This is a genomic window from Paenibacillus sp. WC2504 (genome assembly GCF_052682475.1).
Window position 1 is genome coordinate 1093818 of sequence record NZ_JBQZFH010000001.1, and the last position, 57671, is coordinate 1151488.

Annotated in this window: 54 protein-coding genes and 1 pseudogene (2 of these 55 cut by a window edge); 47 read left to right on the forward strand and 8 right to left on the reverse strand. The window is 40.2% G+C overall.

Features of this window, described 5'->3' with window-relative positions:
* The 23 genes from ACUN27_RS04910 to ACUN27_RS05020 form a co-directional block, all read left to right on the forward strand.
* Window positions 1–165 carry the final stretch of an efflux RND transporter periplasmic adaptor subunit gene (locus ACUN27_RS04910; RefSeq protein ID WP_326059205.1) on the forward strand. 1119 nt of this gene lie to the left of the window's left edge, so the window shows 165 of its 1284 coding nt (coding positions 1120–1284); the start codon falls outside the window, past its left edge; its stop codon occupies window positions 163–165.
* Between the two features lie 21 nt (window positions 166–186).
* Complete coding sequence (locus tag ACUN27_RS04915; RefSeq protein WP_326059206.1) at window positions 187–1908, forward strand: hypothetical protein; 1722 nt, start codon at window positions 187–189, stop codon at window positions 1906–1908.
* 13 nt (window positions 1909–1921) lie between these two features.
* Window positions 1922–2128, forward strand: a complete 207-nt coding sequence (locus ACUN27_RS04920) for a hypothetical protein (protein WP_315953850.1) — start codon at window positions 1922–1924, stop codon at window positions 2126–2128.
* Between the two features lie 71 nt (window positions 2129–2199).
* Window positions 2200–2982 (forward strand): hypothetical protein, encoded by a 783-nt coding sequence (locus ACUN27_RS04925; RefSeq protein ID WP_315953851.1) that lies wholly within the window; start codon window positions 2200–2202, stop codon window positions 2980–2982.
* Window positions 2982–3251: a PqqD family protein gene (locus tag ACUN27_RS04930; protein ID WP_315953852.1), complete on the forward strand. Its 270-nt coding sequence runs from the start codon at window positions 2982–2984 to the stop codon at window positions 3249–3251. Before ACUN27_RS04925 ends, ACUN27_RS04930 begins: the two co-directional genes overlap by 1 nt.
* Window positions 3238–3693, forward strand: coding sequence for a signal peptidase I (locus tag ACUN27_RS04935; protein ID WP_315953853.1), 456 nt, complete (start codon window positions 3238–3240; stop codon window positions 3691–3693). Before ACUN27_RS04930 ends, ACUN27_RS04935 begins: the two co-directional genes overlap by 14 nt.
* A gap of 23 nt (window positions 3694–3716) precedes the next feature.
* Window positions 3717–5507 carry an ABC transporter ATP-binding protein gene (locus ACUN27_RS04940; protein ID WP_445558484.1) on the forward strand — a complete coding sequence of 597 codons (1791 nt, stop codon included), beginning with the start codon at window positions 3717–3719 and terminating at the stop codon, window positions 5505–5507.
* Window positions 5476–6507 (forward strand): nucleotidyltransferase family protein, encoded by a 1032-nt coding sequence (locus ACUN27_RS04945; protein WP_445558485.1) that lies wholly within the window; start codon window positions 5476–5478, stop codon window positions 6505–6507. The genes ACUN27_RS04940 and ACUN27_RS04945 overlap by 32 nt, the downstream gene beginning before the upstream one ends.
* Before the next feature lie 194 nt (window positions 6508–6701).
* Window positions 6702–8648, forward strand: a complete 1947-nt coding sequence (locus ACUN27_RS04950; RefSeq protein WP_445558486.1) for a lasso peptide isopeptide bond-forming cyclase — start codon at window positions 6702–6704, stop codon at window positions 8646–8648.
* A gap of 16 nt (window positions 8649–8664) precedes the next feature.
* Window positions 8665–8799: a paeninodin family lasso peptide gene (locus tag ACUN27_RS04955; RefSeq protein ID WP_127455425.1), complete on the forward strand. Its 135-nt coding sequence runs from the start codon at window positions 8665–8667 to the stop codon at window positions 8797–8799.
* Between the two features lie 108 nt (window positions 8800–8907).
* Window positions 8908–9837 (forward strand): HPr kinase/phosphorylase, encoded by a 930-nt coding sequence (locus tag ACUN27_RS04960; protein WP_315953857.1) that lies wholly within the window; start codon window positions 8908–8910, stop codon window positions 9835–9837.
* A gap of 3 nt (window positions 9838–9840) precedes the next feature.
* On the forward strand, window positions 9841–10149 hold the full coding sequence (locus ACUN27_RS04965; RefSeq protein ID WP_445558487.1) for a lasso peptide biosynthesis PqqD family chaperone: 309 nt from the start codon (window positions 9841–9843) through the stop codon (window positions 10147–10149).
* Entirely contained in the window at window positions 10133–10588 is a 456-nt protein-coding gene (locus ACUN27_RS04970; RefSeq protein WP_445558488.1) for a lasso peptide biosynthesis B2 protein, read from the forward strand. The genes ACUN27_RS04965 and ACUN27_RS04970 overlap by 17 nt, the downstream gene beginning before the upstream one ends.
* A gap of 24 nt (window positions 10589–10612) precedes the next feature.
* Window positions 10613–11785, forward strand: coding sequence for a nucleotidyltransferase domain-containing protein (locus ACUN27_RS04975; RefSeq protein WP_315954021.1), 1173 nt, complete (start codon window positions 10613–10615; stop codon window positions 11783–11785).
* On the forward strand, window positions 11785–13602 hold the full coding sequence (locus ACUN27_RS04980; protein WP_315953860.1) for an ABC transporter ATP-binding protein: 1818 nt from the start codon (window positions 11785–11787) through the stop codon (window positions 13600–13602). The genes ACUN27_RS04975 and ACUN27_RS04980 overlap by 1 nt, the downstream gene beginning before the upstream one ends.
* 189 nt (window positions 13603–13791) lie before the next feature.
* Window positions 13792–14538 carry a glycosyltransferase family 32 protein gene (locus ACUN27_RS04985; RefSeq protein ID WP_445558489.1) on the forward strand — a complete coding sequence of 249 codons (747 nt, stop codon included), beginning with the start codon at window positions 13792–13794 and terminating at the stop codon, window positions 14536–14538.
* Entirely contained in the window at window positions 14535–15725 is a 1191-nt protein-coding gene (locus tag ACUN27_RS04990) for a glycosyltransferase (protein WP_445558490.1), read from the forward strand. Before ACUN27_RS04985 ends, ACUN27_RS04990 begins: the two co-directional genes overlap by 4 nt.
* A gap of 2 nt (window positions 15726–15727) precedes the next feature.
* Window positions 15728–16765, forward strand: a complete 1038-nt coding sequence (locus tag ACUN27_RS04995; protein ID WP_445558491.1) for a glycosyltransferase family 2 protein — start codon at window positions 15728–15730, stop codon at window positions 16763–16765.
* A 12-nt stretch (window positions 16766–16777) separates the two neighbouring features.
* Complete coding sequence (locus tag ACUN27_RS05000) at window positions 16778–17938, forward strand: polysaccharide pyruvyl transferase family protein (RefSeq protein WP_445558492.1); 1161 nt, start codon at window positions 16778–16780, stop codon at window positions 17936–17938.
* Between the two features lie 16 nt (window positions 17939–17954).
* Window positions 17955–19148: a glycosyltransferase gene (locus ACUN27_RS05005; RefSeq protein ID WP_445560598.1), complete on the forward strand. Its 1194-nt coding sequence runs from the start codon at window positions 17955–17957 to the stop codon at window positions 19146–19148.
* Window positions 19149–19159: 11 nt separating this feature from the next.
* On the forward strand, window positions 19160–20359 hold the full coding sequence (locus ACUN27_RS05010) for a glycosyltransferase (protein WP_445558493.1): 1200 nt from the start codon (window positions 19160–19162) through the stop codon (window positions 20357–20359).
* Window positions 20360–20379: 20 nt separating this feature from the next.
* Entirely contained in the window at window positions 20380–21567 is a 1188-nt protein-coding gene (locus ACUN27_RS05015; protein WP_445558494.1) for a glycoside hydrolase family 88 protein, read from the forward strand.
* Between the two features lie 5 nt (window positions 21568–21572).
* Window positions 21573–22133 (forward strand): acyltransferase, encoded by a 561-nt coding sequence (locus ACUN27_RS05020; protein WP_445558495.1) that lies wholly within the window; start codon window positions 21573–21575, stop codon window positions 22131–22133.
* A gap of 1336 nt (window positions 22134–23469) precedes the next feature.
* On the opposite strand, the gene ACUN27_RS05025 is transcribed toward ACUN27_RS05020, so the two are convergent.
* The gene (locus ACUN27_RS05025; RefSeq protein ID WP_445558496.1) at window positions 23470–25038 is read right to left on the reverse strand and encodes a lipopolysaccharide biosynthesis protein; all 1569 of its coding nucleotides are present in this window, start codon (window positions 25036–25038) and stop codon (window positions 23470–23472) included.
* A 38-nt stretch (window positions 25039–25076) separates the two neighbouring features.
* Window positions 25077–26102, reverse strand: a complete 1026-nt coding sequence (locus ACUN27_RS05030; protein WP_445558497.1) for a glycosyltransferase — start codon at window positions 26100–26102, stop codon at window positions 25077–25079.
* A 712-nt stretch (window positions 26103–26814) separates the two neighbouring features.
* On the opposite strand from ACUN27_RS05030, the gene ACUN27_RS05035 reads away from it, so the two are divergent.
* On the forward strand, window positions 26815–28944 hold the full coding sequence (locus ACUN27_RS05035; RefSeq protein WP_445558498.1) for a right-handed parallel beta-helix repeat-containing protein: 2130 nt from the start codon (window positions 26815–26817) through the stop codon (window positions 28942–28944).
* Between the two features lie 53 nt (window positions 28945–28997).
* Here ACUN27_RS05035 and ACUN27_RS05040 read toward each other — a convergent pair whose 3' ends face one another.
* Window positions 28998–31403, reverse strand: a complete 2406-nt coding sequence (locus tag ACUN27_RS05040; protein WP_445558499.1) for a right-handed parallel beta-helix repeat-containing protein — start codon at window positions 31401–31403, stop codon at window positions 28998–29000.
* Between the two features lie 166 nt (window positions 31404–31569).
* Between ACUN27_RS05040 and ACUN27_RS05045 the strand changes: the two genes are divergently transcribed.
* From ACUN27_RS05045 to ACUN27_RS05115, 15 genes and pseudogenes are all read left to right on the forward strand, one after another.
* Entirely contained in the window at window positions 31570–32793 is a 1224-nt protein-coding gene (locus ACUN27_RS05045; protein WP_445558500.1) for an acyltransferase family protein, read from the forward strand.
* A 473-nt stretch (window positions 32794–33266) separates the two neighbouring features.
* Window positions 33267–35096 carry a polysaccharide biosynthesis protein gene (locus ACUN27_RS05050; protein ID WP_445558501.1) on the forward strand — a complete coding sequence of 610 codons (1830 nt, stop codon included), beginning with the start codon at window positions 33267–33269 and terminating at the stop codon, window positions 35094–35096.
* Between the two features lie 17 nt (window positions 35097–35113).
* Window positions 35114–35989 (forward strand): UTP--glucose-1-phosphate uridylyltransferase GalU, encoded by an 876-nt coding sequence (gene galU / locus ACUN27_RS05055; protein ID WP_445558502.1) that lies wholly within the window; start codon window positions 35114–35116, stop codon window positions 35987–35989.
* A gap of 9 nt (window positions 35990–35998) precedes the next feature.
* Window positions 35999–37153 (forward strand): glycosyltransferase family 4 protein, encoded by a 1155-nt coding sequence (locus tag ACUN27_RS05060; RefSeq protein WP_445558503.1) that lies wholly within the window; start codon window positions 35999–36001, stop codon window positions 37151–37153.
* On the forward strand, window positions 37138–38247 hold the full coding sequence (locus ACUN27_RS05065) for a glycosyltransferase family 1 protein (RefSeq protein ID WP_445558504.1): 1110 nt from the start codon (window positions 37138–37140) through the stop codon (window positions 38245–38247). Before ACUN27_RS05060 ends, ACUN27_RS05065 begins: the two co-directional genes overlap by 16 nt.
* A gap of 4 nt (window positions 38248–38251) precedes the next feature.
* Window positions 38252–39136, forward strand: a complete 885-nt coding sequence (locus ACUN27_RS05070) for a glycosyltransferase family 2 protein (RefSeq protein WP_445558505.1) — start codon at window positions 38252–38254, stop codon at window positions 39134–39136.
* 20 nt (window positions 39137–39156) lie between these two features.
* Window positions 39157–40230, forward strand: coding sequence for an EpsG family protein (locus tag ACUN27_RS05075; protein WP_445558506.1), 1074 nt, complete (start codon window positions 39157–39159; stop codon window positions 40228–40230).
* A 21-nt stretch (window positions 40231–40251) separates the two neighbouring features.
* The gene (gene galE, locus ACUN27_RS05080; protein WP_315953877.1) at window positions 40252–41286 is read left to right on the forward strand and encodes a UDP-glucose 4-epimerase GalE; all 1035 of its coding nucleotides are present in this window, start codon (window positions 40252–40254) and stop codon (window positions 41284–41286) included.
* 161 nt (window positions 41287–41447) lie between these two features.
* A pseudogene (locus ACUN27_RS05085) lies at window positions 41448–42227 on the forward strand (glucosamine inositolphosphorylceramide transferase family protein); the annotation flags it as partial.
* Window positions 42228–42329: 102 nt separating this feature from the next.
* Window positions 42330–42926 carry a sugar transferase gene (locus ACUN27_RS05090; RefSeq protein ID WP_326059327.1) on the forward strand — a complete coding sequence of 199 codons (597 nt, stop codon included), beginning with the start codon at window positions 42330–42332 and terminating at the stop codon, window positions 42924–42926.
* A 15-nt stretch (window positions 42927–42941) separates the two neighbouring features.
* On the forward strand, window positions 42942–43580 hold the full coding sequence (locus tag ACUN27_RS05095) for an acetyltransferase (RefSeq protein ID WP_315953878.1): 639 nt from the start codon (window positions 42942–42944) through the stop codon (window positions 43578–43580).
* Between the two features lie 99 nt (window positions 43581–43679).
* Window positions 43680–44807, forward strand: coding sequence for a DegT/DnrJ/EryC1/StrS family aminotransferase (locus tag ACUN27_RS05100; protein ID WP_315953879.1), 1128 nt, complete (start codon window positions 43680–43682; stop codon window positions 44805–44807).
* 297 nt (window positions 44808–45104) lie between these two features.
* Window positions 45105–46907: a glutamine--fructose-6-phosphate transaminase (isomerizing) gene (gene glmS / locus ACUN27_RS05105; RefSeq protein WP_445558507.1), complete on the forward strand. Its 1803-nt coding sequence runs from the start codon at window positions 45105–45107 to the stop codon at window positions 46905–46907.
* An 8-nt stretch (window positions 46908–46915) separates the two neighbouring features.
* Complete coding sequence (locus tag ACUN27_RS05110; protein ID WP_127455448.1) at window positions 46916–47257, forward strand: helix-turn-helix domain-containing protein; 342 nt, start codon at window positions 46916–46918, stop codon at window positions 47255–47257.
* 230 nt (window positions 47258–47487) lie between these two features.
* Window positions 47488–47829: a helix-turn-helix domain-containing protein gene (locus ACUN27_RS05115; protein ID WP_127455449.1), complete on the forward strand. Its 342-nt coding sequence runs from the start codon at window positions 47488–47490 to the stop codon at window positions 47827–47829.
* A 21-nt stretch (window positions 47830–47850) separates the two neighbouring features.
* On the opposite strand, the gene ACUN27_RS05120 is transcribed toward ACUN27_RS05115, so the two are convergent.
* Window positions 47851–48033, reverse strand: coding sequence for an anti-repressor SinI family protein (locus ACUN27_RS05120; RefSeq protein ID WP_246069152.1), 183 nt, complete (start codon window positions 48031–48033; stop codon window positions 47851–47853).
* 198 nt (window positions 48034–48231) lie between these two features.
* Here ACUN27_RS05120 and ACUN27_RS05125 point away from each other — a divergent pair, with 198 nt between their 5' ends.
* The 3 genes from ACUN27_RS05125 (at window position 48232) to ACUN27_RS05135 (ending at window position 50328) form a co-directional block, all read left to right on the forward strand.
* The gene (locus ACUN27_RS05125; RefSeq protein ID WP_445558508.1) at window positions 48232–49098 is read left to right on the forward strand and encodes a metallophosphoesterase; all 867 of its coding nucleotides are present in this window, start codon (window positions 48232–48234) and stop codon (window positions 49096–49098) included.
* A 92-nt stretch (window positions 49099–49190) separates the two neighbouring features.
* Window positions 49191–49418, forward strand: coding sequence for a hypothetical protein (locus ACUN27_RS05130; protein WP_445558509.1), 228 nt, complete (start codon window positions 49191–49193; stop codon window positions 49416–49418).
* A 400-nt stretch (window positions 49419–49818) separates the two neighbouring features.
* Window positions 49819–50328, forward strand: coding sequence for a tyrosine-type recombinase/integrase (locus ACUN27_RS05135; RefSeq protein WP_315953884.1), 510 nt, complete (start codon window positions 49819–49821; stop codon window positions 50326–50328).
* Window positions 50329–50547: 219 nt separating this feature from the next.
* On the opposite strand, the gene ACUN27_RS05140 is transcribed toward ACUN27_RS05135, so the two are convergent.
* Entirely contained in the window at window positions 50548–50916 is a 369-nt protein-coding gene (locus ACUN27_RS05140; protein ID WP_174806797.1) for a helix-turn-helix domain-containing protein, read from the reverse strand.
* Window positions 50917–51049: 133 nt separating this feature from the next.
* On the opposite strand from ACUN27_RS05140, the gene ACUN27_RS05145 reads away from it, so the two are divergent.
* Window positions 51050–51478, forward strand: coding sequence for a hypothetical protein (locus tag ACUN27_RS05145; RefSeq protein ID WP_326059253.1), 429 nt, complete (start codon window positions 51050–51052; stop codon window positions 51476–51478).
* A 408-nt stretch (window positions 51479–51886) separates the two neighbouring features.
* Here ACUN27_RS05145 and ACUN27_RS05150 read toward each other — a convergent pair whose 3' ends face one another.
* Window positions 51887–52315: a DUF2621 domain-containing protein gene (locus ACUN27_RS05150; RefSeq protein WP_315953887.1), complete on the reverse strand. Its 429-nt coding sequence runs from the start codon at window positions 52313–52315 to the stop codon at window positions 51887–51889.
* A 127-nt stretch (window positions 52316–52442) separates the two neighbouring features.
* Here ACUN27_RS05150 and ACUN27_RS05155 point away from each other — a divergent pair, with 127 nt between their 5' ends.
* From ACUN27_RS05155 to ppnP, 4 genes are all read left to right on the forward strand, one after another.
* A complete protein-coding gene (locus ACUN27_RS05155; protein WP_127455457.1) occupies window positions 52443–53570 on the forward strand; it encodes a deoxyribonuclease IV in 1128 nt (375 codons plus the stop codon).
* Window positions 53571–53611: 41 nt separating this feature from the next.
* Window positions 53612–54511: a formyltetrahydrofolate deformylase gene (gene purU, locus ACUN27_RS05160; protein ID WP_315953888.1), complete on the forward strand. Its 900-nt coding sequence runs from the start codon at window positions 53612–53614 to the stop codon at window positions 54509–54511.
* Window positions 54512–54702: 191 nt separating this feature from the next.
* On the forward strand, window positions 54703–56724 hold the full coding sequence (gene tkt, locus ACUN27_RS05165) for a transketolase (RefSeq protein WP_445558510.1): 2022 nt from the start codon (window positions 54703–54705) through the stop codon (window positions 56722–56724).
* Between the two features lie 93 nt (window positions 56725–56817).
* On the forward strand, window positions 56818–57135 hold the full coding sequence (gene ppnP / locus ACUN27_RS05170; protein ID WP_157317957.1) for a pyrimidine/purine nucleoside phosphorylase: 318 nt from the start codon (window positions 56818–56820) through the stop codon (window positions 57133–57135).
* Window positions 57136–57188: 53 nt separating this feature from the next.
* On the opposite strand, the gene ACUN27_RS05175 is transcribed toward ppnP, so the two are convergent.
* Together ACUN27_RS05175 and ACUN27_RS05180 are read right to left on the reverse strand one after the other, a co-directional pair.
* Entirely contained in the window at window positions 57189–57578 is a 390-nt protein-coding gene (locus tag ACUN27_RS05175) for a hypothetical protein (RefSeq protein ID WP_315953890.1), read from the reverse strand.
* Window positions 57553–57671: the 3' portion of an ImmA/IrrE family metallo-endopeptidase gene (locus ACUN27_RS05180; protein ID WP_315953891.1), read on the reverse strand. It continues 427 nt past the right edge of the window; only the last 119 of its 546 coding nucleotides appear in the window; its start codon lies off the right edge, out of view; its stop codon occupies window positions 57553–57555. Before ACUN27_RS05180 ends, ACUN27_RS05175 begins: the two co-directional genes overlap by 26 nt.

The following is a 57671-nucleotide window of genomic DNA, read 5'->3' on the forward strand; positions in this document are numbered from 1 at the left end:
AATGGAGACACCGTAGAGAAACGCAGCATTCAATTAGGCAGATTGAACGAGCCTAATCAAGAAGTGCTCTCGGGCCTCAAAGAGGGAGAACTGGTCGTAAAAACGAGTCCAAGTCAGTTAAGCAATAAAGAAAAAGTTCAAATGACGGCTATTGAAGAGCAATAAATAAAATTGGAGTGACTTGACTTGAAAATAAATTGGAAACATACGATGGTTATGTTCATTTTATCCGTTTCACTCGTGATTCCATCAGCGGCTTTCCATGTAGCAGCCGATGAAAAATATACCTCAACAACGACGGTGAAAAGCTATCCTTTGACGAGTGATATCAAGGTGGAAGTGAAAAGTATTTTAAACGAATCAACTCCCGAAGGAGCTCGAATCGGCACTGTTGTACGCTTGTATAACGATGGGGATCGCCTAACGGGCGTACCGGAGTATGAAGTTCGTGCCAAGACGCAAGAAGGCTTGGAATATATCATGCGTCCAAGTCAGGCTAACGCCAAGAACATTCAGCCCAAAGAGACGGTAGAGCTTAGTTATATGACGGTCATCGAGCGCTTTGATGTCTTTTCATTAACGGATCTTTCCTTCTATGATGTTGACGAATTCGTCTATCCCAAGCAAGAAAAGAAAATCATATCCCTGCCGATTTCCGACATAGAATGGAAGGGTGAAAAGGCTAATCTTACCGATCCTTCCACGATGAAGAAGTGGGATGATCAGTTTACGATCCCGGTGCTGTCCAGCACGCTGTCATACAAGCCGGTTAGTCTTACTGAACAGAATACGCCGGACGGGCCTATGACCATTGTGGCATTGCTTGCTAAAAATACGGGGGATAAGAAAACCAACATCCCTGACTTCCGAATCAATGGCAAATTAGAGAATAAAATTTATAGTGGAAAACGGATAGAGAAAGATCCGATCACCCTCGACCCTGGGGAAGAGAATTATGTTCATTATGCCATTCCGATCAGAAATAAGATGGATTTGAAAAGTTTATCGGTCCTGACGCCAGAAGACTTTGTAGGTGAGGACAAAAAACATACCGAATATTTGATTGGCAGATTGACAATTACGCCGCCAGGAGCCAACGATGTACGGTACTTTATGAATCAATTGTCACAATATGAGTGGAACAAACCGCTTCAGATAGATCCTTTAACGAAGCTGATTCGGCCAGAAATCAGTGTTTCCATGGTAGATCTTCGTGTCTATGAAAGCGCGGGTGGCGGTTTTAAAGCGGCTGTGGCCAAATTCAGGCTGCTCAATAAAAGTGAGAATCCCTTGCCGGTTCCTCTCTTTCAGACGGTCCTAACCAGCAGCAGCGGTAATAAATATTTGGGTACAAGACAAAATACGCAGGTGGAATCACTCATTCCTAACCTAAGCTACGTCATCTACTATTCCTTTATTATTCCTAATGCAGAAAACGGTGAGCAGTTGGCCATGGAAATTACGGATGGGAAAAGTGTAGAGCCTTACAACCTTCCACTTGCAGCCTTCAAGACGAAAGTTATGGATGAGACGGACGATAAGGATGCAGCCTTCTTTCCTTTCCAAGTCACGTTGAATAATTGGTCAATTGGAATCAACTACAATATGGGACAAGGAAGCGTACCCTACTCATATAAAAACAATCTGGATTTCGGGATTAAACTTCAGGATGAAATCGTCGTTGATAAAAGCTTTTCTCAAATGAGGCTTGAGTTCGCCGATGCCAAAAACAGAATCATGGCTTCCAAAGTGTTATCCTTTACAGGAGATAATAAGCTGATTAGCGGTGCACAATCCATCGATTTTAACGCGGACCGATTGGAAAATACCGTCTATCTTCGGATCTATGAAATCATTGATACACCATTTGGTGAAGCAAGACGCCTTGTCCAAACTATGAAACGATAGGAGAGCGAATGCGATGAAAGACGAAACGAAGAAGGTACCCAAAGTATATATTCGCCCAATGGTTCTAAGTCAACAGCCGGTTCGCTTTGAGACAGCGCAGAGCTGGAATAAAGGCCACGGCAATTTGAATCACCCTGGTAAAGGAAATGGCGGCATTAATTATCCCAACCCTCCGTATACCGGACCTCATAATGGCAATGGAAACGGCAAAAATAAGTGAAATTAGTCGAAGAGGTTAACGGCTAACTGCCGTTGACCTCAACGATCAATAAAGTCCCAAGGGGATGTACAATGGCGCGCATGCACACAACGATTGGGGAGCATCTTGTTCAAATGATTTGCGACTCCGATCAGATGACGTACTGGATTGAGCGGAATTTCCCAGTGGTAGATACGAGCAATCGGAACCCGGATCTCTTCATTAAACTGACAGAGGGATATGGGACTCCTTTTGTTGACTATCACGTGGAGATTTCCAAAGACTCACACAAGATTTTATTTCAGAGGGCAGATTACAGCATCGAGACTAGTTTGGATTATCGGGAATCTAACATTTCTGTGCATAATGAGTTGGCGCTAAAGCACGCGTTAATGAATCTATACAGCTCCTATCTGGTCTATCATCAGTGGGGACTGCTGATTCACTCATCATGTGCGATAGATAAGGGCAAAGCCTACATGTTTGCGGGACACTCGGGGGCCGGCAAATCTACGGCGGCTAAGCTATCGCATCCCCGGGAGCTGCTTTCCGATGAGGCAACCATTATTAAAATCACTCCTGGTCAGGTTACCGTCTATGATTCTCCATTTCGAAGTGAACTGGGAAGAACAGGTGTAGGTGAAGTTAGTCCGTTAACCAACATATATCTCTTGCATCAGGCCATGGAACATCATATCGTTCCGCTTAGCAAATCGAACAGCCTTCTTTTTCTTATGAATAAAGTGTTTTATTGGTCTCACAGTTTGGAAGAAACAAGGAACATCTTCCGACTGCTGCAGCAAGTCGTTCATTCGGTTGCAATTTCCGAGCTGCATTTTCAAAAAAACGAGACATTTTGGGAGCTGATATCCTGATGACCAAATACCTTCGAATGAATGATTATGAGTTTATTCAGCTGGATGTGGAATGTATTATTTTGAACACGGATGAATTTACGCTGACGAAATTAAATGAAGTAGGCGGCTACTGCTGGTCGTTACTTGGTGAGGCACAGACAGTAAGCTCAATAAGCGAGGCAGTTCGTGAGGAATTCGCAACCGTCGGCGAGAGTGTCGAAGAGGATGTTGAAGCCTTTTTAACGGAGATGATAGGGCGGGGTTTGGTCCAATATGCTGTTTCCTAAAGAATCCATACAACTTCTTACACGTGTGATGGCCAAAAATGGCTGGATTGAACTTCCGGCGCGAGGAACGAGTATGTATCCCTTTATCAAAAAAGGTGACATTTGCCGATTCAGCGTTACTAGCACGGAAAGCATAAAGAAAGGCGATGTCCTTTTATTTCGTACATTAGGCGGAAACTTGGTGGCTCATCGATTTTGCCGGATGGTCACAAGGAATCAACAGCTGTATTACCTATGCAAAGGTGACACCAATTTAAAGCATGACGAAGCAATTGGGCTGGATCAATTGATCGGGAAACTGACTTGGATTGAGCGGAAAAGGCGGATCATCCATACAACGGATCTATATGCTCATGTTTGGGGAAGAATTATTCTAACATTTCCAATGATTGCGCTATTATTAAGATTTTATCTAAATAGGAAAGAAAGCTTTCAAGTCTAGACTTACAGTGGAGTGTCGCGGGTATGATGGGAAGATTGGCCATAAAAGATGTTCGCACGACTTACTCCATATTGAAGCCCTACATGATTGCGCATCGTAAGGCATACATGGGGCTATTCCTCTTGTTATTCGTGGATATCGCCTTAACGTTATCCTTCTCATGGTTCTTTGGCCATCTCACGGATGCGGCTATTCATAGTCATTTTGGACGAATGAAATGGTTGGTGCCTTTAGGCGCGTTTCTGGTTGCCGTAAGTATTGCAGCGACGTACCTGACAACACTGTGGGAGACCATCGCAACAAATGGGGTAAAAAGAGACTTCTCCGCAGATGTGTTCAAACATATTATGCAGCTGCCTGGAAAGCATATCGACGGTAAACATTCTGGGGATCTATTGGCGCATTTCACGAATGATATTCATAACCTGGATGGCATTATTGGCAGCAGCCTTATTTATTTGGTTAAATTACCGTTCATTTATCTGGCTGTTTTCATTTACTTGCTTCAAATTAGTTGGAAGCTAGCGCTCGTAAGCATGGTTGTGGCTCCAATTGCCATGGTTTCCGGAGTTATTTTTGGTTTCATGCTTCGAAAAAATAACCGGTTGATTCAGGATTTAGTAGCACGAATGAACGTGCTGCTGAATGAAACGTTCAGCGGTTTGTTCGTTATCCGTTCTTTCCTCATGGAAAAGTTCATTTTCGCCAAATATGTAAGTAGGAATCAGGAACTATATGCACTAGAGCTGCGGAATGCCAAATTGCGCGGATGGTTTTATGTGGGGAGCCAGGCGGCTGCCTCCGTCACATTTCTGATAAGCCTATGTTTGGGTTCGTACTACGTCTCAAGCGGTGTCCTGACGGTAGGTGCCCTATTAACGTTTATCAACCTTGTTAACCACTTGGTATATCCGCTGACAGAGCTGGCCGGACAATGGGCAGGCCTGCAAAAATCCGTTTCCGCCATGGAAAGGATATTTAAGATCCTGGATACAGAGATTGAATCCGACAGCTTGCCTGAGGCGATTGCCTATAAGCCTATGTTGTCAGCCATTCACTTCAAAGATGTTTCGTTTAGCTATGATGGGCAGAAGCTTGTTTTCGATCAATTTAATTTGCAAATTCCGCCCGGAAAGATCGTCGCTATTGTCGGTTTAAGCGGGGCAGGAAAGAGCACGTTGTTCCACTTGCTTCAGGGCTTTTATTTGCCGCAAGCTGGTAGCATCACAATCAACGGTCATTCGACTGCTGCGCTGACTGTTTCCGAACAGAGAAGCTTATTCGCTCATGTTTCCCAAGAAACCGTGTTGTTCAGCGGTACGGTCCGAGAGAATCTGCAGCTAGCCAAACCTGGCATCACAGATGCCCAGATGATACAGGCGGCGTCTATTGCCGGCATACATACCTTTATCACCTCTCTTTCGAATGGGTATGATACCGAAATCGGGGAGAGAGGCTCTAGACTTTCCGGTGGGCAACGGCAGCGTATGGCTATTGCACGTGCCCTGTTAAAGGATGCGCCTATCCTCCTGTTGGATGAAGGGACGTCAGCTTTGGACAGCGAAACGGAGTATCATGTGCAAAAGGCGATGGAAAAGCTGCTGCATAATCGCACCACGTTAGTGATTGCTCATCGACTATCCACCGTGCAAAATGCGGATCTCATTATTGTTATGGATGAAGGAAAGATCGTGCAGATGGGCCGTCATGAAGAGATCATTAGGCAGGAAGGGCTGTATCGTCGATTATACCGGTTGCAGTCGGAGAAAGGAGCTTCAAGTGATGATCATTCCTTTGATACAAGCGTTGTATGATCCGCGGGCTTCTTTTCCTCAGGATGTTACCTTTTATGAAAAAGCGTTAGAGGATATTGCTTACTTTGGCGTAGCTTCCCAGGTTTATTTTTTAATCCAACAGCAAGGCAGAGGGTCGCAAGTTCCACTCTTTTTTCAAGAACGATTAAAACAAGACTATGATGAAACGTTATATCTCAATCTTTTTATTAAAAATCAAACGGACCGGCTGCTGAAGAAGTTCGAAGAATTGGCTATTTGTGTCATTCCGCTTAAAGGCGTCTATTTTGCTGAGAAATATTTTGGTCATCTTGGAGCCAGAGGGACAACCGATATTGATGTGTTGGTGCAGAAACATGATTTGGAGCGGGCTATTCAGTGTGTGAAGTCGCTGGGGTATACCATCGAGCAGGATTGCACAACGTCGCATTTCCACTGGAGCTTGTCTAAACCGCTGCCTTACTGTTCGGTTCCGCTCACGGTTGAACTCCATTGGGATTTCCTGATCGAGAAAACATCAAACTTAAATATGGACGAATTTTGGGGAGAAGCGTTGCCGATGGCATCCTTCCAATATGTCAAGGAGCTGTCTGTTTACCATTCGTTTTACATGATTTGTCTACATGGCTGGAGTCATTATATGAATTCGCCCAAATATTTTATAGACATTATCCAAATTCTCCATGCAAGGCGAGATCAGATTGACTTTAATCGATTATTAGAGGATGCCGCTACACATAAAACGCTGCGCCGAATGATAAGAACATTGCTTATCGTGTATCGTTATTTTCCTCATTTATCGGAGATCAAGGAATTGCCGTTGCCATTGCCGCTTCAAAGCAAAATTAACTTTGAGGGGGCGTATAGGGGAAGCAAAAGTCGAAATATTAAGCAATTTGTAAGTAAAGTTTATGATAAGTTTTTCAATTTTGATTCCCTTGGACATTCATGGGCAGCACTCGTTCAATTCGTATGTAATTTAGGAAAAATGATGTTTTCGAGCGAGATGAAAAAGTTTTAGTTAGCAGTTGACAGTAAAGAAGTAAGATGATATCCTGAAATTGTTCTCGATAAAGAACGACAAGTGGTCAAATAAATGAAAAGTAAGACGGGTTATCAAACAAGAAGTGCAAGGCATACGTTCACTCAGTCGTTCTTTAAAAAGAACGTCAACGCAGTGAAATATCAATTACTAATTGTACTGTGGGGTAGAAAATGAGTGCCATCGCCGGGATATTCCATTATGATCAAGAACCGATAAATACGGAACATGGTCATCGTATGATGTTCGATTTAGAGAAATATCCAGCTGACGATGTTCAGGTATGGCACCATGAGAAGATCTTCCTGGGCTGTCATGCACAGTGGATCACGCCAGAGTCGATTGGTGAACGATTACCCTACTATGATCAGAATAGAAAGTTAGCGATAACCGCTGATGCGATCATTGATAACCGAGATGAATTATTTGAGAAACTTCAAATAGAGCGAGACCGGAGAGCTGGCATACCGGATAGTGAGCTGATTTTGCTGGCTTATCACAAATGGGCTGAAGATGCTCCGAAGCATTTGATTGGCGATTTTGCCTTTATGATTTGGGACGAGAGGAAGCAAACGCTTTTTGGCGCTCGGGACTTTTCGGGGAGCCGGACGCTTTATTTTCACTCTAATGCAAAGCGCTTTGCGTTTTGCACGGCCATTGAGCCTTTGTTGACGCTACCCTATGTGAAGAAGGAACTTAACGAACAATGGCTGGCGGAATATTTGGCTATTTCTGCTGTGGTTGAAGCGGTAGATGCTTCAATAACACCGTATCAACATATTGAACAATTGTTACCGTCTCACAGCATCTCGATTGCCGGCGGGCAAATAAAGCTTACGAGATATTGCACGCTAACTGCGGGAGAACGGTTAAAACTGAAGTCAAATGATGAATACGTAGAAGCTTTCCAAGATGTTTTTCGAACTGCTGTCCAATCACGTCTACGGACGAACCGTGGGGTCGGTGCTCAATTAAGCGGCGGATTAGATTCAGGCTCCATTGTCAGTTTTGCTGCTAATGCTCTAAGCAAGAATGCCAAACGATTGCATACATTTAGTTACATCCCTCCCAAGGATTTTAAAGATTATACTCCCAGGCATTTAATGGCGGATGAACGACCCTTTATTCATTCGACTGTGCAGCATGTGGGGGGAATTAACGATCATTACTTGGATCTTGAGGGTAAAAACTCGTATACAGAAATTGATGATTTTCTGGAAATAACGGAGCTTCCATATAAATACTTCGAAAACTCATTTTGGATAAAAGGAATATTTGAGAAAGCGCAGGAGGAAGGAATTGGCGTGCTATTAAGCGGTGCGCGAGGGAATTTGAGCATATCCTGGGGATCCGCTTATGAGCATTACGCCCTTCTTTTAAAGAAAATGAAGTGGTTCCGTCTTGTACAGGAACTGCATCACTACAGTAGTAAAGTGGGAGGGTCAAGGCTGCGGAGGCTTCCGGAAGTGGCAAGAGTTGCCTTCCCATTCATCGACCGGATATTTCCAACAGAGGATAAACCTTATATATTTCCGAGAATCATTAATCCGAGTTTAGCTAAAAGAACGAATGTGTTTCATAGACTAAAAGACTATGGGATAGACCAAACGGGTTGGTTTTCCTCCAATGCTAATCTGCATGAACTAAGGAGAAGGCATTTCAAGGATGTATTCCACTGGAATACGACAAACACATTGACGGCAAAATTGTCATTACGTTACTCGTTATGGCAGCGTGATCCAACCAACGATTTACGGGTGATTCGATTTTGCCTTTCTGTACCTGAAGAACAATATGTACAAAACGGTGTTGATCGGTCTCTTATACGAAGATCTACAGAAAAATTATTACCGGATAAAGTTAGGCTAAATCTGCATTATCGAGGGGTTCAAGGTGCTGACTGGGTTCATCGAATGATCCCACATTGGGATACATATAAAGCTGAGTTAAAACAACTCAGCAAGGATGATAGAATCTTGAGCTATTTAGATGGTGATGTGTTAAATGCTGCGTTGGCAAAGGTTGAAGCTGGGGCTGTCCCGGAATATGCGACCGATGCTGATTATAAGATTTTAATGCGCAGTTTAATCCTATACAGATACATGAAAAAATTCGCTTGAAAGGAGGTGAATATATATGAAAAAAGAATGGAAAAAACCGGAATTGGAAGTATTGAATGTAAACATGACAATGCTTGATCCTAAAAACGGGAATCACCTCGACCATAATTACCCTACAGGGACGCCTAAAGACCAATTAACATGGAGCTAAGATTGGCTTAGCTTAAAACTAACTAGATTTCTTACATATGTTAAAGCCCTTATACATCAAGACAGTATAGGGGCTTTAACATAATCATGGTAATAATGGAGTGAAATAATGTTAGAAATCAAACAAAAACTTATCTATAAAGCCTTCGGGTTAACCATATCAAGCGATATGGATTTGCCGGAATTAATCAAAGTGAGTGAGCAGCAAGAAGTAGCGGATATTGAAATACTTATTGACCCGGATCTCACGCCATTATACTTTGAGGTATCCGAAGATCCCAATCAATTTCTAGTTAAAGAGAATTTAACGATGTTTCATATCCCTGAAATAGCTACCTTCTCTATCCAGGATGGAAAGAGGATCACGGTTTCACCGATGAAAGAAGTAGAAGAAGGCGAGATTCGACTTCTTGTTCTTGGAACATGCATGGGTGCCATTTTGATGCAGAGAAAGATATTTCCGCTGCACGGAAGTGCCTTAGCAATCAATGGTAAGGCTTACGCGATTGTTGGGGATTCAGGTGCGGGGAAGTCAACGCTAGCTTCAGCGTTCATAACTCGAGGATATCAGCTTCTAAGTGATGATGTGATAGCAATCACGTTGTCAGATGATAACATTCCATACGTTACTCCATCCTATCCACAACAGAAGCTATGGGAAGATAGTCTTACCAAGTTTGGTTTGGTATCCAGCAACTATCAGTCTTTATATGGCAGAGTGGATAAATATTATATCCCGGTATCCACTAGCTACTGTACGGAATCCTTACCTCTCGCCGGCGTGATTGAACTTGTGAAAACAGAGAATGAAGAGGTAGAAATTCGTCTTATTGAAAAGCTCGACCGTTTCTATCCTCTATTTTATCACACCTATCGCAATTTCTTTATTCCTGGTCTAGGATTAGTCGATTGGCACTTCAAAACATCTGCGAGCATTCTGCATCATATTCAAATGTTTCAATTAAGTCGACCAGTATCCAGCTTTACGGCTCCTCAATTGGTTTCGACCATCCTGGAAACATTACATTTGGAGGAATAAACCATGATTAATCATGAAACAATTTCACTGCAAGATTGTGTATATCAAGGAAAAGGGAACATCGTCAGTGATATGGGCGGTGAAAAAGTCATGCTAAGTGTTCAGAACGGAAAGTATTACAACCTAGGGGAAATTGGTGGCAAAATATGGGATTCTATTGAAAATCCTATATCCATTGGGCGGTTAGTTTCTACATTAATGCTGGAATATGATGTGGACCAAAATGAGTGCGAGCAGCATGTGATATCTTTTTTAGAACATATGGTAGGAGAAGGTTTGGTTCAAGTTGGAGCCGATGAGCAACGTGAATAAAGTTAGAAGTTTTTTCTCACTAGATACGAAAACAATGCTTTTATTTATAGAAGCTTATATCTATTTGGGGTGGGCACGTCTGCTACTCTTCATTCCTTTTTCTAGGCTTGCACCTTCGTTAGGCGCCCAGATGGAGGAAACGACGAATAGCCAAACCTTACTTAATAAGGCCACATTGAGCAGAGTTCACGATGCGATTCAGATTATGAGTCGACATACGTTCTGGGAGAGTAAATGTTTGGTTAGGGCTATAGCTGCTTTAAAAATGCTTGAAAAGCGTCACATTGAAAGCACGCTGTATCTTGGGACCGGTAGAGACGAGTCTGGCAAAATGGTAGCTCACGCATGGCTCCGCAGCGGCCCCTATTATATTACCGGAGCAGATGGCATGGAACGGTATGCTGTTGTTGGTAAATTTGCTAAATATATCAGTCGGTAGATAATGAAGGAGCAGATTAAAATGATGGACAATAATGTTCGTTTGGATTCGGCGCCTTTTTCTGATGAATTGAATTTATTGCTATCCATCATGAGAAAGGATCAGGTAGAAATAACGGATATCGATTGGGATAAATTCCTAGCACTTGGAAGACATCATCGGGTTTTCTCTATCCTATTTAACCATCTTAGGAAAATAAATGAAGTAGGGATTCCGCTGAAAGTCATGCATGCTCTGAAAAAAGATTATGAAAGTAACACCTTCAATATGCTGCGCTTGAGCGCACAGATGGAAGATCTTTGTAAGCAGTTCTCCGAAACGGATATCCGCGCTATCGTCTTGAAGGGACCTGTTCTTGCAGCTGATCTTTATGGCGATGTATCCCTTAGAACATCACGCGACTTAGACATCCTGATTCCCATGCAAGATTTGAACAAAGCAGAGGAATTGCTCAAAGGATACGGCTACGTGAAGGAAGAGGAATACAAGACGATACTGAATGATTGGAAATGGAGACATCACCATGTCACCTATATCCACGAAATTACGGGAGTTACCCTCGAGCTGCATTGGAGACTAGGCCCAGGTCCAGGAAAAGAGCCTGCTTTCGATGAATTGTGGGAACGGAAACGGATAAGTACGATTACGAGTAATCCTGTCTATTATTTAGGGAGAGAGGATTTATTTTTATTTCTTGCTGCACATGGGGCTCGTCATGGATGGTCCCGACTCCGCTGGTTGGCCGATATCGATCGAATTTCCAGGCAAAACCTAGACTTCCCTAAGCTCTATAAGCTGCTAAAAGAATTCAGGCAACTCCACATTGGTGCACAAGCGCTTATTTTGGCTAAACAACTTCTGCATACTCCGTTAACAAAGGATCTGGAATCAATTACTGCATCCAAGAATGCTAAACAATTAGCATCTGATGCACTATTCTATATTGGGCAAATGATTAATCTTCATACGCCTCCTTTGCCGGAGCATGTGGCTAATTATCATAAACGCCATTTATTTTCACTAATGCCGACTCCGCATAAGATACTTTTCGTCATGAGTTTCTTTTATCCGTACCCGGAAGATGCCGAGACGCTGCCGTTGCCTAAACGGTTGCAGTTCCTCTACTTCCCTTTACGTCCTGTCTTATGGGCATGGAGAAGAAAATTGAAGCGTAACTTGCCACAGGGAGAAGTGTAATGGAACAACTCTTTTATTTTATCAAACAACTGCATGGCTACGCGGGTAAAATTTTATACGTGAACCTTCTGGCAATGATGCTTATCAGTTTCCTTGACGGTATGGGGATTTTCTTACTGCTCCCATTGCTGGGCATCAGCGGTATCATGGACATAAATACGGGATGGAGCTCCCATCTAGGCATCATTAAATGGTTGAATGAGCTTCCAAAGTCAGTATCGCTGATCATTATCGTAGGTGCGTATATTGTACTAATAACAGGACAAAGTTTGATTCAGCGGAATCTCAACCTTAGAGATATCAAAATCCATACCGGATTTATTAATTACGTAAGATTAGAGACATATAACGCCTTACTTCAAGCGAACTGGGACTTTTTCATTAAAAAAAGAAAATCGGATCTCATTAACTCTTTGACTGGGGAGTTGGGGCAAGTAACAACGGGATCCTATGTTTTTATGCAGTTTTTGACATCCATTATATTTACTTTGATCCAAGTCGGGATTGCCTTATGGTTATCCGTTAAATTAACAATCTTTGTCTTATGCTGCGGACTAGTTGTCTCATTCTTTTCTCGTACTTTTATTAAAAAAGCAAACAAGATCGGAAATCAGTCTTTGGAGATCGGGAGAAGTTATATTGGAGGAATCACGGATCACTTCAATGGAATCAAGGACATTAAAAGCAATATGCTGGAGGAGTCACGCCGTAACTGGATGGTAGATTGGTGTCACCAATTCGCGCGGGAACGGTTTGCAGCGGCTAAAATAAGTGCTAATTCTCAACTGTACTTCAAGGTTTCGTCATCAGTCATTATTGCCGTTTTTATTTACGCTTCCGTTATGCTCTTCCATACACAAGGACAGCAGCTGATGTTAATTATCCTCGTGTTTTTTAGGCTTTGGCCTCGATTTCAAGGTATTCAGACGAATCTCGAACAAATCGCCACGGCAATTCCTGCTTTTAAATCTTTGAAAGCTTTACAAAATGAATGTAGAGCGTCCAGGGAAGTTAAAGAAGAGAACCGTGACTTTAATTATGTGAAACAAATTCATATTGAGAATTACCTCGAATGCCGTGATGTGTCTTTTCGATATAATCGCAATGAAGAGGTTCGTTCACTCCAAGATATTAACTTGCGAATTCACTCTAATCAAATGACAGCAGTCGTCGGTAGATCCGGCGCAGGCAAAAGTACTTTAATTGATATCCTGATGGGATTGCTGCAGCCGGAGAAAGGGCAGGTCCTTGTGGATGGAGTTCCCCTTACAGGTACGAATTTATTATCTTTGAGAAAATCGATCAGTTATGTCCCCCAGGATCCGTTCCTTTTTAATGGAAATATACGTGAAAACCTGCTAATGATCGCTCCAGATGCAACAGAGGAGCAGCTCTGGGATGCCTTAGAGTTCGCCGCATCGGCAGATTTTGTTAGAAAACTTCCTCAAGGGCTCGATACACTCATTGGAGACAGAGGCATTCGATTGTCGGGTGGAGAAAGGCAACGGCTTGTTTTAGCGCGAGCCATATTACGAAAACCTTCAATCCTGATCTTGGACGAGGCGACCAGTTCGTTAGACACGGAGAATGAGACGAAGATTCAAGAAGCGTTGGATCGGCTTCAAGGAAAGCTGACCATTATTGTCATCGCTCATCGATTGTCCACGATACGAAATGCGAATCAGGTTATTGTGATGGATCAAGGTAGAATCGTTCAAAGTGGCGGATTTAACAAATTAGCGGAAGAAAAAAATGGGCTGTTTGCAAAGTTTTTAGGAAATCAATTGACAGACTTGCAAACGACAACTGCGACGTAAATCTAAATTTAATAATCAGGATCATTGACATGTTCTTTATTAAGAACTACAATTGATATGAAAGACAAGGCATCATCAATTCCCCTCATTACGACATTCATTATTCATGTGCAATAGTTCACTATAAAGAACGAATGAAGGGCAAGTAGTAGGCTCTGGAATATTTATATGATCTAGGGGGCAATATCCTTGAATAATAAAAGCAACAGGATTCCTAAGATTATCCATTATTGTTGGTTTGGCAAAAATGAACGGCCGGAAATCGTTAAAAAATGCATAGCCAGTTGGCATAACTATTTAACTGACTATCAATTCATAGAGTGGAATGAAAGCAACTTTGATGTCAACAGAAATATCTATGTGAAGCAAGCTTATGAAGCAGGTAAATTTGCATTCGTTAGCGACTATGCGAGGGTATTTGCATTATATCACTTTGGTGGAATCTACTTAGACACTGATGTTGAAGTGTTCAAATCCTTTGATGACCTACTGCACCATGAGTCATTCTGGGGGTTTGAGCAGGAAAATTTTATTGCAACGAGTACGATCGGGGCTGCAAAAGAAAATAAGCTAATCAAAGTTTTTATGGATTCCTATCAGCATAAGAACTTCATTCGGGAAGATGGCTCCTTTGACTCGCTAACCAACGTTGCCTTGATAACGAAGATACTAGGAGACTGGGGAGTTAAGCCCAATGGCCTTTATCAAGAGATAAGCGAAGTTGGCACTTTTTATCCTCAAACGTATTTTTCCCCCTATGATTACATTAACTGCAGAACATTTATGTCCAATAATACTTATGCCGTGCATCATTTTTATAAGAGCTGGTTACCGCCTAAAGCACGGTTTAAAGGTCAGATGAAATGGATGCTGGCCAAAGTAATTGGTGGCAACAATATCGCAAGAATGAGGGAAGCTCTCAGGAGGATCCAATGAAGAATATATTAATTGCATCCTTCGATATGGAAGTAGGGGGAGTAGAGAGAAGTCTGGTCAGCATGCTTGATCAGTTTGACTATAACTCGCATGAGATTGATTTAATGCTCTACAAACATCAAGGTGAGTTTATGAACTTAATTAATAATAAAACCAATTTATTAAATGAAGTCCCGCAGTACACCACTTTTAGAAAATCAATTGGAGAGACCTTTCAGGATAGACATTACGCTATCGGAATCTCAAGAGTCCTATCCAAGTTACATGCGGAGATTTTTCGGCGAATTAGCAGGGTAGCTGAGCCGGGATATTACCAAATGCAATTGATGTGGAAATATGCGCTGCCCTATTTACCTCAGATTGAGAAAGAGTACGATGTGGCAATCAGTTATTTATGGCCTCATTATTTTATAGCCCACAAAATTAAGGCAAAGAAGAAGATAGCTTGGATTCATACCGACTATTCCAATGTAGAAACAAACGTACAGATGGATTTGGAAATGTGGAGAGAGTTTGATCACATTGTCGCCGTCTCGGATGCATGTAAGGAGTCGTTTTTATCCAAGTATGGGGAATTAGAAAATAAGGTAATCGTCATAGAAAACATTACCTCTCCAGACTTTATTAAAATGATGGCTGATAAAGAATCAGCTGAACCTATGATGAATGATAAAAGATTTAAATTAATGACCGTAGCTAGACTATCACATGCCAAAGGAATTGATAATGCCGTTAAGGCTTTAAGGCTTTTAAAAGATAAAGGTTATAAGGATATTGCATGGTACGTTGTTGGCTACGGTGGGGATGAGGTTGCAATAAAGGAGTTAATTGAAAGTAATGGATTAGACGACCAATTTTCCCTATTAGGCAAGAAAACAAATCCGTACCCGTACATAAAAGCTTGTGATCTGTATGTACAGCCATCCAGGTATGAGGGCAAGGCAGTCACCGTAACGGAAGCGAAAATTTTGGGTAAGCCTATCTTGATTACGAATTATGCTACCGCGAAGAGTCAGGTCGAGGATGGTATTGATGGGGTTATCTGTGATCTTAATATAGAAGGAATAGCAGCTGGAATAGAGCGGCTCTATAAGAAGTATGAGCTAAGAAACAAATTAATTAAACATATTACGAATCAAGACTACAGTAACACATACGAATTAGAAAAGTTGTATGGGGTGATGTAGACATGAATATTAAAGTAAGTGTAGTCATCCCTGTTTATAACGCTGAAAATTATTTGAATCATTGCTTGGATTCTCTTATTGGTCAGTCATTACAGGAGTGTGAGTTTATTTTTGTTAATGATGGATCCAGAGATCAAAGCGGGCAAATGATTGAAAACTATGCGAAGCATGATCCAAGAATAAAATTGTTTCATCAGGAGAATAAAGGTGTAAGTATGGCTCGAAATAAGGGGCTAGAGGAAGCTGCCGGTGAATATATCGGATTTGTTGACGCAGATGATTATATTGAAGAGGACATGTATGCGACATTGTATAGATCAGCTCATGAAGGTGGCTATGATGTCGTTATTTCGAATTTTGAAAGTGAGATTGAGGGACGGAAGGTTATAACCAGGTATCCTTTTCCAACCAATACCCTGCATCCAAGGGAATATATTGAGAAGAATATCTTACCTTTCTTCTTGCAGTCTGATCAATTAAATACAGCATGCAACAAGCTTTATAAACGCCAAGCCATTATTGACTTCCAAGCAAAGTTTCCGGAGAAAGTTGCATTAGGTGAGGATGGCATGTTTAATATGCAATTTTTTAGCCGTGCCGGCAGTGTGATGTATATCGATTATACCGGATATCATTACCGTGAAGTGGCGGGAAGTGCGACTAGAAACATTTTGGAAAAGGATTATTTCAGCAGAGCATTAGAAGTGTATACACTTGCCATGCCAGAAGCGCTTTTGGGGGCTGTGAATCCATTAAGGCTAAAGCAACTAAAGTCGATCAAATTAATTCATAGTGTAATGTCTTATGTGTATGTATATCTAAATTCATCAAACGAATTAAATATCAGCAAAAGACTAGGCTATGTAAGTGATATGATAAAAAATCCTTATGTTAGAGAGGCCTTGCCATTTTACTACAATGAAGTCTACGGGACTTTAAGTAGGTATGAAAAATTTGTCCTGAATATGATTCGAAGGAAATCAATCATTGGATTATATTGCGCCACGACTTACAGCCGAATAAGAAATAAATCAAGTTAAGGAGATCAAAACATGAAGATTATGATGTTTGCTCATGATGGCAGTTTGAATAGAGGTTGTGAGGCAATTGTTCGCGCTTCGACTAGTATTATTAAAGAGAAAATGAAAGGAGCAGAGGTATTTTTGGCCTCGGGGAAACCGGAGACGGATCGTATCCTTTCCAAAGTAGATGGGATTTATGACGGATCGCCTCGTTCTATTAAGAGATATTCGTATGAGTGGCTTCTCTCATCAGTTAACGTAAAGCTTTTTAACAATGAATCGTATGCACTTGGAAAAATCCACAATAACATTGTTAAGCATATTCCTCAAATGGATATTTGCCTTTCCATCGGTGGAGATAATTATTGTTATGGTGAACAACCTGGCTGGTATGAAATTAACAAAAGAGTAAAAGCACAAGGCAAAAAGTTAGTCTTATGGGGCTGTTCGATAGGTCAGGAGGATATGTCATACCGGAAATTAGAAGACTTAAAGTTGTTTGATCTCATTCTTGCTAGAGAAACGTTGACTTATCAAATGTTAAAAAGCAAGGGATTGAATAACGTCAAATTATGTGCTGACGCCGCATTCACAATGGAGAAGGAAGAACTAGAGCTGCCTAGCGGGTGGCAACTTGGAAACACTGTTGGTCTTAACTTTAGCCCTTTGGTGTGGAAGAAAAATGAGAAATCTCAAACTGCAGTTAGGGATCTCATTACCCATATTCTAAAAACAACTGATATGACCATAGCTCTTACTCCTCATGTGATGGAAAATGGAAATAATGATTATGAAATTCTTCAGAAGTACTATGAGGAGTTTCAGCATACCGGCCGGGTGATTTTATTGCCGAGTCATCTAAATGCCATTCAGTACAAGGGTTATATATCAAGAATGAGATTTTTTATTGGAGCTAGAACACATGCAACAATAGCAGCTTATTCCAACTTTGTACCAACGATGGTTCTAGGATACAGCGTAAAGTCCAAGGGCATAGCCAAGGATATTTTTGGAGAAGAAAAGTTGGTCTTAGGCATCGAAGAAATCTCGAATAGCCTACGCTTAATTTCTAAATTCGATGAAATGGTTAGAGAAGAAGAAACAATCAAAGAGACTCTTCAAGTATCGATTCCGCGCATCAAGCAAATGTCCTATAAAGCTGTTGAGTATTTAGATCAATTAGTTCAATGAGATTGAGGTGTGTATGATGAAGAAAAAAATACTATTTGTCATACCCAGCTTAGCGGCCGGTGGTGGGGAAAAGAGTTTAGTCAATTTATTGTATCAAATTGACTATGAACTCTATGAGGTGGATTTACTCTTATTTAGCCGTAAAGGTGCTTTTTTAAGCACTATACCAAGTGAAGTGAACATACTAGATGTTTCTCCTCTCCGAAGTGTGTTTGCAGGTCAGTTAATGACAGCATTGAAGACTTTTCTTGTAAATGGTCAAATGATCCTAGCCTATTCTAGGCTAATGTTTACAATGAAGAACAGATTAATTAAGAACGCAGCTGCGTCAGAGCAATACACATGGAAATACCAGAGAATATCCTTTGAGGCCGTAGAAACGAATTACGATGTTGCAATTGGTTATTTAGAGAAATCATCGATTTATTTTATAGTGGATAAGGTGATTTCGAAAAAAAAGATTGGATGGATCCATACAAACTATTCGGATTCGGGAATGGATTCCCATTTCGACAACCCATATTTTAAGCAATTGGATCATCTCGTAACTGTCTCTGAAGAATGTGCCAAGGCACTTCAAGAAAACTTTGAACAACTCAAGAATAAAATTAAAGTCATCTATAACATTGTTTCTCCTAAGATCATTAGACATGAGTCTAGTCGTGAACTAGACAGTAATTTCACTTATGATTTGAACTTCACAAATATTATTACGGTGGCAAGATTAAGTAGAGAAAAAGGGATAGATCTTGCAATCAAGGCATGTGAGATTTTAGTGGCTCAAGGCTATAACGTCAGATGGTATGTATTAGGTGAGGGGAATGAAAGAGAAAAACTTGAAAAATTGATCGAAGGTTGTGGCTTACAGAAACATTTTATCTTGGTAGGAATTAAGGAAAACCCGTATCCATATATAAAAGGTGCAGATATTTATGTTCAGCCATCCAGATATGAAGGTAAATCCATAGCTATCGATGAAGCAAAAATACTTCATAAACCTATTATAGTAACGAATTATGACACCGCGAAGGACCAGATAACAGATGGTATTAATGGTTTGATTGTTGAAACGACAAAACAGGGTATTGCAAGTGGAATTGAAGCATGTATAAATGATACGCAGTTAAGGGAGTCCTTTATTAGCAATCTTGCCTTAGAAAAATTGGGGACAGAGGATGAAATAAATAAGCTATACGAAATTTTTTGTTAGGGTGGTCTCTAGTGAAGAAAAAGATATTATTTGTGATGAATAACTTAAACTGTGGCGGTGCTGAAAAGGCTCTCATCTCATTATTGGACACTATAGACTACACGATGTATGATGTCGACTTGTTATTAATGAAACATGAAGGCTTGTTTCTAAACAAAATTCCAAGCAGCGTTAATTTATTAGAAGAACCAACTGGATATAAGTACTTTGATATGTCAGTAAAATCAGCACTCGTTGATTGCATAAAAAAAGGGAGACTAGATATTGCAATATCTAGATTGCTTGCTGGCATCATTATAAAAACTGAAAAAAACCGAGTTCGATGTGAGCAAAGAGTTTGGAAGTATATATCGAAATCGTTGAAACATATAAATAAAAATTATGACATTGCGGTTGGATATCTTGAAAAAACACCCATCTATTTCTGTGTTGATAAAGTAAATGCATGTAAAAAAATAGGTTTCATCCATAATGATTATGACAAGTTAGGCATGGATCCATTACTCGATAGACCTTATTTCGAAAAATTAAAGAACGTTGTAACAGTCTCGGAAGAATGCGGGAACATACTGAAGAATAGGTTTCCCATGTACGACGAGAAGGTGAAAATCATGCATAACATTGTATCTCCATCTACGATCAATAAGATGTCCTTAGAGGAACGAGTTCTTAGTGAAGATGAAATAAAGATTGAAGATGAAATAAAGATTGTTTCTGTTGGAAGGTTAAACCATCAAAAGGGTTTTGAGCTAGCTATAGAAACATGTAAAGAACTTGTCCAAAAGGGATACTTAATAAAGTGGTACATCATTGGTGAGGGAGAAGACAGAGAGAAACTGGAAAGAATGATCAGTCTGAATAGTCTTCAAGAAACCTTTATACTCATGGGGATAAAGGAGAATCCCTATCCGTATATAAGAGAGGCAGATATCTATGTTCAGCCCTCCCGATTCGAAGGCAAATCCATTGCGATAGATGAGGCAAAGATACTTAGGAAACCTATTGTATTAACGAATTTTAGTACGGCTAAAGATCAAATAACGAACAATGAAAATGGTTTGATAGTAGACATGAATTCGAAAGCTTTATATGAAGGGATTGCTTCTTTGATAGACAATTCTGCGCTTAGAGAGCGGTTTTCACTTCGTTTATCCAATGAGAATTTAGGAACGGAGTCTGAAATAAACAAACTTTACGAAATGTTTCAGTAATCATAGAGGGGACAGATCATGTGATTATTCAACTAATTGGTATCGCACTACTTGGATTCATTGGGATTATTGTCGTAATTGATATAGTTCCTATATTTAGAGACTGGTTAAGTCGAATACATATTGGAAGATATCAAGATAAGCAGATTTGGAATAAATCTATCACTAATTTGGGCCTTAAGTGGCTAAATACAACTCCAAAGATCAAGGTGACTGATAACACGAGATTGGTAGTTATTGACATGCTGAAAGGTAATTATACGAAAAGCGCCATTCAGCATTGGCAAGAGGCGTCGTTACTATTAGGGCTATCAGAATATCTAATGAATCATGACGATAAAGAAGTACAAAATGAACTTAGGAAATTCCTAAACTCGAAATTTGATAGTCAAGGCCAGTGGATGAATAAGCCGGTGCATGTGGATGGGGCAATATTAGCTTATGCTGTAATGAAATTAGATTTTATTGAGATCGACCGATATAAACAGGCATTTGATTATACGTGGCAAATGATTAAAGACCATGTAGGGCACGATGGTACCGTGGCATATCGTAAGTTCATGAAAGGATACCGTTATGTGGATACGATAGGGTTTATTTGCCCTTTTTTAGTGTCTTATGGATTAAGGTATTCTATGGATGAATGCGTAGATTTAGCTATAAAGCAAATTAAAGCCTATGATGAGCAAGGTATGCTGGAAGGACATCATATTCCAAGCCATGCTTATCAAGTTGATCAAAAATTGCCACTTGGACTGTATGGCTGGGGTAGGGGGCTAGGATGGTATGCAATTGGTCTTATTGATGCATGGAATGAACTGCCTTCTGCACATAAATATAAGTCTGTATTAGAGGAAAGTGTGAAAAAGTTTGCTAAGGCTGCAATAACATTTCAGCAAGATCAGGGGAGTTGGAACTGGACCGTAACGAGAGGGGAAAGTAGGCCGGATTCATCTACTACAGCAACATTGGGCTGGTTCATGTTAAATGCTTCGCGGATCACGGATATATCGGAAGATTGTTTAAATAGTGCGAATAAAGCTACCAACTATTTGATGAAGGTTACAAGAAGGAATGGAGCAGTCGATTTCTCTCAAGGAGATACGAAAGATATTGGCGTATATTCGATGTTGTTTAATATACTTCCTTTTACTCAAGGATTCTGTATTAGAATGATGAACTCCCAAATAAGCTACAAGGTAGTGTGATTAAGATGATGAAGAAAATTTTTAACTTCGTTCGGGCTAGGCTTAAAAAGTATATTTTAGAGGAAATTTGGTTAGAGGATTACATAAAAATGGGAATGAAAATCGGTCAGAATTGTTCCATTCAACCTGGAGTAATCTTTGACTACTCTCACTGTTGGTTAATTAAAATAGGAAACAATGTGACTATAGCTCCTCAAGCCTACCTGCTCGCGCATGATGCTAGCACTAAAAGTATGACTAATTATACGAAGTTAGGATGCATTACAATTGAAGATAATGTATTCATTGGTGCAAGGGCTCTCATTATGCCTGGAGTTACAATCGGTAAGAATTCTATAGTAGGTGCAGGGAGTATTGTAACTAAGTCAACTCCATCTGATAGCGTTGCCGTTGGAAACCCTGCGAAAGTAGTTGCTACGGTTGAGGAGTATTTAAATAAAACTAACCATTTAATAGAAAAAAGCCATACGTATGATCATAGTTACACGATTAAAGGAAAGATTTCCGCTAATAATAAGGATAAAATGTATCAAGAATTAATGAACGAGATGGGATTTGTAGTATGAGAACATTTCTGATGCACTCACAGGCTTGTTAGGTTTCATCATATATAATCTCTTTCAGATTTAATAGAATAAACTTATAATCTCCCAAATCCAGATTTCAATTTAAGTCCTCACTCAAATTTCTATTATTAATTGCTGTCCTAAAGACATAATATTTCCATTTTTTTGGGTGTGAATAGACCAAGTATTCATCCCCTATTTTCTTTCCGCTGTGATATCTGTACATTAGTGCTGTTCAGCATGAAATCCGTAATGACCACCTCTTTTAAGAACCACCTTTGATTCTTGCAGTTCATTTATATTTAGTTTTCTGTTTTTTTAAGACCTGTTTTGCATCAGGCTTAGAGATCATCTGCTTCTGTTCGGCAATCATCGATGTATATAATCATTATAATCTGGTATTAATTGCTCGATTATACTTTAGTTACTTAAAGTCTGAAATTTGGTTTCATTGCCTCGCATGTCTACAAGTCAAATAAGTTAACCTCGGGAGCCTCCAATCCAATCTCATCAATTTCTTAAATATGCCATTTAAAGATTTACCACTCTCACTTTTATTGTTATTATTTTTGCGGATATTCCCTTACCCTTTGCTAGGAATAGATCTAAGTCTCTATTCTTTTGCATCTATGAGCGAGTAATACCGCTAACATATGAAATGTTTACTTCGACATTTTCTGTAATTATTGTATAAGATGCTTTTTAATTTGTTAATCTGATTATAAAGTTTTTTGCGATCTGGATTACCGCGGGTAATTTAAAACTATCATTCAAAGTAACTTCATCAAAAAGTCAATTAATCTGTTATACAGATAGTGTTTATTAGCAACATTTTCTGGCTCAAAACGTTTGTAGTTAAGCATTATCAGAACATTTTCTTCGTTCTATTTGTCTTCAGGAGTAAATTCTATTTGTTTTTATATGTGTTTTGAGAAATAGCAGATTTCAAAACTAGGCTAGTGTTTTATATAAACTCTAAAAATATCGTTCCCATTGCTCTTTGATTCTTCTAGCATAGCATTCTTTTGCTGCAATACAACCCTTACACAAATAGAATGTTTTCGAAATACTTGAGGACTCTGAATTTAACAAGTAGAAAGAACTTGCCAAGTCGATCAATTTATCACAACTTAAACAAAATTTTAGCCTTATTTTAGTTGGTTTTATAGTATTTCTCCCCATTTTATTTTACCTACATTCGAACTCCAGATAAGCTCGGGAGAGGACTTCATTGACTATTACACAAAGTAGGTTGTTTCTCACATTAAACAAATAAAAGACACCCGAAAATTCGGATGTCCCATCTTTGCACTTTCATATGAAATTGCAGTTTTATTTAGTTGTCAGTTAGAGTATTTTCTTTCTTTATTAATTTCTTAGATCTTATTTTGCTTAAAAGAAGATTTAATAAATTGCTTACTACGGTGAGCAAGTAGCTAAACTCTTTTGTTTTTCTAAATATAAGGACGTATATTAAATTTGGAATTACTAAAGCAATCAGCCCTTTGAGACACAATCCCAAAATGGATTGAATATCAATGGTGCTAGACACCAGAACAGTTAGTAAACAAACGGTTAAGCCGACTATAAAGAATTTTAAATAATCAATAAAGTAGTAGAAAAGAGACCTTTCAAAGACTTTTTTATACACAAGATATGGAGCTACCCAGAATGGAACAGTTAGAGTGCTTATAAGAGTACCGATGAATACACCTGCCATACCTAAGTACTTCACAAGAACAATTGAAAAAATAAGATTAATTATTGCTTCAACAAATGAAGCGTATCTATCTTCATGGTAGATACCCGAGGTTTGTTTTACCATATTAATTGAACGTCTCATTCCAGTAACATAAAAATTAATCATAACTATAATTAGAACTAGTCTACCTAAGAGGAAGTCAGTTCCTAGCCATATCCTAATGAATGGATCTAAAGTAATGAATAACAATATACTAAAAAAAGAATAAATCCAAAAATTAAAGAACATTGTAATTTTAAAAATATTATAAATTTTATTTTTTTCTTCTGTTGCAACTAAGTTACCTAGACTATGAATGATATTATCGAAAATTTGATTAATGAAGGTTCTACAAATATTGATTAGCATGTAGTAATTCGAATATAGTCCAACAGCTGCAACTCCAACAAAGGTTGAGATAATGATGTTATCAGTACCAAACACAGCGTAGCTACCAATTTGATGAAGTATTAGTGCCTTCATGTTTTTGATTATTCCTGATTTAGTTTCATTATCTAGCTTACTCAATGTCGGTATCTTTAAATATGGGTAAATTTTATTTACAAATAGTGATAACAAAATTGATGTGGTAACTGTTATAATAACATCCGCTATAAGATAGAAAATATAATTATTAGTATATTTTAAAATGGCGATTTTAACCAACGCAGATAGAATAGAGGATATGGAATAGATTCCAGTTGAGATATACCCTTTTTGCGCAACATTTAATAAAGACACTTTATAAGAAAATAGATAAGAAGAAGAAGTGCTTATTAGAAAAATAAAGAAAATTATTTTAATATTAGGTATTGTAGTCTCACCGACTATGGAATTTAGAAATGGAATTAATGCCACACCAATTATAAAAATAACAAGGGCAATAGCTCTAAATGCATTTCTATATAGTCTCATTAACATATTGATCTTATTTGTATCATTATCCGCAACTGGTTTATATAAGGCGTATATAATGCTAGAACCTATTCCTGCCTCAGCTAACGAGAGCATTCCAAGTATGTTTGTAAATAGACCATTGATTCCTAGGTATTCAACACCAAGGCTATTAATAAAAACAGTTCTAGAGACGAAACTGAGTAATGTTATTATTATTTGACTACCGATACCTGCCGAAATATTATAAAATGATTGTTTAGTTCTCATACATATCTCCCATTGGAATATTAATTACATTCGACTGGTTAGTTGAATGAGAATTCTCTTTTGAAAATGAATGACACCAGTTTAAATTTCAGAGCCAAATAATATGCATATTCTTTCAAATTGTTACAATTATAAAAGAAGCCTATCTCTTTAGCACTCTCAGTCATCATTTCAAGATTGGCAATTCTATCAATATCCTCTTTACTACATTCGGGGCTATTTTTTATATTAGTAATTAGCATTCTATATATATTTTTAATATAATAGTTTGCCAAGTCTTTTCTGTATTCATTGTTATTCAACAACCCAAAATCGTTGGAAAGTTTGTTCCTGATTTTGTATTGTAAAATTAAACTACTTTCAAGCTTGGGATTATATGGTACCCTCATTGCACTATTTTGATTGTTTACAGTGTAAAAATACATTATATCTTGAATTGCACAAACCCTATCTGACTTTAATATGGCTTCAAGATTAAATATTGTATCTTCACCAATGTGTACATTTTCGTTAAATAGAACTTTGTTGCGCTTTAATGTTTCTAAATTGTAAAGGTTTCGCCACGCAAAGCACAAATCATTGTTTGTATGTACTTTAGATGCGCTCAATATAAGCTCTTTTCCTGTCATGGTTGTTTCAGTTTTGAATCTGGGTGCAAATTTGGTATTTGTTGGAGTGGTTTGATATCCTGCGATAACAACATCACATTTTCTTATCTCAGCTACATTAAACATCTTGACAAAGAAGTTTTCAGATAGTTCATCATCTGGGTCTATGAAAGTAATATATTTACCAGTTGCAACGCTCATACCTGTATTGCGGGCACTGCTAACGCCTCCATTCTTCTTACTGATTAAATTAATACGAAAATCTTTTTTCACAAATTTCTCTGCTATTTCAGCAGATCTGTCGGTCGACCCATCGTTTACAATAATAATCTCAAAATTATCGTAGGTTTGTTTAAGAACACTATGGAGACAATTTTCCAACCATTTCTCAACATTATAAATTGGAATAACCACGCTTATTTTACTGTTAGATGGTCCAGTGAAATTTTCATTCATCGATTGAATTTCCTCCTTTAGGGGATACTGATAAACAATTTGTGCTTTATAAAGAACAGTATACTCTAATATTGAAAATGTTGTACAGAAAGAATTATTCAAATAATTGTGAAATATAAGGTCAAATTAATGTATTATTTGTGTCACGGATTCTGTAGCTAGCTTTTTGGTGTTGTAGTGTCATGACATATCGCACTAGACATAGTATTCTGAGGAAAATAGGATTTCGCATGTGGCTAAACCTGCGCTGCCATTGTCCTAATAAACACAATCCTTAATGTATCAATTCAAGTTCAATGACATACCAACTGTTCCAATAGAGTTTTTGTATTGAAATCATTATCTTGGGATGTTGGTGATTAATCCTGGTGATACATTATTTAAGCAAACTTAGCACCAATCGGCATATTGTATCATGGTTAACATCATAGTAAATATACTATTCAGTCCTTGGTCGTATTTAATACTTCTGGTATAATGTTCTTAATAAAGAATAATTCAAAATTTAGACTCAATTAAAGTCCCTGATTATTTCCAAATATTTGTATAATAGAAGGAGTATGTCGCTTTGTGGCGTTTCTATTTCTATAAAAACAAAGGGGGTTATAAATTTCGTAGTATGTAAATAATGAAAATTAGTTAAGCACTGCTTCAAGGACTCTTAATAACAGTTTTGGGTTTAAGATAATTTTATAAGGAGTGAAATTTTAAAATGCGTAGGCTTGTTTTTATGGCATTGTTGATGTTCATACTTTTCTTCCCGACGTGGCCTGGTGCTTCAGAAGCACAGACCACGTTTTCTGTGTCTAATCAGGAGCGTGTGTATGAGCTGGATTTAAAAAAGTGGAATATCTACAATGATAATTCTCATGCGGCTGAAACAACAGATGGAATAAATAATGCACTTATCTGGGCCCATGAGCAAGGATATACTGTATTCAAAGTTCCCGCAGGCACGTATCGCATAGCCAAAGGCACCAATGGACAATGGGACCTTCGCGGACGTATCAATATGGTCAGTGACATGACATTTTGGCTTGACGATAAAGCTGTAATTCAAAAAGAAACAAACGCATATGCAGATTATTCGACATTGTTGGTAAACGTTGGTGTCAAGAATGTAACCATTAAGGGTGGTACCTACCGCGGCGACAGGGATACTCATGATTATTCGAGTGGAGGCACTCACGAGAGCGGATATGGGATTATTACAAAAGGTTCTTACAATGTAATTATTGATGGTGTAAAGACTCTAAACTTTACAGGAGACGGGCTTTGTGTAGGCGGCGGAAGTGGTACTATGCAGGATTTGTATGCGAAGGATTTCGAAGCTGGGGGTATTGACGACAACGGAAAGCTTTTACCAGATCAGACAAAAGTCAGAAGCAAGTCGAGTTGGAAACTTACGCATCCTTCCTATGAGTTAACGCACACTGTTATTATTGACAATGCGCAGTATCTTTCAAATGAATGTGATATTTATTTTTACAAGGCTGATGGCACGTTCTTATCTAAAGCAAAACAACAAAGTCAAGGGGAGTATATTTCTATTCCTCCTGGGAGTGACTCCATTAGGCTTGCTTTTAAAGGGACTATTCAAAAAGGACAATATCTAGAGATATGGAACAGGGTTCAGTCGACCAATGTTACTGTTCAGAATTCGGAATCTTCTTTTAATCGCAGACAAGGACTGACCATTAATGGTGGTAAAAATGTTCTGGTACAAGGCAATAGCTTTCATGACATTGGAGGCAAAGACGGTACTGCTCCTATGGCAGGAATCGATGTGGAAGGAGGAGCGGGTGATAACGGCTTTATCAATGAAAACATTACGATCAAAAATAATCAGTTCTATAAAAATAGCAGATATGATGTTATTTTTTACGATGGTCATGATGGGACGCTAGAAGGTAATCGGTTAGCTTCTGTTGGAGCGATTGGCTTAGCCGTGTCAGCCCCGTTTACAGGTGCAACAATAAAAAATAATGATTTTGAAGGTACAAGTATTTATGCAGCTCATGATGTGACGTTTATAGGAAATACGATGAGTGATTCACTAACGCATCTTGAAGGCCCTAATATCAATATTAAAGGGATGACTGTAACAAATACGAACTTTGCTATTAGCAGCTCGGTTCCATTTGGTGTAACGGCTTCAGATGTAGTTATTAATATAACAAAAAGAACTGCAAATTCAGGTTTATCGATATGGCAAAATCCTGTTCATTTGACTAACATCACAATCAATGGAGCACCCTCATTAAGATCAGTTTCAGGTGGCAAGGTTGAAGGGAATATTATTGATAATCTAGTAGTGAATGATTACAATTCAACTTACGGATTGGATTTGCCGCCGGGGACCTACAACAATTGTGTATTTAAAGGGCCTAATGATGGGGGGAAAGCAGTACCAAGTGTAGGGCAGTCTGGAGAATATGTATTCAATAATTGCTCATTCACTGGATATGGCGGACTCAGTGCTGGGAACCCGAACTTGGATCTTACAGTTACGAATTCAACATTTTATACGACTGGAAATACAGCTGCCATTTCGGTAGATTCAGCTAAAAAGGTTGCAATTGAAAATAACGTGATTGTTGCAAGTGGTATCACTGCAAAAACAACAGAAATTATTAAAATGAATGATTACTGGCAAAAAGACAAGCCATATGATATTTTATCGGCATCGATTAGAAGTAATAAAATCACCTCCAATATCGAAGCGATTGGGATATCTACGATATATGCTGGAATTGGTGCACCTGCATTTACGATTGACGGTAATATTTTGGAAAATGCTAATTTTAGTTTAAAAGCCAACGATATTAATGATAACAATTAAACAAATGAAAAGGGAAGACGGGTATTTCCCAATCTTCCCTTTTCTGATCGCAATTAGAGGCTAACGTTATCGATCATTCTAGTATTCGAGTTAGTGTCTGCTGTTACATTTTTGAAAATGCATCTTGCAATTGTCATGGATTTATCACGTGTTAACCAATGTAAATTAATTTTTGTATCTTCAAGATAGCTGGTACTGATGACAGCCATGTTCACATTATCAGCTTTACCGATACTTGAATTGATAAAAGTGCTGCGATTGTTTGTTACGTTTCCATTAAAGTTTATTCCTACATTTTGAAATGAACAGTTATCGATAACTAATTTTCTTGTATAGCGTGCATCATTCGTTCCGAGAGAAATATCTCCACCAAGAACTCCGGTTTTACTTCTGGTAAAGAAACTATTGATTAAATTACACCCTTCGAAGTTAGCTCCGCCTTCAATAAGGGTAATCCCGTCTATCTGTAAGGGTCTACCTACATAATTAGCAGGGGGACGAATATCAATTTCATAGTTTTTAACAGTAACATTTCTAATGAGTCCACCCGTCAGAAGCAGTTGGAAATTGGGGGATAACGTATTGTCGTTTCTCCAATCCCGTTCCACAACAATATCTGAAATATAACATCTACCGTAATTAAATCTGCTTATGTTGAACCCCGTTATACCACTGTCTGTTATCGCTACAGGAGTACCGTTTAGTGTTTCTGATACTTGAAAACTATTTGTTTTAACATTTACAGTGTAATAGAGTTTATCCACACTGATGCCAGTAGGGACTTTGCCAACCCATTGTTCAAAAGAAATCTTTGCACCATTCCCCATTCCATGAGGCGAACTATAAGTGAACGTGCTTGTAGGAACATCGACAGTTGGAGTGCCAAAATATCCATATATACTTGAGCCATAGAACAAGCCATTTTTTATCTGACAATTTGAAATTACTGCTCCTGTAATATCAGCAATTTTAATGTTACCATTATAACAAATTGCGCCATTTACAAAATTATCGCCTTTGACGACAAGTTCACAATTAATTATTGTATTGTTAAGGTATTTTACGTACATGTTGTTCGGATATGAACTGATTCCGCCAACATTATAACCCTCAAAAGTGTTATTCTCTAGAACTACATTAATACCATCCGCATTCACGAAGTGCCCACGGCTATTATTATATATATAATTGTCTTTAATATAAATTCTAGTGTTGAGTTCTAAACCAGCTTGATTAAGCTCGGGTCGCCATGTCGGTATGTTTGATTCTGACCACATGGACTCGATATCGATGCCAAACATGGGGGCGGTTCCATCTTCAGTTACGCCATCATCAGCTTTACCAATATGATGAATTTTATTATTTATTATCGTTACATCAGTTGAGCCAGCATTAGAAATTCCCTGTCTTCTGCAGTAATTGAGATCACAGTCATGGATATAGATATTGGATCCCATTTGTTCTTGGGTGTAATCAGAAGGATTAAGTTTGTATTCTAACCAGGAAGTAAAAATTGCATCTCCAGTACAATTACTGATATCTATATGATCTATTTCAATATTGTTAGAGCCGGCAAGTTCAATACCATGTCCCCATTCATGAGTGTAGTTTTGGGAATCAACTTTCGCATTAATTTGTGCAATTTGTGCGTCACTTAGCGGGCTTGAAGTAATGTCGATGGCGAAAATCATTTTGTTGGCATTCTCAATTTCTGCAAACCATCCACGTCCTGTTGGGGCTGCGGGGGCGAATTGTCCGTTCGTTCTGGACCCAACTAACGTACTAGTGGATATCGTATCTTTGTATTGATAGAAGTTATAACCTGAGGCTGTTACTCCACTGATACTCCAAAGCCTGAAGGCTTTTAATAACCCGGGATTACTATACCTGTCCACTATTTGGCTACGGATGAAGTTAGCATTATTGTTTAGCGAGCCATCGGCATTAACTCCTCCTCTTACAAATTTTATGCCTAGTTGGTATATATGTGTTTTCTTGTCACCCACGATTGCTCCACCAGAAATCCTTCCATTTGTTACACCTTTCAAACTGAAGATCCTATACCAAGGTGATGAATTCGTTTCCAATTGTAAAATACAACCATCAGTCATCTCAAAGTGCATATCGCTTTGCATAAGAATACATGTGAAGGATGTGCTATCGATTCTTAATTTATAAGTACCGCTTGGCAATATGCAATGAGTAATATTTTGTGATTTTGCCCAAATAAGTGCGTCATTAATGCCTTTTGTTGTAGCAGCGGGGTCAGTGCCATCATTTTTTATGTTCCATCTGTTTAAATCAATGACAAATGGATTAGTAACAGCGCCGCTTGTAGGTTTCTTTGGAATCCAACTGGATTGAGTACTGTCATAAGTCAGCACGTCATTGTTAGTAGGGAGATTGTCCGTTAAATTAATGTCATCAAGGTCACCAAGATTAGCTTTTATCACCCACATTCACCTCGTTCTATTTTTCTAGTAGTGTATGATTTACAAGATAAAATAGTTCCAATTTAGCGTCATAATGGGCTAAACTACTAAAAATAGTATACGTTGACACGTTCTTTATAAAGAACTACAATCGGAGATATTGACTGTAATATTAAATAGCAGAGGTGAAAATGTGAATAAATTTTATAATAATTTCTTAAAGGCTAATAGCTTATTAGAGGGAAGAGTATCTATTTATTTGGATTTTTTAAGAGGGCTAGCTGCAATTCTAGTATTGATGGAACATCTAGGATCTAGACTATTCCTGGGCTATGGATATTTACAGAACCCCACTGCAATTATTAAATTACTGTATCTTCTTAACTTACTTGGAGGACCATCCGTTATAGTTTTTTTTGTTCTTAGTGGATTGTTTATATCGAGATCCGTTCTAAAATCAATCATGGATAACAAATGGTCTTGGAAAACATACCTTGTGAATCGATTGTCAAGACTTTACGTAGTATTAATTCCTGCTTTATGTTTAACAGTTATCGCTGATAAGTTAGCTAGTCATTTTTTTGATTATAATAGGTATATTGATAATTACAGCAATATTAAGGAATTTGTTGGGAATCTATTTTATCTGCAAAATATATATGTCGGTAGCTATGGGTCAAACGGGCCATTATGGAGTCTGAGTTATGAGTTTTGGTATTACATGCTATTTCCTGCTATTATTTTGCTGCTTCGGAATCAGAAAAAAATCTTGAAAGTTGTGTACCTTTTCATTGCTCTAGCTATCATACTCCTGATTGGGCAACGGATGAGCTATTATTTCTTAATATGGTTAGTGGGAATGCTTGTGTTACTTCTGCCAGCTACTTCAAGAGTAAAGAATAAATTTACTATGACCGCGTCACTTTTGCTTGTTTGTTTGGCTATGTTCATGAGACCGCTGGTAAACAACGGCAGGTTATTTGTTGATCACGATACAAACAACTTATTTATTGTAGATCTTTTTATAGGGCTATCTCTAGGCCTTTTAATTTACATATTTATGCAGGGTACTGCAAAGGAAACAAAGCCAGAAAGTAAAAATAAATGGTTTGAAAAGACCTCAAAGTTGATAGCCAGTTTTTCATTTAGCCTTTATTTAATTCATTATCCCATTATTAATGTTGTTTATTACTGGGCAGCTAAAAATGGCTTTAAGGGGTTACAACCTAACTTATTATCTGTACTAATTGAAATATTGCTCGTAGCCTTCATGTGCACAATTGCTTTCATGTTTTCAAGAATAACTGAAGTACGAACTAATGTTGTAAGAGCTGGCATCATGAATATTTTAGAAAAATTAAGTTATAATGATCAAAAAGCAAAAGTGACGAAAATGGAAAACAATCTATTTAAATAAGAACTCTTCAAGCCTCGAGTTAATCGGGGCTATTTAGTTGGTCTCAGAATATTTTTCGTTGACACGTTCTTTATAAAGAACTACAATTGAGCTAAGAGAAATGGAAATCTGTTAAAGGCACGGAATTCTACACATAAGTTCTTTATAAAGAACATTTACAAGATAAAACGTTCTTTATAAAATTTTCCGGGTCTAGGTAATCCCTTTTGTTCTTTATATGGAACACCTCATTGGGTGTATTAGATCAGATGCCACACAAGTAGCTAACATTAAACTTACTTCGGTGATGCCTCCTAACCGTTATCAACGGAGGCACTCGGCCATGCTGTGGGTTGAATTGACCTTAGACGCGAGTCGTCAAAAGTGTGGTGCGAGGCGGGGTTAGATGCCCTAATAAAATTAAAGGATTTAATTATATGGTCTTTTTAACAAAGGCCTTATACTTAAGAACTTTAGTGAGAGGGTGCATTCATTTGTCATATCGACAAAGATTATCTTTATTAGTCTTCATTGACTCCTTTATCGTTATCACTTCCATTTTCTTTAGTCGTTTTTTATTGAGTGCAAGTCTAGACGTAATCACGTTGCCTTTGGTTGTTAGCTCCATCACCTTACTACTTAGTCATCATATATTTTCTTTCGTGTATAAGCTTTATAAGAAAGCTTGGGAACATGCGAGCATTGGGGAACTCATTTTTATTATAAAAGCTACTACCTACTCGTTAATTACCGTCGCTTGTGTTCAGCAGTTGATCATTCATGATATTTACTTCCGGTTACTTGCGGTGACATGGATGCTGCATATGATTCTTATCGGAGGTTCTCGTTTCTGTTGGCGGATCATTCGGAATACTTATATTAAGAAGTCAGTCGTGAAGAAAAGAACACTGATTGTGGGCGCTGGGTCAGCTGGAACCATGGTGGTCAGACAATTGATTAAAAACAACGATACTGAAATGTTTCCTGTAGGATTCATTGATGATAATGTGAAAATTCACAATCTTGATATTTTGGGGATTCCTGTTATTGGGGGAATTGATCAAATAGAACGAGCGGTTAAAGAGCTAAATATTGATAATATCATCATTGCTATCCCTTCCCTAAGTAAAAAAGATTTAAACCTTATCTTCCAGGAATGCACAAAAACCAACGCAAAGACGCAAACTCTCCCCAAGCTAGAAGATCTGGTATCCGGAAAACTTTCGGTAAATCACTTTATGGATGTGCAGGTAGAAGACTTATTAGGCCGAGATCCTATCGATTTGGATATAGATAGTATTTCAGGATATGTCACGAATAAAGTGGTATTGGTAACTGGCGCCGGTGGTTCGATTGGCTCTGAAATTTGCCGTCAGGTCGCGAAGTTTACTCCTCAGAAGCTGGTTCTATTAGGCCATGGTGAAAACAGTATTTATTCCATCGAAATGGAATTAAAAGATTTATACGAGTCTACATCCATTGAGTTCTTCACGGAAATCGCAGATATCCAAGATGTTAAGAAGATGATGTCGATCATGAACAAATATCATCCGGACGTTGTCTATCACGCCGCTGCTCATAAACATGTGCCTTTAATGGAAAGAAATCCTGAAGAGGCATTTAAAAACAATGTGATAGGTACGATGAATGTAGCCATAGCGGCAAGCCAAAGTGCGGTAGATACGTTCGTCATGATCTCTACGGATAAAGCTGTGAATCCAACCAGTGTCATGGGTGCCACCAAAAGAATGGCTGAAATGATTATTCAGGATATGGATCGAAACAGTAACACGAAATTCGTGGCGGTTCGTTTCGGCAATGTGCTAGGAAGTCGTGGCAGCGTCATTCCTCGTTTTAAACAGCAGATTGTAAAAGGTGGTCCCGTATCCGTCACTCATCCTGACATGATCCGCTACTTTATGACGATTCCAGAAGCCTCCAGATTAGTCATTCAAGCAGGTGCGTTAGCCAGAGGCGGGGAGATATTTGTCCTTGATATGGGAGAACCCGTAAAGATTGTTGATTTGGCCAAAAACCTGATCAAGCTTTCTGGAAACTCGCTAGAAGATATAGGAATTGAATTTACGGGTATGAGGCCAGGGGAAAAGCTTTTTGAAGAGTTGTTAAATAGCGATGAAATCAATGAAAGACAGGTTTATCCTAAGATTTATATCGGGAAAACATCGGAATTGTACATGGAAGAAATAAAAGAAATGATATCCACCTACACCACACTAGATAAAGAGAGCCTAAGAACTCAATTGTTGAATCTAGCCAATAGTCATGTCATTCCAATTCCAAAAAAATTAATCTCAATCGTTTAAAGAGGAGTTTTGAATCCATGAAAGTACGTAAAGCCATTATCCCAGCAGCCGGTTTGGGTACAAGATTTCTGCCTGCAACGAAGGCTATGCCTAAAGAAATGCTTCCCATTGTCGACAAGCCGACCATTCAGTATATCGTAGAAGAAGCAGTGGAATCGGGAATTGAAGATATCATTATTGTAACGGGTAAAGGCAAAAGAGCGATTGAAGATCACTTTGATAATTCCTTCGAACTTGAACAGAATTTATTTGAAAAACAAAAGTTTGACTTATTGACCGAAGTTCAGAAATCGTCAAAAGTAGATATTCATTATATCCGCCAAAAGGAGCCAAGAGGTCTGGGGCACGCGATCTGGTGTGCACGAAAGTTCATAGGAGACGAACCATTCGCTGTGTTGTTAGGAGATGACATTGTTCGTGCGGATAAGCCGTGTTTGAAGCAAATGATGGATCAATATGAGTATCGCCATTCCTCTATCATTGGTGTCAAGCACGTTTCTGACGATGAAGTATCCCGCTATGGCATTGTCGATGGAAGACAAATTGAAAAGCAGCTATTCAGCATCAATCATTTGGTGGAGAAACCTAAGAAAGAAGAGGCTCCGTCTAATCTTGCCATCATGGGCCGCTATATTTTGACAGCAAGAATTTTTGATATTCTGAATGACCAGAAACCAGGCGCCGGAGGAGAAATACAGCTTACGGATGCCATTGAAGCGTTAAATGCGCTCGAATCGGTCTATGCTTATGAATTTGATGGTGAACGATTCGATGTGGGTGAGAAATTGGGATTCATACAAACCACGATCAATTACGCCTTGCAACGTGAGGATTTAAGATTCGATTTACTCAAATATCTTTCTTCCGTTCTGGAGAAAGAATTAATTAAGTAGGGGATACAGATGTCTAAAAAAGTGCTTTTATGTGCCACTGTTGATTATCATTTTAAGGCATTTCATTTACCTTACATGAAGTGGTTTAAGGAACAGGGGTGGGAGGTCCATGTTGCCGCTAACGGTGATATGGACCTTCCTTATGTGGATGCAAAGTTTAATATTGCCATCCAAAGGTCCCCTTTTAAATTAAAAAACCTTAAAGCCTATGGAGAGTTAAAGTCACTCATAGATGAAAATAAGTATGACATCATTCACTGCCATACGCCAATGGGTGGTGTGCTCGCACGTTTAGCAGCGCGGAAAGCACGCAAGAGTGGGACGAAAGTGATCTACACCGCTCATGGGTTTCACTTTTGCAAGGGGGCTTCACTGCTTAACTGGACGGTTTATTATCCACTTGAAAAAATCCTTTCTTATTTGACTGATTGTCTAATAACGATTAATGAAGAAGATTATCAATTGGCCGTTGACCGCCGTTTCCGAGCAGGTCGAATAGAACATGTGCATGGTGTAGGCGTAGATACCGTTCGATTCCATCCCATAAATGACTTACATAAGTATGAGTTGAAAGAAAAGGCCGGTTACCGTTCAGAGGATATCCTCCTTTTTTATGCTGCAGAGTTTAATCAGAACAAGAATCAGCAAATGCTCGTTCAGGCTTTAGCCCTGATTAAGAAAGATGTCCCGAATACTAAACTGTTGCTTGCAGGTGAAGGACCTCTACAAGAGCAGTGCCGTAATCTTGCTAGAGAGTTAGGTGTGGAACATCAAATTGATTTTCTGGGCTATCGAGATGATATTCACCTCATACTGCCAATGTGCGATGTTGCTGTTGCATCAAGTCTGCGTGAAGGGTTGCCTGTAAATATGATGGAGGCTATGGCTTGTGCTCTTCCAGTAGTTGCTAGCAGCAATAGAGGACATAGAGAGCTGGTTCTTAATGATAACAATGGCTGGATTGTAGAGCCCAATGATTATGAGGCAATGGCAATGAAGATCAAGCAGTTAGCACAGAGTAAGGATCTTCGATCAAAGCTTGGCGAGCACGGCAGAAATATTGTTGAGATCAGATATGCAATTCAGACTGTGCTAAATGAGAAAAGAAGTATCTATTCCCTATACATGAACGAAAAGGTGGATGTCATGTGGGCGATCCAATAAGGATTTTGCAAGTCGTCGTCAATATGAATCGAGGTGGGGCTGAAACCCTGCTCATGAACTTATATCGCAATATGGATCGATCAAAGGTTCAATTTGATTTTCTCACCAGTAAACCTGGTGTTTTCGATGCTGAAATCGAAGAGATGGGCGGAAGAATTCATCGAATTCCCTATGTATCAGATATAGGTCATACGAAATATATGCAAGCTTTGGAGCAATTCTTTGAGACACATCCCCATTACCAAATTGTGCATGCTCATATGGATAAAATGAGTGGTTTTGTTTTGCGGGCCGCGAAGAAAGCAGGCGCACCTGTCCGGATTGCTCACAGCCATAATACAAGTAGTGAGGGTGGAGTTGCCGCCAGAGTCTACAAATGGGTCGCTGGAACATTTATATCCTCCTGTGCAACTCATTTTGTAGCATGCTCGAATAAAGCAGCGAAATGGTTGTTTGCAAACAAGGTGAAGAAAGCGATGATTTTAAAAAATGGGATTGAGAGTGAGAAGTTTGCATTCTCTCCTGAGATTAGAGAGCAAGTTAGACAAGAGCTGGAACTTCCTTCGGAGAGTTATGTTTTAGGGCATGTTGGAAGGTTTGCACATCAGAAAAATCATTCGTTTCTTATCGATATCTTCGCGCAGTTGCAACAAGAGAAACCTAATGCAGTCCTTATCTTAGCAGGAGATGGACCATTGCGTGCAGAGATCGAAAAGAAAGTAGAAACTTTACATCTACAAGATAAGGTAAAGTTTCTTGGCGTACGAAGTGACATTACACGATTACTCCAAGCTTTTGATATGTTTGTATTTCCCTCTTTACATGAAGGTTTGCCTGTTACACTCATTGAAGCGCAGGGGGCCGGTTTGCCTTGTCTCATATCCGATGAGATTACTCAGGAAGTGGATATGGGCATTCAATTGGTTGAGCGGATATCGTTGGAAAACAAGTCGGTTTGGATTGATCGTATAAATAGCGTTATCGCAAGAAATTTACCGAGGCATATCCCAATGTTCTCTTTATCGAACAATGGATACGACATTAAGAACAGCGCTGCTTGGACGGAAGGGTTTTATTTAGGCGTATTGAGGTGATTGGATGAAGAAACTTACTGTGTTTACACCTACATATAATAGAGCTTATTGTCTGCATGTTTGTTACGAGAGCCTTAAGCGACAAACGTCCAAAGATTTCGTTTGGCTGATTATAGACGATGGCTCGACGGACAATACGGAACAATTAGTGGCAGGTTGGATCTCGGAGAATGAAATCCAAATTCGATATCACCGTCAGGAAAATCAGGGGATGCATGGCGCTCATAATACAGCTTACAGGTTAATCGATACAGAGTTAAACGTATGTATAGATTCCGATGATTATATGCCGGATGGTGCTGTGGAACAAATTAACACTTTTTGGGAGTTACACGGTAGCGAGCATGTAAGTGGAATCGTTGGGCTTGATTCTTTTACAGATGGCCGTATTATCGGCACGAAGCTGCCGGAGAATATGAAGCGTTCAACGCTATTTCAGCTATACAGCAAACATGGCGTGACCGGGGATAAAAAGCTGGTTTATCGAACAGCCCTTACACGGGAGCATCCTTACCCTATTTTCGAAAATGAAAAATATGTTGGCTTAGCTTATAAGTACTATAAGTTAGACGAGCAGTATGAATTGCTTCTTATGAATGAAGTGCTCTGCTGTGTGGAGTATTTACCGGACGGCTCATCTATGAACATGCTAAAGCAGTACCGCAAGAACCCTAGAGGTTTTGCTTTTTATCGTAAGGAGCTTATGAAGCTGCCGTTCGCTAGTTCACCCTTTAAATTCAGGCAGTCTATCCATTATGTGTCTAGCAGCCTGACTTCCGGTAATCGCAATTTCATGAAGGAAACACCTGCGAAACTGCTCACTCTTCTCGCCATCCCGCTTGGTGTCCTGCTTTATTGGTATGTAATGAGAAAAACGAGTGTCACATAGGACTCGAAAGGAAAACAACAATGGCCATACTGTGGGTTAATCTGATTGTCGTCTATATCGCTTCCTATTTTTCAAGACGTTTGGCCAAACCTGTGGCAATTGGTGCTGAGGCTATAGCGGTAAAGCCTAATAAATGGTTGGCGGCTATCGTTATGGCAACATTCGTAGTAATAGCCGGGCTTCGCAATAATATTGGTGATACCTTCTTTTATATGTATTCTTACAAATTAAATAATTACACGTGGGAACAAGTGAAAGCTGAGAAGGATATAGGCTTCGGTATTTTACAAATGATATTGCAAAAAATCACTGATGATCCACAGTTGTTAATATTTATCACAGCATTAGTGACTAATGTGCTCATTATTTATGTGTTATACAAATATTCAAGATTGTTTGATTTAAGTATCTACCTATACATAACCTCAGGACTTTATATTGTTTCCATGAACGGGGTTAGGCAATTTCTTGCTTCTGCAATAGTATTTGCTGCTACCAAGTTCTTGTTTGAAGGAAACTGGAAGAAGTATTTTCTTGTGGTTTTATTCGCTTCTTTATTTCATGGTAGTGCTCTAATTCTTATACCAATTTACTTCATTGTAAGAAGAAAGGCTTGGACAGCGTCAACGATTGTTCTACTATCTTTGGCAATGATATTGATTCTAGGATATAGCGTAATATCTGATGCCATATTCACTGCAATTGCTGATACTCACTATAGCGAGTATAAAGATTTCCAAGAAGGCGGAGCTAACGTTATTCGGGTGGCCATCGGAGCGGTTCCCTTGATTTTCGCATACCTGGGAAGAAATAAACTAAGAGAGTTATTTCCTTACGGTGACTATGTTGTGAACATGTCTTTATTGAATTTTGTTGTCATGGCGGTCGCGACACAAAATTGGATTTTTGCCAGGTTTACCATCTATTTTGGATTATACAATATCATTCTCATGTCATGGGTGATCAGTTTATTTGTAAAGAGAGAACGAAAGTTTATCTATTACGCCATTTTAGGTTTCTATCTAATTTATTTTTACTATGAAAACGTGGTTACTTTACATCTCTTTTATCGAAGTGACTACCTAAAATTTTAACCAACAGTCAGGAGGTTCAAAATGCCAATACTTATAACCGGTGGAGCCGGCTATATCGGAAGTCATACCTGTGTAGAGTTACTGAACGCAGGATACGACATTGTTGTTGTTGACAACTTAAGCAATAGCAGTCTAGAGTCCTTGAGACGAGTAAAAGAACTAACAGGTAAGGACTTTGCATTTTATCAGATTGATCTGTTAAACCGCCAGGATTTAGAGTTGGTCTTTAAACAAAATAAAATCGAAGCTGTGATTCATTTTGCAGGGTTAAAAGCAGTTGGCGAGTCCGTTCGTTTACCACTGCGATATTACCACAACAATATAACGGGCACGCTCGTGTTATGTGAGCTTATGCAGGAATATGCGGTGAAAAAAATCGTATTCAGTTCGTCAGCCACCGTATATGGCATGTCGGATCAAGTGCCAATTACAGAAAACTTTCCTCTAGGCGCAACGAATGCTTATGGTCGTACAAAACTGATGATCGAAGAGATCATGCAGGATATGTACGTGTCCGATCCAACATGGAGCATTGCGTTGTTACGCTACTTTAACCCGATTGGGGCTCATAGCAGTGGTAGATTAGGCGAAGATCCAAACGGCACACCGAATAATTTAATGCCTTACATTACCCAAGTGGCAGTAGGGAGATTAAAGGAATTAATGATTTATGGAAATGATTATCCAACTGTAGATGGCACAGGTGTCAGAGATTATATTCATGTTGTCGATTTGGCATGTGGGCACGTGAAAGCGTTGGAGAAGGTTATGGCGAGTACAGGAGTAGAGGCATACAACCTTGGTACGGGACAGGGTTATAGCGTTGTGGAAATGGTATTAGCATTTGAAAGTGTAACTGGACAACATGTTCCTTATACGATGACAGATCGAAGGCCAGGTGACATAGGCGTCTGTTTTTCGGATCCGAACAAGGCTAAACGTGAGTTAGGATGGAGTGCTCAGAGAGGCATTAAAGAGATGTGTCTTGATTCCTGGAGGTGGCAAGCCCATAATCCATACGGTTTTCATAAAAAGGAAGAAGAAATAACGGTATAGCGGGGGCTTACTCATGCGTATGTCGGTACTGACTGAAGGGTGATTAAAGTTTGTTCCCTATAAATCGGAAATTTATTAAAAAACTAAAGACGTTAATTTCCCTTATGAAGAAGGGAATTGTTGCTCAGATATGGTCGATCAAGGTTTTCAGTTCCGCTGACATGATAACAACATTACTAAATGAAACTGAATTGGACGTGGATAAACCGTCTATACATGCCTCAGACGTAAGTGATGTGCCAGCTGAATTTGTAGCAGATCCCTTTATTCTCAAGGATGATTCAAGGTTTTATTTGTTTTTTGAGATCTTTAATAAAGAACTTGAACGTGGGCAAATTGGCTTAGCCATAAGTGCAGATGGGTTGAAATGGGAGTATCAACAAGTCGTTCTAAGTGAAAACTTCCATCTATCTTATCCTCATGTTTTTAAAGTTGAGGACGAGATGTTCATGCTTCCTGAAACGATTGAAACCAATCGTGTTTTATTGTACAAAGCCAAGCGGTTTCCTTATGAATGGGAAGTTGCATGTGAGCTGCTGGAAGGTAACTTCATGGACCCCTCCATTATCAGATACGCTAATAAATGGTGGATTTTTGCAGGGACTGAGGGTGGGAATCTTCACTTATTCCATTCAGCGCAATTGGAAGGACCCTATCTCGCACATCCCCAAAGCCCATTAATTACTAGTAACTTGATGATTAGCAGACCCGGAGGAAGATTCATTCTTTCAGATGGAACGATCTATAGGTATACCCAAGCGGATTATCCTCATTATGGCGATTCAGTGAGAGTCTTTAAGGTAAACAAGCTAACGGAGTTTGAATATGAGGAAGAGGAAATCTCCTTAGTCTTATGCGGTTCGAAAAAAGAAGGCGATTGGAGAAAAGATGGGATGCACCATATCGACCAGTTAATGACGGATGATAAACAGTGGTTAGTAGCTGTTGATGGTCATAGCACCCAGAAGTCCAATTACTTTGTATGGAAACTTAACCGTTTGAAATCAAAATTTTTAGTTAAGACCAATAGGAGCATGATCATGATGAAGCGATTTTTTGATTTACTAATCTCAATTCCTTTATTACTCCTTTTTTCCCCGATTATCGGCATTGTCGCTGTTTTGGTTAGAGTAAAGTTAGGATCACCGATTATCTTCACACAGTTAAGACCAGGATTGCACGGCAAGCCAATTAATATCTATAAATTTCGGACCATGACAGATGCAAGGGACAACGAAGGGAATTTATTGCCGGATTCAATTCGATTAACTTCCTTTGGGGAATTCCTTAGAAAATACAGCCTTGATGAGTTACTCCAATTGGTGAATGTGATTAAGGGAGACTTAAGTTTAGTAGGTCCAAGGCCGCTGTTAATGGATTATTTGACACTATACACGGAAGAGCAAGCCAAGCGCCATCAAGTGCGTCCTGGCATTACGGGTTGGGCTCAAGTTAACGGTAGAAATGCAATCTCATGGGAAGAGAAGTTCAGGCTCGATGTCTGGTATGTGGAAAACCAAAGCATTCTCCTCGATATCAAAATTCTAGCTTTAACTTTTGTTAAAGTGATCAAGTCGGATGGAATCAGCCACGGGAATCATGTGACCATGGAGAAATTCTCCGGATCAAATCTATCATGAAGGGTTTGGTACAGGTTGGATTTAGTCGTTATTGGTGAAGGTGGCCATAGTAAGGTCATAAGGGATTTGATTCATTCCAAAAGTGATGCGAAGATCATCGCCATACTGGATGACAAGTATGATGAGTTAACTCTAAGTAATGAAGTATACATAGGTCCGATTTCTTCTGCACATCTTCTGTTGAATCAAATGAGTCATCTTAAATTTGTGATTGCGATTGGGAATAACGCGGTTCGCAAGTCGATTGTGACAAAGCTTGGCCTAGCCAAGGAAAACTATGTTTCACTCGTTCACCACACAGCGATTGTCAGTTCGAGTGCTTCTATAGGGAATGGTACAGTTATTATGGCAAATACCATTGTTAGCGCCGATACATGCGTCGGCGATCATGTGATTATTAACTCGGGTGCAATTGTAGAGCACGATAATCACATTGGTGACTATGCCCACATTGCTCCTAAAGCTACACTTACCGGCTCCGTGATTGTAAAAGAAGGGACTATGATAGGTGCGGGAGCGACCGTCATTCCTGGGAAAAGCATCGGAGAATGGGCGATTATCGGAGCAGGTGCCACAGTAATTAGTGATATCCCGACGAATAGCACAGCAGTAGGAACCCCGGCAAAAATTATAAGCAGCCGAAAGTTCGCCTAATAGCGCCCAAGGCGCTTTTTTTGTCACAAGAACCCATATAAAGGGAGTGCATAACCAGTGTTCACGCATACAAAAAGAATATATCTTTCCCCTCCACACATGAGCGGGAATGAAATGACCTATATTCAAGATGCTTTTGATACCAATTGGATCGCTCCACTTGGCCCTCATGTCGATGCATTTGAGAAAGAGCTTGCCTCCTATGTGGGGGTTAACGACGCGGCTGCGGTCAGCTCCGGAACGGCGGCCATTCATTTGGCTCTGCGGCTGCTGGATGTTCAAGCGGAAGATACGGTTTTTTGTTCAAGTCTAACCTTTGTTGCAAGTGCCAACCCGATTGTCTATTTGGGAGCTTCACCGGTATTTATTGATTCGGAGCCAGAAACATGGAACATGTCCCCTCAAGCGTTAGAACGTGCCTTATACGATGCTGCCCAAGAAAAAAAACTGCCTAAAGCAGTCATCGTTGTTAATCTGTATGGCCAAAGTGCGAAGATGGATGAAATCTTGGCGATCTGCCAAGCGTTTGATATCCCTGTAATCGAGGATGCAGCAGAATCGTTGGGCTCCACGTATAAAGGGAAAGCGAGCGGGTCATTCGGGAAGTTTGGCATCTATTCCTTTAATGGCAATAAAATTATTTCGACCTCCGGCGGGGGGATGCTGGTTTCCAACGAAGGCGAGGAGCTGAATAAAGCTCGTTTCCTGGCAACCCAAGCGCGCGACTATGCGCCGCACTATCAACATAGCCAGACTGGTTATAATTATCGGATGAGCAATGTGCTCGCCGGGATTGGCAGAGCTCAGTTAGAGGTGCTGGAAGAGAGAGTTAACGCCAGGAGAGCGATTTTCAGAAGATATGTTCAAGAGTTAGCGCATGTTCCAGGGATCGAGTTTATGCCCGAGCTGCCCAATACGCGTTCGAATCGTTGGCTGACAGTGTTAACTTTGGACGAAAATGAAGCTGGTGTATCGGTTGAATCGTTATTAGGAGCATTGGCGGAACAAAATATCGAGGCACGTCCAGTTTGGAAACCGCTTCATATGCAGCCTCTATTCGAAGGGGTTAAGTTTTACCCACATAGTGATAATGAGATTATATCCGAGCAATTGTTTAAAAGGGGACTTTGTCTACCATCCGGGTCCAGTCTGTCGGAAGATGAGCAGATGCGGGTTATCGCATGCATCAAGGAGTCATTGATTAAGGCCAAAAGCCTTAGTGTTTAACATTGCGCCATGCTTAAGCGCCTTCATTCATCTTCTGTCTGTGATGCTGCATCTTTTCAAATAGTGCTTCTTTCAATTCTATGTCAAGACAGTCTCTATAAAGTATAGAATTGTATGCATGCAAGACCTTATGGTAAGTACGTTGTGCCTTTTTCCATACACTCGTCGAAAGTGAATACATGACAGAATCCCTCCCTTTTTAAAAACTTATGTGGGAATTGGATCATGTATTCAATTTATAACTAATTATTACTCAATTGTTCTTTATTAAGAATTTTATTTCAAAGGAGATTTAAAATGTGTGGAATTGTAGGATATATCGGTAATCAGGATGCGAAATCAATCTTGATTAAAGGTTTGGAAAAACTAGAATACAGAGGGTACGATTCTTCCGGAATAGCTTTATTGAATGCAACAGGTATACATGTTTACAAAGAACAGGGACGGATAGCTGCGCTTAACGATGTGATTGATCATCAGGAGACAGCGTTAGTTGGTATTGGCCATACGAGATGGGCGACACATGGCAAACCTAGCCGCAGAAATGCACATCCTCATCAAAGCAACAGCGGTCGCTTCACGATTGTCCATAATGGGGTTATTGAGAACTACGAGGAAATCAAGCAGCAATTTCTTTCTGGAGTCCCTTTCTCAAGCGATACGGATACGGAAGTGATTGTCCAGTTAATGGAGAAATTAGTGGAAAGCGGCTTAGAGGTTGAAGAAGCCTTTCGGCAATTGCTCGTCACAATGAAAGGTTCTTACGCCGTTGCTTTATTAGATGACGAAGATATCCATACGATTTATGTTGGTAAAAATAAAAGCCCTTTGCTCATTGGACTAGGCCAAGACTTTCATGTTATTGCAAGCGATGCTATGGCGATGTTGCAGCTAACGAATCAGTTCGTGGAATTGATGGATGAGGAAATGGTCATTCTTCGCCAACATTCAAAAACGATTAAAAACTTGAGCGGAGAGCACATGCAGAGAAGGCCTTTTCAAGTCAAGCTTGATGCTAGTGATATTGAGAAAGGGATATATCCGCATTATATGCTGAAAGAAATTGACGAACAGCCCTTTGTCATTCGCAAAATCGTTTACAAATACCAAGATGGCAATGGTGATTTGATCATCGATCCTAACATTCGTAATAGTATGAAGGAAGCGGATCGTATCTATCTCATTGCTTGTGGAACAAGTTATCATGCGGGATTGGTCGGTAAACAGTTGATTGAGAAAATAGCCGAAATCCCCGTTGAAACTCATATCGCAAGTGAATTTTTATATAACAGACCGATTCTCTCCAAGAACCCCCTTTTTATCTTCATTTCTCAAAGCGGAGAGACGGCGGATAGCAGAGGTGTATTAGTAGCCATCAAGCAGTTAGGCTATCCGACATTGACGATTACCAATGTACCAGGTTCCACGTTAGCACGTGAAGCGAACTTCACGTTACTCACCCATGCTGGACCCGAAATCGCGGTAGCCTCAACAAAAGCCTATACAGCACAAATTGCTGTATTAGCGATACTAGCATTTGACAACGCGCATGCAAAAGGAATTAAACAGGAGATCAACCCTTTCCACGAGTTAAGTATTGCCGCGAATGCGATGGAAATTATGATTAACAAGAAGGAGATGATGGAAGAGAACGTATGGAAGTATTTAAATACGTCACGCACTTGCTTTTTTATAGGGCGAAGCATGGATTACTACACATGTCTGGAAGGCGCATTAAAGCTTAAGGAAATTTCATATATTCAAGCCGAAGGGTTTGCCGGTGGAGAATTGAAACATGGAACCATTGCCTTAATTGAAGAGGGCACTCCAGTTATTGCACTTTTAACCCAATCTCATATCAGGGGCAATATTAGGAGCAACGTCCAAGAGGTTCTGGCACGTGGTGCTCATGTTTGTATGATCAGCATGGAAGGGATGGAGGAAAAGCACGATCAGATCGTTCTGCCTGCCATTCACGAGCATCTTACCCCGCTGGTTTCGGTTATTCCGTTACAATTAATTGCGTATTATGCAGCCGTATATCGAGGTTGCGATGTTGACAAGCCAAGAAATCTTGCCAAAAGTGTCACCGTGGAGTGATGATAACCATGATCGGTCAAAATATTTCAAGTATACGTAAGCAGAGGGGGTACACATTGTCTGAGCTCTCAGAGCGGACAGGTATTTCCAAATCCTATTTAAGTAATATCGAAAGAAATCTCAAACAGAACCCCTCCATTCATGTCATAGAAAAAATTGCAGAGGTTCTTAACGTTGATCTTAAACTCTTATTGAAAATTACGGAAGATACGGGAACGAATCATCAACTGGATCAAGAATGGATGGATTTTATAGCTGATTTGAAACAATCAGGTATCGCCAAAGAACGTATTCATGAATTGAAAATTTTGATAGAGTTCATGAAATGGCATAATGATAAAGTTAACTAGTGAGCATTCCCAAGTCATCGGTTTGCACGATACTGACTGCTGTTATAGATATGTGTTATCCGTCTACAAGGTCTACAAGAAATACAAGCTGTTAAATCCAAGCTTGAAGCAAAAGCCCCGCAGGGGGCTTTTTTCTTATTGTTCTTAATAAGAAACATATTTGTTCTTTGGAGGAAATTCTGATATAATTATGAGAGCACACATCACTTTGAGATAAGGGAAGATATGAAATGATTGGAAAACGTGTTCAACAATTGAGGAAAGAGAAGGGCCTGTCATTGACAGAACTTGCTGAACGTGCAGGGGTTGCTAAATCCTATATTAGCAGCTTGGAGCGGGATATTCAGAAGAATCCTTCTATTCAGTTTCTTGAGAAAATTGCAGCTGTCCTTAAAGTGCCTGTCGAGAGATTAATCGATGAGCAGGATGAGACATCTCAGGATGGGCCTCAGCTCGATCAGGAATGGTATGACATTATTAAAGAAGCGATGTCATCTGGGGTCGATAAGCAGCAGTTTCGCGAATTTCTGGATTTTAACAAATGGAGAATGAAGCGACCAAACGATGAATAATCCAGATAACCTTGTGTAGATCTATGGGGACATACAAGGATCATTTTCAGCTGAATTTTGTGATTTTTGAGTCGTTTGGAAAGGGCTTCTTAGGAATGCGCGAATTTCGTCCATCGTAAAACCCATCTTACGTGCGCTCATAATAAGTTCGATCCACTCCGTATCAAGTTCTTCCAAATCCGTCTGATGCATCTGATGATTCACAAGTGACCCCTCCAAAGCATTCTTTGTGATACAAATCGTATCTGGTAATTTATTATCGCACGTTTTTTCCGCGAAATCAATCCCGATCATATTAAAATTATACAAATTGTATCGAGGCTTATGTGATTCCCCTCGACAAATTCCGCATGAGCATCCGCAGTTAGGCCTAGAGATACTCGTAAGGGAAGGGGACATTTAGTGACCAATAAACGTATGAATCGCAGGGCATTTCTTAAGTATAGTATGACTGCGGTAGGATCTTTGGCGACGCTTGCGGGAGTAAGCGGTCTATATGGCATCTTTGGTGAGCGGTATTGGATTCAGTTAAATACAGTTCCTCTTGCGTATCATCGGTATCCGGCAGCATTCGCGGGCATGCGCATTGTTCAGTTCAGCGACACACATCTCGGTAAGTACTATAGCTTGGGCCAATTGGCTCGAGTGGTTAAGCTAGTTCAGCGGGAAGAGCCTGATTTGATTTGTTTTACAGGAGATTTATTTGATTCTAACTATGGTCAAATAAATGACGATGTGATCCCGATTCTATCGCGGCTTCAAGCCAGATTGGGCAAATACGCGGTTCTCGGCAATCACGATATGCGCCTGGACCCTAAACGGGTCAAGGATGTACTTGAACGATCCGGCTTTACTGTCCTAGTCAACACAAATAGGTCCATTGTACGCGGGAATAGCCGTTTATGGATAGCAGGAATAGATGAAATGTTCCATGGTAAACCGGATCTGCCTCTCGCGTTAAAGGGGACCGAAAAAGACGAGTTCGTGCTGCTGCTTGCACATGAGCCGGATTTCGCTGATACTGCCTTGAAATTTCCTGTTGCCTTGCAGCTTTCAGGTCATAGTCATGGCGGACAAATTCGGATTCCTTTTTACGGGAGCCTATTTACACCGGACCTGGGACAAAAGTATCAGGTAGGACTTTATACCTTCGAAAAAAGTGAATTTCACGTTTACACAAACCGCGGAATAGGAACTACATTGTTTCCCATAAGATTCAATTGCCGGCCTGAAATTACCGTGTTTGTTCTGGAAACGAAGCAGCCATAACCGACAGAACTCCGCCAGCTGATGCTGACGGAGTTTTTTGTTGGTTAATAGCAGAACCACTTTTTCCAAATATCATAGGATTCCGGACAATCATGATTGCCCCAATCGATGTCGTCCCAGCAGTCGTCATACCAATTGTTGTTGTGATTGTTATTATTATTGTTGTTATTATTGCTGTTATGATTGTTGTTATTGCTGTTGTTGTTATTGCTGTTGTTATTGCTGTTGTTGTTGCTGTTGTTGCTGTTGTTGTTGCTATTGTGATTATTATTGTTGTTATTATTACTATTATTGCTATTGTTGTTCTGGTTTGTACTTGAGCTCCACAATTTACTCAGATTAAACAAAGAAGTAAGCTGTGATAAGAAACTGTTTTTCTGAGAAGTGCCTGACTCATAACCCGAAGCATAAGCGGAAACTGGAAACGTAATAGCACTGAAAATGAGAAGGATGAATAGAAACCTAGCAACTTTTAACAATGTACGTGGCCTCCCTCCATGAGTGATTAAACGATGAAAACGTTCTCTATTAAGAATTATACCGTAGATATTACCGTTTGAGAACAGGAAAAGGCATAGATCATTTATCAAATTTGTGATACAATATGTAACATACAATAATTAGGAGGATTGATAGAATAGAGTACCTTGAGTTCATATGCAATAGCAAAATATAGATACATACAATGAAATTTGATTATGGTCATGTGAGGTGCTATTCATGCAAGTTGTTCAACCGATAAGAGATCAAGAGAAAATTGAACAATTACAAGAAGTTTTAAAAGAACAATCGATTCGGGACTGGCTTCTCTTCACAATCGGGATTAATTCCGGACTCCATCTCAGCGATCTTTTATCATTGAAAGTAAAAGATGTGAGGGATCGAAATGTGGTAAGTGTTCGGGAGGAAAAAACGGGTAAAGTCAAGACATTCCAGCTTTCTTCACAGCTTAAGGCCTTTATCAAGGAGTATATTCAATATATGGACGAGGATAATTACTTATTTCCGTCCCAACGAACGGGTAATCCCATCAAGAGAATTCGTGTTTATCGAATTTTAAATCAAGCGGCGAAACAAGTTGGTTTAACAGATATTGGCACCCACACACTCCGTAAAACATATGGCTATCACTACTATTTAAAAACGAAAAATGTCTCTGTACTTAGAGATTTGTTTAATCAGTCCGCGCCATCCGTAACCTTAAAGTATATCGGTGTAAATAAGCAGTAGCAAGCGAACATCGCTATTCTGTCTCATGACAGATACATAATGTATCGTATATAACGGAGAATGATTTTTTACTTTTTAAGAAAAGCTGAGCGTTGGGAGTAGGTCCGTATATGAATCAAGAACTTAAGATTTCAATCGATATTCATCAGATTCTTCTCTATCTTGGCATCGACAAACAGAAATTTCAGGCTCATAAAGTACAACTTGCTCGGCAATCAACTACTCCAACGAACGCTCAGCCCTTACAAAGGCAATGAACCGTTTTGCTTCATCTGGTGAAAGCTTTCGGCCATCAACGGTCAATGAAAACTTTTGCAAAATATTTTCATCTGTTAAATCAAGATTTTCTACAAAGTCCCGAACATCGTTATCAAGAACAGTTTGCTGAAGGTTCGTGCGTCCAAGCAAATAGTCAATGGAAACATTAAAAAAGTTCGCTATTTTATTAATGGTTTCGTAATCGGGCTCACGACGACTTGTTTCATAGTGAGAAAGGGATGCCCTAGATATGCCAATTTTAATGGATAATTCTTCTTGGGTCAGTCCTCTCTTTTCACGTAAGAGGGCAATACGGTCTCCATACTTCAGCTTGATCATTCCTCACTGTTTATTTTTCTACCATTATATCCACTGTGTTTAACCAAATATACCAGAAAACCATTATAACAAAGCAAAGATTCATTTGACTAGATACAATATGTATTAAGGTGGTGTGAAGGCTTTGACGATCGGAAAAAGAAGCAAATTAACACTGACTACTCCTTTAGAAGGTAAATTAACAATTGTTCAAATGTACGCGAGAAATATACATACGAAGTATGCAATAATCGATATTTTGGAATTAGAGAAGTCACAATTTACTTTCGAAAGTTCATTGATTTTACCTACGGATAACGAAATCATCTACGGCTTCGAGCTTATCGTTGCGAATCGAACGTTCCATTGCGAAGGTTGCATAGACCTTGTGAGCAAGAACAAAGATATTTATTTGTATAAAGCGGCAGTTCAACCTAATGACTACGTAGAATTCGAATTGCTTTATGAAATAAATCAACTTGCAACTTTACATAATAAAGAATTTGCTAGGATCACGAAAAGCTACGAACCAGATCGCTATTACGATGATGTCATAGTCAATTATATCTGTTAATAGGAACAAACCCCTTGTTAAGTTACGAAATGTATCTTATAATCATTTATATATACATAATGTAACAATAAACGACATTAAGATTCAGTAAAGGGGAGAAATTTATGTTTAGCTTAGATATGGTGTATTGCGTGAAATGCGAATCGGTGATGTCCAGAAACAACGCGGAGAAAGTCTTCAAAACAGGGTATTATAAGACTACGATCCCTCTGTGTCACTGTAAGGACTGCGCCAACGAGCGTTTGGAAAAATTAAGTGCTGAGTTGTCCGGAAATTCGCAGATTTGTTATTCCGGTTTTGAAGCCTCCGCATTTTTATTTACGACATAGGAGGCATGACCATGAGTCTGTTTGACAGCCGTCATAATAAATAAAGCCATCCCTTGATTATAAGGGGTGGCTTTTTCATTTACTGAAGCAAATGCTTATAGGCGCTATAGTCGATCTGCTCTCTCTCAAGGAAGCTGGTTAAGCTGCGGTAGTCACGCTTCGGAGTCGCAAGTATATACCCCTCGATACAGTGAGCTCTTGTTACCTCATTAGCATTGGCCTCCAGAGCAACCTGTCCGATGCGAGCAGCGATGGAGTGCTTGGCAATATCTCTAAAAGCTGTTGGCACGGGAGAAACTAACTGATCCAGAAAGGCTTTGGAATCTTCCGTCCATAGATGGCGAGAATTATCGACATAATGGTTCTGCCAATCGAGCTTTGACTTTCCGTCCTCTTTGGGGAGTACCTTCAGGAACTTGCGGAACATGAAGTATCCGCCTACAGACATGAAGAACAGCAGGACAAACACCCAGAAAATAATGAACCACATGAAAAAATCGTTAGCCATTTATTTGTCACCTCACTACCAAACGGTCATATATGATAAGAATTATACCTTATTTCTAGATTTCTTGCGACAATCCGAGTAAAATAGGAAGGTAGCAGATAGACACTCAATAAAGGAGCAATGAATCATGCCCAAAATTGGCTCACACGTTTCGTTCTCAGATAAAGGCTTGTTAAATGCAGCTGAAGAAGCAGTTTCATACGGTTCTTCCACGTTTATGATATACACAGGCGCACCACAAAATACGCGCCGCAAACCCATTGAAGATCAATACATTGAAGAAGGCAAAGCTTTGATGGACAAGCATGCAATGAACGAAATTGTCGTTCATGCTCCTTACATCATTAACTTGGGTTCCTATAAAGAGGATACCTTTGAACTGGCTGTTCGCTTCCTTCAAGAAGAGATTCGTCGGACGGCCTACATCGGTGTGCGCAATATCGTTCTTCACCCAGGTGCCTACACGGACAAGGATGCGGAGTATGGCATTGAACGCATCGCTGAAGGTTTGAATGAAGTACTGGCAGGCGTGAAGGACACAGACGTGAATATTGCTCTGGAAACTATGGCAGGCAAGGGTACCGAAATTGGCCGCAGCTTCGAGGAAATTGCGGAAATTATGGAGCGCGTGGAGTTTAACAACAAACTTACGGTTTGTATGGACACTTGCCACATTCACGATGCTGGTTATGATATTGTGAATGATCTGGATGGCGTTCTGCATCATTTCGATAAAGTTATTGGCTTAGAGAAATTAGGCGTTGTTCACTTAAACGACAGTAAAAATCCTCGCGGGGCTGCGAAAGACCGTCATGCGCCGTTAGGCTCAGGCTGGATTGGCTTTGAAGCGATGAATAATGTGGCTAATCATGAGAAGCTGCAGCATTTGCCAATGATTCTAGAGACGCCTTGGATTGGAAAAGAAGACAAAACGCAGCGTCCGATGTACGAAGCGGAGATTGCCCTCTTGTCCGGTAACCTCAAAGGCCGCTTCGGCGAAGAGTTCCTGGATCATGTAGAGCGAATCGACCATATGTTTGGCAAAAAAGATATTCATTTCCGCGATTATGTGCTGAAAACTTGGGAGATTTTGAAAAACGATGCGAAAGCGAAAAAAGCGGACGGCCGCGAGCCGTTAGAGCGCTTGTACGATATTTTGCATGAGGAAAGATTGTTGTCCGACCTGAGCGAGGAGCAGCTTAACCAACGTCTTATCGTTTGGCTTGCCGGTCAGGATATATTGAAGAAGGCTTAATACAGATAGCTTTCGAGTAGAAAGCAACTAGGGGGATTCACATGGAACGGGGAAATGCAAACAGCCTGACTCGCAGGGAGAGCGAATGGGCGAATAGAGCTAGAATGTTGATCTCCTGTCCGGATCAGCCGGGCATCGTGGCGGCAGTGTCACAGTTTTTGTTTGAATATGGAGCGAATATCGTGCAGTCCGACCAGTACACGATGGATCCGGAAGGCGGTATGTTCTTCATCCGCATCGAGTTCGACTTGGAGGAGTTGGAGAACCGCGTCCAGCAGTTGAAAGAGGCTTTCTCTGTCGTTGCTGACAAGTTCTCTATGGATTGGAGCCTGTCACTAGCTAGTCAAAAGAAGCGTATCGCGATCTTTGTTTCGAAGGAAGATCATGCGTTGCTTGAGCTTCTTTGGCACTGGCGTGCAGGCGATTTGAATGCGGATATTGCGATGGTGATCTCCAATCACCCAGACATGCAATCGCTGGTAGAGCCTTTCGGCATTCCGTATTACCATATTCCGGTTACGGCAGATACGAAGGCTGAAGCGGAACGCCGCCAGCTGGAAGTAGTGGGAGACAAAGTGGATGCTATTGTACTGGCCCGCTATATGCAGATCGTCTCGCCATCTTTCATCAAGCATTACTCAAACCGCATCATCAATATTCATCATTCGTTCTTGCCTGCCTTTGTAGGCGGCAAGCCGTATGCCCAAGCGCATAACCGCGGCGTGAAAATTATTGGCGCAACCGCACATTATGTGACGGAAGAATTAGATGGTGGACCTATTATTGAACAGGACGTTCAACGGGTTAGCCACCGCGATAATGTGGAGGACTTGAAGCGAATCGGCCGTCATATTGAACGAATCGTTCTAGCCAGAGCTGTTGCTTGGCATGTGGAAGATCGCATTATTGTTCATAATAATAAGACTGTTGTTTTCAATTGATGGGAAAACTAGACTGTATCCAATTAGGGTGCAGTCTTTTTTTTGCTGGTAAGCGCAAATCCGATGAGTTTTAACGGTTTATTGTGGCAAAGCCTCAAAGCAAATGGTACAATAATGCAAGCGAGAAAAGTCACTTGTATGTACAAGTTATGACTTAGGTAAGTAGAGACATATAGGAGGGAATTTTCGAAATGACAGCAACAAATAAAACAATCGAACAATTAGCAGTTGACACGATTCGTACGTTAGGTATCGATGCCGTTGAGAAAGCTAAATCCGGTCACCCTGGTATGGTCATGGGGGCTGCTCCAATGGCGTACGTGCTGTGGAAGCAGCATATGAAGCACAACCCAGCGAATCCGAAATGGGTTAATCGTGACCGTTTCGTACTTTCTGCGGGTCACGGTTCCATGCTCCTATACAGCCTTCTTCACTTGTGTGGATATGATTTGCCGATCGAAGAGATCAAAAACTTCCGTCAATGGGGAAGCAAAACACCAGGACATCCGGAATACGGTCACACACCAGGTGTTGACGCAACAACCGGTCCACTTGGACAAGGGATTGGTATGGCTGTAGGTATGGCAATGGCGGAAGCTCACCTGAGAGAAACATATAACAAAGAAAACTTCCCTGTTATCGACCACTATACATACGCGATCTGTGGCGATGGTGACATGATGGAAGGCGTTTCCTCTGAAGCGGTATCCTTGGCGGCTCACCTGAAACTGGGCAAATTGATTATGCTTTACGATTCAAATGATATCTCGCTGGATGGCGAGCTGAATATGGCATTCTCCGAGAACGTTCATGCACGTTTTGAAGCTTATGGCTGGCAAGTGCTGCGCGTAGAAGAGCAGAATGATCTGGCTGCAATCTCCAAAGCGATTGCCGAAGCGAAAGCTGACACAACTCGTCCGACTTTGATTGAAGTGAAAACGACAATCGGTTTCGGTAGCCCGAACAAAGGTGGAAAAGGCGGACACGTTGGACCTCACGGATCCCCACTTGGCGGCGACGAAGTGAAATTGACGAAACAAGCATACGGCTGGCCGGAAGAGCCGGACTTCTTGGTTCCTGATGAAGTTCGTGCTCACTATGCGGAAATTGGTAAAGAAGGCGCTGCAGCTGAACAAGCTTGGAGCACACTTTTGAATGATTACATTAAAGCTTATCCGGAATTGGGTAACCAATTCAGCGCAGCGGTTAATAACGAACTGCCAGGAGGTTGGGATGCGAACCTTCCGGTTTACAGCACATCGGACAAGCCTATGGCAACTCGTGTCGCTTCGGGTAATGCGATCAACGCGATTGCTCCTTTGCTTCCACAGTTGATTGGTGGTTCCGCGGATCTAGCGAGCTCCAATAATACGATGATCAAAGGCGAATCCAACTACAGCGCGAGCAACTATGCGGGCCGCAATGTATGGTTTGGTGTTCGTGAGTTCGGTATGGGTACAGCCATGAACGGTATGGCACTTCACGGCGGCGTGAAAGTATACGGTGCAACATTCTTCGTGTTCTCCGACTACCTGCGTGCATCCATCCGTCTAGCGGCACTTATGCAGCTTCCGGTTATCTATGTTCTTACACACGATAGTATCGCAGTTGGCGAAGATGGACCGACGCATGAGCCGATTGAGCAATTGCCAGCGCTGCGTGTCATTCCGGGCATTACGGTTATTCGTCCGGCTGACGGAAACGAAACTTCCGAAGCTTGGCGTTATGCGATTGCTGAAGCTAAAGGACCAGTTGCGCTCGTATTGACTCGTCAAAATCTGCCGATCCTCGAAGGAACGGTTGAAGGTGCAAAAGCGAACCTGAGTAAAGGTGGATACGTAGTATCCGATGCAGCTAACGGTAAGCCGGATGCTCAAATTCTTGCAACAGGTTCCGAAGTACAATTGGCTGTCGCGGCGCAAAAGCTGCTTCAAGCTGAAGGCATCAGCGTTCGCGTTGTCAGCTTGCCAAGCTTGGAACTGTTCGAGAAACAGTCCAAAGAGTACAAAGATTCCGTCATTCTTCCAGATGTCAAAAAGCGCCTAGCTGTTGAGATGGCATTCCCACTTGGTTGGGAGCGTTATGTTGGCGACGAAGGTTCCATCTTGGGTATTTCCACGTTCGGTGCATCTGCGCCTGGCGATTTGGTTCTGAAAGAGTACGGCTTCTCACCAGAGAACGTTGTAGCTAGAGTCAAAGCTCTATTGGCTTAGAACAAACATAGCCGCGTTATTCACAAAGCCATAGCCCACCATGCGTGGGCTTGGCCTTATTTTATAGCCATTTTAGAGGGGGAACTATTGATCATGTCCAGCTTTGAAAATGTAACGGTATTGACGAAAGCTAACGTATATTTCGATGGTAAAGTAACAAGCCGCACGGTACAATTCGCGGATGGTACGAAAAAAACATTGGGAATTTTGCTTCCGGGTGAGTATGAATTCGGAACTGATGTGAAAGAAATTATGGAAATCCAAGCTGGTGAGCTGAACGTACTTCTTCCAGGCAGCAGCGAGTGGATCAGCATCAATGGACAAGGTGAGTTCACTGTTCCGGCGAATGCAAAATTCAAGCTTGATGTGAAAACCGTTAGTGATTATATCTGCTCTTATATTAGTGAATAGGTAATCCTATCCCATACATCGGATGAACATTGTTCATGGATGTGTGGGATTTTTTATTTGAGGGGCTTGTGCGAGTTATGCCAAGGGTACAAAGTGCGCACCTCCATCTGAAGCACTTCTTCGATGTCATTCATCCGCAGCCATAGCTGCTGGATATCGAAGAGTCCTTCTAGATGTGCAGCATGTCGAAGCTTCAAACTGGAGAGGGAGATACCAATGGCATGGGGACGCTCCGGATGGACAATGAGGTCCTCCAACAGCACGGTGATGCCGGCATCGAACTCGTTAATCTCGTCCATGTTCAGCTGCTGAAAAGGCGCTCCCAGCGGCACATAAAGCGAATTTTTGCTAAAATCAAGCTCGTTAGGCCGAAACCGCAGCGATAGAAGGATGGGAACGATGCCCTCTTCATGATAATCATAAAAGACGGTTAGCTTTGCCACCTGCAGGCACCCCCCTAGATTTTAAAAACTCCAGCTTATTCATGATTAAACGGGTAGCTTCGGACCAATTGGATGGATCGTATTTCTTGTTTG

Excerpts from the sequence above, each read along its gene's own strand:
- ACUN27_RS05040 (WP_445558499.1), bottom strand. The coding sequence starts at position 31,403 with ATGTGGGTGATAAAAGCTAATCTTGGTGACCTTGATGACATTAATTTA.
- ACUN27_RS05115 (WP_127455449.1), top strand. The coding sequence starts at position 47,488 with ATGATTGGAAAACGTGTTCAACAATTGAGGAAAGAGAAGGGCCTGTCA.
- ACUN27_RS04950 (WP_445558486.1), top strand. The coding sequence starts at position 6,702 with ATGAGTGCCATCGCCGGGATATTCCATTATGATCAAGAACCGATAAAT.
- ACUN27_RS05025 (WP_445558496.1), bottom strand. The coding sequence starts at position 25,038 with ATGAGAACTAAACAATCATTTTATAATATTTCGGCAGGTATCGGTAGT.
- ACUN27_RS05070 (WP_445558505.1), top strand. The coding sequence starts at position 38,252 with ATGAAGAAACTTACTGTGTTTACACCTACATATAATAGAGCTTATTGT.
- ACUN27_RS04990 (WP_445558490.1), top strand. The coding sequence starts at position 14,535 with ATGAAGAATATATTAATTGCATCCTTCGATATGGAAGTAGGGGGAGTA.
- ACUN27_RS04925 (WP_315953851.1), top strand. The coding sequence starts at position 2,200 with ATGGCGCGCATGCACACAACGATTGGGGAGCATCTTGTTCAAATGATT.
- ACUN27_RS05035 (WP_445558498.1), top strand. The coding sequence starts at position 26,815 with ATGCGTAGGCTTGTTTTTATGGCATTGTTGATGTTCATACTTTTCTTC.
- ACUN27_RS04930 (WP_315953852.1), top strand. The coding sequence starts at position 2,982 with ATGACCAAATACCTTCGAATGAATGATTATGAGTTTATTCAGCTGGAT.
- ACUN27_RS05110 (WP_127455448.1), top strand. The coding sequence starts at position 46,916 with ATGATCGGTCAAAATATTTCAAGTATACGTAAGCAGAGGGGGTACACA.
- ACUN27_RS04935 (WP_315953853.1), top strand. The coding sequence starts at position 3,238 with ATGCTGTTTCCTAAAGAATCCATACAACTTCTTACACGTGTGATGGCC.
- ACUN27_RS04940 (WP_445558484.1), top strand. The coding sequence starts at position 3,717 with ATGATGGGAAGATTGGCCATAAAAGATGTTCGCACGACTTACTCCATA.
- ACUN27_RS05005 (WP_445560598.1), top strand. The coding sequence starts at position 17,955 with ATGAAGAAAAAAATACTATTTGTCATACCCAGCTTAGCGGCCGGTGGT.
- glmS (WP_445558507.1), top strand. The coding sequence starts at position 45,105 with ATGTGTGGAATTGTAGGATATATCGGTAATCAGGATGCGAAATCAATC.
- ACUN27_RS05075 (WP_445558506.1), top strand. The coding sequence starts at position 39,157 with ATGGCCATACTGTGGGTTAATCTGATTGTCGTCTATATCGCTTCCTAT.
- tkt (WP_445558510.1), top strand. The coding sequence starts at position 54,703 with ATGACAGCAACAAATAAAACAATCGAACAATTAGCAGTTGACACGATT.
- galE (WP_315953877.1), top strand. The coding sequence starts at position 40,252 with ATGCCAATACTTATAACCGGTGGAGCCGGCTATATCGGAAGTCATACC.
- purU (WP_315953888.1), top strand. The coding sequence starts at position 53,612 with ATGGAACGGGGAAATGCAAACAGCCTGACTCGCAGGGAGAGCGAATGG.
- ACUN27_RS04955 (WP_127455425.1), top strand. The coding sequence starts at position 8,665 with ATGAAAAAAGAATGGAAAAAACCGGAATTGGAAGTATTGAATGTAAAC.
- ACUN27_RS05135 (WP_315953884.1), top strand. The coding sequence starts at position 49,819 with ATGCAAGTTGTTCAACCGATAAGAGATCAAGAGAAAATTGAACAATTA.
- ACUN27_RS04920 (WP_315953850.1), top strand. The coding sequence starts at position 1,922 with ATGAAAGACGAAACGAAGAAGGTACCCAAAGTATATATTCGCCCAATG.
- ACUN27_RS05130 (WP_445558509.1), top strand. The coding sequence starts at position 49,191 with ATGATTGCCCCAATCGATGTCGTCCCAGCAGTCGTCATACCAATTGTT.
- ACUN27_RS05155 (WP_127455457.1), top strand. The coding sequence starts at position 52,443 with ATGCCCAAAATTGGCTCACACGTTTCGTTCTCAGATAAAGGCTTGTTA.
- ACUN27_RS04965 (WP_445558487.1), top strand. The coding sequence starts at position 9,841 with ATGATTAATCATGAAACAATTTCACTGCAAGATTGTGTATATCAAGGA.
- ACUN27_RS05060 (WP_445558503.1), top strand. The coding sequence starts at position 35,999 with ATGTCTAAAAAAGTGCTTTTATGTGCCACTGTTGATTATCATTTTAAG.
- ACUN27_RS04945 (WP_445558485.1), top strand. The coding sequence starts at position 5,476 with ATGATCATTCCTTTGATACAAGCGTTGTATGATCCGCGGGCTTCTTTT.
- galU (WP_445558502.1), top strand. The coding sequence starts at position 35,114 with ATGAAAGTACGTAAAGCCATTATCCCAGCAGCCGGTTTGGGTACAAGA.
- ACUN27_RS05020 (WP_445558495.1), top strand. The coding sequence starts at position 21,573 with ATGATGAAGAAAATTTTTAACTTCGTTCGGGCTAGGCTTAAAAAGTAT.
- ACUN27_RS04995 (WP_445558491.1), top strand. The coding sequence starts at position 15,728 with ATGAATATTAAAGTAAGTGTAGTCATCCCTGTTTATAACGCTGAAAAT.
- ACUN27_RS04970 (WP_445558488.1), top strand. The coding sequence starts at position 10,133 with ATGAGCAACGTGAATAAAGTTAGAAGTTTTTTCTCACTAGATACGAAA.
- ACUN27_RS05090 (WP_326059327.1), top strand. The coding sequence starts at position 42,330 with ATGAAGCGATTTTTTGATTTACTAATCTCAATTCCTTTATTACTCCTT.
- ACUN27_RS04975 (WP_315954021.1), top strand. The coding sequence starts at position 10,613 with ATGGACAATAATGTTCGTTTGGATTCGGCGCCTTTTTCTGATGAATTG.
- ACUN27_RS04980 (WP_315953860.1), top strand. The coding sequence starts at position 11,785 with ATGGAACAACTCTTTTATTTTATCAAACAACTGCATGGCTACGCGGGT.
- ACUN27_RS05100 (WP_315953879.1), top strand. The coding sequence starts at position 43,680 with ATGAGCGGGAATGAAATGACCTATATTCAAGATGCTTTTGATACCAAT.
- ACUN27_RS04960 (WP_315953857.1), top strand. The coding sequence starts at position 8,908 with ATGTTAGAAATCAAACAAAAACTTATCTATAAAGCCTTCGGGTTAACC.
- ACUN27_RS05000 (WP_445558492.1), top strand. The coding sequence starts at position 16,778 with ATGAAGATTATGATGTTTGCTCATGATGGCAGTTTGAATAGAGGTTGT.
- ppnP (WP_157317957.1), top strand. The coding sequence starts at position 56,818 with ATGTCCAGCTTTGAAAATGTAACGGTATTGACGAAAGCTAACGTATAT.
- ACUN27_RS05030 (WP_445558497.1), bottom strand. The coding sequence starts at position 26,102 with ATGAATGAAAATTTCACTGGACCATCTAACAGTAAAATAAGCGTGGTT.
- ACUN27_RS05150 (WP_315953887.1), bottom strand. The coding sequence starts at position 52,315 with ATGGCTAACGATTTTTTCATGTGGTTCATTATTTTCTGGGTGTTTGTC.